The sequence below is a fragment of the Staphylococcus durrellii genome (genome assembly GCF_015594545.1).
In the GTDB taxonomy this organism is placed as follows: domain Bacteria; phylum Bacillota; class Bacilli; order Staphylococcales; family Staphylococcaceae; genus Staphylococcus; species Staphylococcus durrellii.
This window is the reverse complement of record NZ_JADIIO010000001.1, coordinates 1-57,671: the sequence shown is the minus strand read 5'-3', so window position 1 is coordinate 57,671 and position 57,671 is coordinate 1. Positions and strand designations below refer to the sequence as shown.

The following is a 57,671-nucleotide window of genomic DNA, read 5'->3' as shown; positions in this document are numbered from 1 at the left end:
CCTTGCTTAGTACTAAGATTAGTAAAATTATACTACATTTTCATAAAAGATAAAGCAGCTAAGGCTTTCTACCATATATTATTGTTATATATTTATTAAGTGCTTCTGGTAGTAAATTAAAAAGGTATCTTTACCTCAAGATCTCTTTTGTGACTTTCAAGCTGTTTAAATTCAGTGCTAAACGACTAACTTCACTTGCGTATACAATTCGCCATCCCATTATGCCATTCCTCTTTTAAAGATAAGTTGGGGTTTTTTAGAAGGACGTGTATGATACATGTTGCCTAAAATATCAGTTGTATATTTCTCTATTGATTTGGTGTTCTTACTAATTGTTTTCTTAATTCTAGGCTCTTTAGTTATATTATTTATATTGCAGTATTCCATATACCTTATCTCAACCATGTCCAATTCAATTATATTTCTCTCTGCGCTATTTACACCGATAATTTTATACAATTCATCATTGAGTGAAATTAAGTCGTTATTATAAAAACTGCCAACAAATTTATCCTGCTCCTCAATATTTTTATGTTGCTTTTTTTCTTCATAAACTACTTGTGGTATATAAAAATAATTGTCTTTTTTTAATACATCTATATAACTAATTGGCACCATTTTATAGCCTCGTTCGGATTGATAAACATCAAAGCGGAATGACTTCATAGAAAGTTTAACTAATTTATTTTTAGGGTTGATATAATTATCACTAATATCTAAATGGCTACCTAACTTATTATCTAAATATTTCAGTTTCTTTATCACAGGTCCATCTTCATTTTTGGCGTATTTTTTTATATACTCTCCTGTTTCTTCGTAATATTTAGCAAGCGGGTTTTTTTCCTCAGCATACTGTTGTATGACTGTTTGAATTTTTTTAAAAGTTTTAGGGTCGTGTTGATACATTAAGAACTTCTCAGGTTGATCAGTTATTTTCTTCTTCACTTTTTCATTATTTTTAGCATAAATATCCTTTAAAGTAAGTACTGTATACGTAACACCTTCAATGTTTCGTGTTGAATATAACGTGTCATTCATAAGTTGACGATTGGGCTTTTTATCTACACGGTGTGAAAATTTATAATTCTTAAAGTCCTTTATTTGTTGAACCTGTTTTGGCACTTCAAATAATTCTCTATATTCGTCGTCTGTTTTTACTTCATACTTACTTTCACTTTGTTCGAGTGTAGGTTTTTCTAATATTCTATTTACGCTTGTTAATGATTTTTGATTTTTGAATAAGAAATCAGCATTTGCAATGACTAATGCATCTTCAGCATGATGTTTGTATCCTTCATTTCTATCTTTTTTAAACTTCCAAACTTTTCTTAAATAATTTGTAAAACCACCATTGATTGTTTTAACTTTTACCGCTAAATCATTAGCATTGAAATATGCTTTCAGTAATGTCGTTAACTCTCTTGAAGCATAGCGTGTATCCACAAGATTACGGTTTATAAATTCCTTTTGAACTTCAAATTTATTTATGTCTCTCTCTTCTAATAAATAATCACGTTTTTTTCTAGGGATTCTGTCTTTTGCCTTACTTAAATTTAAAATATGTTGCTTAAATTGAGTGTATGAAATGTTGGATTCATTAGAGTTTAAATATTGATATGGCGAACGGTTTGCTTTTTTACTATTTTCTTCTTTTTTTACCAACACTTTATTATTAAATGAATTATCAAATGCCACAGATCTCGGTATAATATGATCCACCTCATAATGTGTTGGATTGCTCAATAAGTCGCCTAATGGAATTGCTTCAAGTGAGTATAGACACTTCCCTTCTTGACTATCATGCAGTTTAATTTTCTCTATCATATTTTTGGCATTTTCATTGCCGCTTTCTTTTAATACTTTCTCTACCTTTTTACGTGTAGCCTCATTTTGTTTTTGTAGTTTTTTAATAATCCGTTTCTTTTCCTCACTATTTTTCTCTCTAGCTAACTCAACAATAATATCTTCAGGTAAGCCGTACTGTTCAATGATTGCATTTATTACTTTTATAGATTGAATAAAAGAACGTTTAACTACCGGAGATAACACAAATTCATCTACCATACTTGTTGGAATACGATTTGCCTCTCCTAAATCAACCTTCCTTGGTTTTAAATTCAATTTTGTAAATAATTGCATTTGATTGTCGGATGATTCCCACAGTTCATCTATCAATAGGTGGATACATTTTAATGATAATCGGTGTTCGGTGTGTACCAGTATAACCAGTAAGGTGTGAAATTTTATCTTTTTCAGTCTCATAAAGCATTTCTGGTAACTGATTTAGTGCTTCTTTAATACTTTCCTCATCTTGATAAATCGTTAAAATTTGGGCGATTTCATCCATCAACGACTCATCATTTAAGTAAGATGATTGTTCAAAAATATTGTTCAAATCATGATATAATTTGAAGCTTGTAAATTGCGGTTTCCCGGATTTGTTTATTCTATATCCCTTAATATCTCCTTCATTTACACCAATTTCTTTGGCAATTTGTTTTAAAGTAGGTGTTTTCTTTTGTTTAAACACATTCTCAATAATATGGTATTTTTCATGGTATGCTAATTTTGGATTTTCGTCTCGACTAATCACTAAATTATTCAAATCATTTAATGCATTAAATAAATCAGCGGAATAAGCATGCTTAACGCTTCTTAATTCTTCTGGAAAATAAGTACATCTGCCCATTAACATTTCATACCATTTTTTTAAATCTCCTTCCCAACCGTAAGGGCTACTTTTACCTGGTCCTTCATAATAAGCCCTTCTTGTTGCTACTAATTTAATGTATTGTTCGATAAAGTGATTATCAATGTTGTGAAATTGTTTTTGTGTTTGGCAAAGTTGTTTCGCCTCTCTTACGAAATCTTCGGTTTTAAAGCGATTACTTTCCCCACGCACCTTTTTTTGATCGATTAAACGTTCTAATTGCAATTCACAAATATACTTATCTTCTAAGTCTTTTGCATTCTTTTTTAACTGATCTTTAGTCGATAAAGTATTATTAACCTCTTGTTCATCTATCGATATCGCTACATTATGTATTCCCCGACGTTTCGCGATATGTAATAAAGCAATGGCAAATTCTTCTTTCGATAATGCTTCATCCAAACCCCTCACTCTAATTTCATAAGGATTAGTACTTTTTGGAGTTTGATTTTTATCTATTAAATTATAATGTACGAGCAAATTTTTCACTCGCTCCAAACGATGAATACGCCTTCTTTTTAATCGACGCGCACCACGTTTAGAACGGCGTCCTTCATTATTTTCAACGTTAGCTTCTGGAAAAAGCCTCACACCTGCATCAATTACCTCTCTCGTATCATTATTTATAAGCCCATAACCGACAGAAGTAATACCAATATCTAATCCTAATATATATTTTTGCTTTAGTATTTTTTTTGTCATTTAGATGCCTCCTTATTTAATTAAAAAATATATAAATTTCGCATTTTTGCCTTAAAGTTATACTGTCCTTAATAACATACTTTTACTTTTCGGTTTTGGATATCTAATAATTTAAGAGAGTATAGTACAACTTAAAGAAAGCGCTGTCATTTACAAGAATAATTCATCGTCTATTCAAATCTGTTCTGTTGCAAAGTTCTCTTCATACAATAATAATATATAATATTATAAAATAATCAAACAATTAAATATTTATTATAAAAAGAGTTGAACGTCTTAACATATTAATAATTAAGTTGAGTGAATTTTTAAATGCATTAGATACATTAACAAGACGCAGAAAACTGACTTGAATAAACCTTGCTATGATAACTATATAAATAAAAAATATAGCTATGGTATGGAAAATATTTGTAAAACAACTTGAAGATTTAGATACAAAGGAAAAAGATAAATATATATATGCTAAATTAGAGATGTCTATAATACTATTTCTGATAACTACGTTTGCAATTTTCTAACCTACTCTAACATTCTAGTTAAACGACCATCTTTAACTAAACTTTAATATTTTATTCCTCGTTCATAATGAGTTCACAATTGCAGTTTATATTATAATTAACAATAAATTTGGAGGTTTAAAAATATGAAAAGGCTAATGTATAGTTCAGCGTTATACACTTTATTGGGGATGTTGAGTGGCTTATTTTATCGCGAGATGTCAAAAGGTGAAAATTTCAATGGTTACTCACAATTAAATGTCACGCATACGCACTTTTTAGTTTTAGGTACGATTATGTTTTTAATATTTATGATTATTGAGCACCAACTTAAATTAACTAAAAATATGAAACTGTTTAATTATTTCTTCTACATTTTTCACTTAGGATTATTAGTAACTGTTGCTATGCAATTCATCAACGGTATTGCTACTATGAAAGACTTTAGTGTTAGCCCAGCAATTGCTGGCATTGCAGGGTTAGGTCACATTTTAATTACAATAGCATTCATTTTATTCTTTGTATTATTAAATAAGAGAATAAACGCAAATGCTAATAAAATAAGATAAGCGATTTTACAACTTATCAAAAAAGTCGTTTTAACGTTGTTATTTATCTAAACGTTAAAACGACTTCTTTATTTTATGATAATACTAACCAAATAAAAAATTGATTTTTGATGAGTAAAATATTAATTTCATTTTCTATATAAATATTGTTCGTCTTATAAAAAAACAAACCAAACTGTTTATACAGTTTGGTCTGCCCTCTGCCTAACACGTACCTTAATGACTTATTTGGAATGATCATAAATGTAATTTCCAATATATTTAGAAGCCTCACCAGTTTCTAAAGAACAGAATTTCTCGTAAAATTGCTCGATTTTATCTTTATACTTTTCTTTGTGTTTATCTATATTTTTGAGTTCTTTAGCTAATTTAAACTCATCTGTGAAAATCTCGCCCGGTAAATCATTCATATAGTCCATATAAAATCCTCTTAAGCCTTTATCATATTTTTCAATGTCATAAGCAAAGAAGAATTGAGGTCTTTTTAGAATGCCGAAGTCGAACATTACAGAAGAATAGTCTGTAACAAGCGCATCTGTAATTAAATATAATTCAGAAATGTCGTTATAGTTAGACACGTCAACAGCGAAATCTTCATAACCTTTTAAGTCCAAGGCATTAGAAATCAGATAGTGCATTCTAAGTAAGATGACGTAATCATCGCCTAATTCTTTTTGTAAATTTTCTAAGTTGATTTTTAAATCAAATAAATATTTCCCTTTTTTGATAAATTCATCGTCTCTCCATGTAGGAGCATACATAATGATTTTCTTACCTTTAGGGATATTTAAATCTTTTCTTAAGCGATTTTTAAAATCTTTGTCATTGTTTCTATTAACTAATATATCATTTCTTGGGTAACCAATTTCCCATACCCTTTCTTTATTCATCCAAAATGCAGATTTAAAGATATCAGTTGAGTATCTATTAGGTGATACAAGATGATCCCATCTTGTTGTTTCATCATAAAAGTTCTTCTTGTAATTGGCCGTTGTCGTACCTGGCATTCTAACAACTTTCATGTCATTACCTAATCGTTTTAATGGTGTACCGTGCCAAGTTTGAATATATTCTTGATTGTCCTTCTTATTTAAATAGCGAGGTAACCTTGCATTTGTAACCCAGAATTTCGCTTTAGAATATGCTTCATAATAAGCTTCAGATCCTTTTTTTACTTTTTTCGCATTACCCATAATCAAATGCTCTTTAGGCTCATTAAATACCCAAATGTAGTTTAATTGAGGAAAATGATTTTGCATATATTCGTAAATATATTTAGGGCTATCACTATAATTTTTACCACCAAAAGATTCAAAAACAATCGTATCTGCGCTTACGTTCTCTTCCTTATCAAACAATAAATATTTAGAACGATTTTTCATTTTATTCTTTTTCACAATATTTTTTACATGTCTACTTACATGTCTAATGTTGTTAACAAATTTTGCGTTTTCAGTCGAATTCATATATAAGAATAATATTTCTAAGTCGTAAAGTAATTTTGAATCTTTGAGTAAATCCCATTTCAAATATTTAACGACTGCTACTAAAGGTTTTTTAAGGATATTATATCTTGTTTCAATGTCTCTTAGTGATGGATCAAAACCATCTTTTATTTTATCTTTCATTTTGTCGGTTAAGAAGGTTTTCACTTTTTTGTCATCTGTTTTTTCAATCGCGTCAAAGAAACTATTAACATAATCTTCAAAAGTAAAAATAAAATCTTGATTACTTAGTGCATTACCTTCAAATGGATCATATACTTCTCCTCTATAGTAAAATGGAAAATTTAATAATCTGACAAATTTTTCAGCATATTTAATATATTCCACTACAAATGATGCATCGGTATATATTTTCAAGTCCTCATTAAATCGTATATTGTGGCCTTGTATAATAGCCGTTTTAAATAAAATATTACATACGGTATTTTTTCTTAAAAATGAGTTAGGGTTTGATTTTCGAGTTAAGTATCTTACTCTAATTTGGTCTTTATCAATATATTGCGGTCTATCGTTGAGACTAAATTTATGAATAGGGGCAACTAGTCCATCTAACCCATTGACCTTAGATAAATAATATTCAACAGCATAACTTGCTAATTGGTCATCTGCATCCAAGAACATGACATATTGTGTTTCCACTTCATCAAGCGCTTTGTTTCTAGCATATGCGTGACCATGATTTGTTTCTAAATTAATATATTTAACATCTTTAGTTTCGTTTTTGAAAGCATCTTTAACTACATTGGCTGATGCGTCAGTGGAACCATCGTTAACAATAATGAGATCAAAGTTTTGATTTCTTTGTTTTTTTAAACTTTCGATACAGTCTAAAATATGATCTTCTTTATTATATAAAGTTATAATAATAGATAATTTGTTCAATATTCTCTCTCCATTTTTTAAAGGGTTTGTCGCTTTATTTACTTTATTATATTACATAACAATTTTTAATTACATAACTCATATTATTAATATTACCATATAATAATAGTATCAATTATATTATCTCAGTTATTTTATTTAAATCATTTTACTATATTACTTTAATAAAGTCTTTGTTTGCGGTTAAAAAATCTTCTTCTGTTACTAACAGAGGCGTTGATTTATATGTGTACATAATATTTTTAATTTTAACATTTTCATTAAGTATAAGTTTTTGAATTGTTTCATTATCTAAAATGCTCAAGTCATAGATATTTAGAGAGAAATAGTTTAATATAATACGGAAATTCAGATGAACATGATTAATGGCTAGCGGATATTCACTCCTAGCCATTTTATTGTTATAACTATGAAGCTTTTATACATTTACGGGTGTATTTTTTGAGTTCAAAATAATATGCTCTTTGCATGCTTTATTGATATGACAAAGTTAGCACTAAATACGTCTTTATTTTATATAACACACCATTTCAATCTCTTCTTTTCGGAATCTTTCAACATTGTTATAATGCTCTAATGAGTGTGTAAACGATAATAAGATACATATTACTTTTATGAAGGACTCAAATGCATTGTGGTATGAAACAAATCTCATTTACTGAGACACTTTAACTTAGTGCATTAATTGTATTTTTTTACACCTGTTCTACACCGTAGTCTCATATAAAGCTTAAAAAACCGAAAGAAAATACATTAGGAGAAAGAACAAATCATCATGAAAAATAAACTTAGTATTAAAGAAAATATATTTATAGGATCATTACTATTCGGCTTATTTTTCGGAGCTGGCAATCTTATATTTCCCATACATTTAGGCCAATCAGCCGGTTCAAATATTGTTCAAGCAGACTTAGGTTTCTTGATTACAGCCATTGGTTTACCTTTCTTAGGTATTATCGCAATTGGGATGTCCAAAACAACGGGCATATTCGAAATTGTTTCAAGAGTTAACATTAAATACGCTTACATTTTCACAATATTACTTTATCTTGTCATTGGACCTTTTTACGCATTGCCAAGGCTAGCGACAACATCATTTGAAATAGCTTTTTCACCGTTTATTTCAAAATCATCTGTTCCATTGTATTTATCAATTTTTAGCATACTATTCTTTTTTGTCGCATGGTTTTTCTCTAAAAAGCCATCAAAAATTTTAGAATACATTGGTAAATTTTTAAATCCGGTATTTTTAATATTGTTAGGCTTACTTATTGTATTAGCATTTATTAATCCAATAGGAAACATTTCCAATGCTAAAATCAGTCCAAATTACGAAAATAGTGCTTTATTAAAAGGATTTATAGACGGTTATAATACGTTAGATGCTTTAGCAGCACTTGCTTTTGGTATTATCGTCGTAACAACGATTAAAAAACTGGGCGTTACTAATCCAAGTCACATAGCAAAAGAAACGCTTAAATCCGGTACAATCAGCATCATTTTAATGGGTGTTATATACAGCTTATTAGCATTTATGGGTACGATGAGTTTAGGCCATTTCAAGATAAGTGAAAATGGTGGTATCGCACTAGCACAAATTGCACAATATTACTTAGGCGATTACGGCATAATTTTACTGTCACTAATTATTATTGTTGCCTGTTTAAAAACAGCGATAGGTTTAATCACAGCATTTTCAGAAACATTTTCAGAGCTATTTCCAAAACAAAATTATTTAATGTTTGCGACAGTCGTTAGTATCATTTCTTGCGTTTTTGCTAATATCGGTTTAACAAAAATTATCGCTTACTCAACACCAGTATTGATGTTCTTGTATCCGTTAGCCATTACCATTATTTTACTCACACTATTTAGTTCATTATTTAACCATTCAAAAATCGTCTATCAATTTACAACTTATTTCACGATGGTCGCATCATTTGCTGACGCCATTAAAGCTAGCCCAGCAATTATTGCCAACACACAATTCGCCCATAGCATAATCACATTCAGCGAAAAATACCTACCCTTCTTTACAATAGGTATGGGTTGGGTAACACCAGCACTATTAGGATTTATTATCGGCTTCATCGTGTACAAAGTTAAAAACACACCACAACAAACAGCTTAAATTTAAGTATAACGCTTATGGACGCGAGTACCTAACCACAATGAACAAGCATATCTCTTTAATTACTGTGTAGATCAGTTAAGTGATATGCTTGTTAATCCTATATTTAAGTTCCTTTTATTTAAAACTATTATAATTAAACATGCTATTTCCTCTATAATATAAAAACTTAGCTTGATTTCTTAGAAAATGACAAGTCAATAGTCTCAATATTTATAGATGAAATGGTTTGGCATTATTTAATACTATTAATAACTATCCTTATATCTTTAATCGTTCTCTATAATAATAGCTCGTGCAATTTTTGATAATATAAGTACTCTGTGGGCATTGTTTTTAAATCTGTTTGTTTCTTTAATTCTCTTATAGCAATCCTATTTTAAAGTAAAAGAAGTAGAAAATTTTTTAATAATAGTAAATTGTATTAAACCTTTTCCCCATTTCATGTTTACTTATTATGGTAATAAGCGTAGATTGTTTATTATAATTATGTAATATTTCGTAGAAAGAAGGAAAGTTTGTAATGCAAAATTCAATAAAATACCGTAAATTTATACTACCCCTAATTATCGGTATACTCATTTGTGCACTTACCCCCATTAAGCCAGATGCATTAAGTCCACAAGCTTGGTATATGTTTGCTATATTTGTAACAACTATTATTGCTTGTATTACGCAACCTATGCCAATTGGCGCAGTATCTATACTCGGTTTCACAGCCATGGTGCTAACAGGTGTAACTGACATAAAAACTGCAGTAGCAGGATTTGGTAATAACAGTATTTGGCTTATTGCAATAGCCTTTTTTATTTCTAGAGGTTTCGTCAAAACGGTTTTAGGTCGCCGAATTGCACTGCAATTTGTAAAGCTCTTTGGTAAAAAAACTTTAGGCTTGGCCTATTCACTTGTTGGTGTTGATCTTATACTTGCACCTGCTACCCCTAGTAATACCGCACGTGCAGGTGGCATCATGTTCCCAATTATCAAATCTTTATCAGAATCATTTGATTCTGATCCAAAACAAGGCACAGAACGTAAAATGGGTGCTTTTCTTATATTTACTGAATTTCAAGGTAATTTAATTACTGCTGCAATGTTTTTAACAGCAATGGCAGGTAACCCATTGGCACAAAACCTTGCGGAAAGCACTGCTCATGTAAATATAACGTGGATGAATTGGTTTTTAGCAGCCTTAGTACCCGGATTAATTTCTCTGATTGTCGTACCGTACATCATTTATAAAATTTATCCTCCAAGTGTTAAAGAAACACCTAATGCTAAAAATTGGGCTAATAATGAATTATCTAAAATGGGAAGTATTTCAACTTCAGAAAAATTCATGATTATTATTTTTATTATCTCATTAGCTTTATGGATACTAGGTAGCCTTATCCACATTGATGCTACCTTAACAGCGTTTATAGCATTATCGTTATTATTGTTAACCGGTGTATTAGAATGGAAAGATATTTTGAACGAGACAGGTGCATGGAATACATTAATATGGTTCTCCGTACTTGTACTAATGGCAGATAGATTAAATAAATTAGGATTTATTCCTTGGTTGAGCAAACTTATAGCAACAAGTTTAGGCAACTTCAGTTGGCCAATTGTTCTTATTATTTTGCTAGTATTTTATTTTTATTCACACTATTTATTTGCGAGTGCAACAGCACATGTCAGTGCAATGTATGCCGCTCTATTAGGCGTAGCAGTTGCTGCAGGCGCACCACCATTATATAGCGCACTAATGTTAGGTTTCTTTGGTAACTTGCTAGCTTCAACAACACATTACAGTAGTGGCCCAGCTCCAATATTATATTCAGCAGGCTATATCACCCAAAAACGTTGGTGGACAATGAATTTCATCCTTGGCATTGTCTATTTCATTATATGGATTGGTTTAGGCTCAGTTTGGATGAAATTCATCGGTATTTTATAAATTTAATAATGCTAATTATGGATAATCCAACCTCTGCTGATATCTGTTGAATTTATGCCGTTAAAGATACAAATGTATCGTAATTTAACGCATCTATTTTACTATGGCAAGATAGAGGAATATTTTAAAATTTATAGAACAACAAGGCTATCTAAATATTTAGATAGCCTTGTTATATATACTAGAAATACTTTTACTTAGTTAATTTACGTTACAAACTGTGTAAAAGATGTGTGCCATTGAAGTAACATATGATAATCCATGTCTACGCTTAGTAATAACTTGAGCGTGCCTACTCTACGAAACAATAGCATTTATTAGTTTAAAGGCTTTAAAGACTGAATCAGTTCATCATAATACGCTAGTCATAATTCAAAAAATTAAGACCTACTCTGTCCGATACTAATCAACCGATATGATAGACAGAATTCATTTTGTCTTTATTCGGTATTTCAAAGTTACTTACGCAGAGTACTATTAGCAACCATTATATCCACAAATTGTACATGAAGTATTTATCTATTATATTCGACTAATTATACAACTTATCAGAGAGCTGAAACTTTATAGTAAAAATATGCTTTTAACATATTTAACATGGATAGAAATATGAAGACATCCGTTTGCAGTTACATAGTGCCTTCTTAATTATAGGTCTGCATTCTATAGTCATTATAATTTGTCAATCACAGTATTATCTATCTGTGCTACTACAATTACCTATAAATTTTTAGTCACTGTAATTACTTAAAGGGGATCGCTTGTTTCGGTCTAAATTGTGAGAACCGTCATGCCTATATATGGATTTTAGACTACTGGAAGACATCCCTATACCAAGGTAGTAAGTGGTCAAATTCCTTTTGTATAAGTTGTCAATTTGTGGTAATATCATCATGGATAAAAATTCGATTATACTAATAAATAAGAAGGTTTAAATATATTATGAAAGAAAATTTTTGGAGTGAATTACCACGCCCATTTTTTATTTTAGCACCTATGGAAGACGTTACGGATATTGTCTTTCGTCATGTAGTCAGTGAAGCCGCTAGACCTGATGTGTTTTTTACTGAATTTACTAACACTGAGAGCTTTTGTCACCCTGAAGGTATACACAGTGTTCGCGGACGCTTAACATTTAGTGAAGATGAACAGCCCATGGTCGCTCATATATGGGGCGATAAACCAGATCATTTCCGAGAAATGAGTATCGGTTTGGCAGATATGGGCTTTAAAGGTATTGATTTGAATATGGGCTGTCCTGTAGCTAATGTTGCAAGCAAAGGTAAAGGTTCTGGCTTGATTTTGCGACCTGAAACCGCGGCCGAAATTATTCAAGCAACTAAAGCAGGCGGTCTACCGGTAAGCGTTAAAACTCGCCTCGGTTATTATGAAATAGACGAGTGGAAAGACTGGTTAAAACACGTCTTCGAACAAGACATTGCCAACTTATCTATTCATCTTCGTACACGTAAAGAGATGAGTAAAGTAGATGCACACTGGGAATTAATCGAAGCAGTCAAAAATTTACGCGACGAAATCGCGCCAGATACATTATTAACTATTAACGGAGATATACCAGACAGACAAACAGGTCTTGAACTTGCAGAAAAATATGGCATTGATGGTGTAATGATTGGTAGAGGTATTTTTAATAATCCCTTCGCTTTCGAAAAAGAACCACGTGAACATTCTAGCAAAGAACTATTAGATTTATTGAGATTACATCTAGCTTTGTTCGACAAATATGCTAAAGATGAAACTCGATTATTCAAGCCTTTACGCAGATTCTTTAAAATCTACGTGCGTGACATTAGAGGTGCTAGCCAACTGCGACATCAATTGATGAGCACAAATACGACAGACGATGCTCGCGCATTACTCGATGATTTTGAAGCCCAAATGGACGACAGTGTAACATCTTAATGCACGGGTAAAAATTAGACATTATCCGCTACAATTTTAAAATTTATCACACAAAAATCCCCTATTAACTTTATAGTTAACAGGGGATTTCTAGTTTTCTAATTATTAAAGAAAAAGAGGTTAGAACATAAACACCCATTCTCAAAATAAGTCTGGGATATAATATTATCACTAGACTCTTTTTTATATTAGCAGTAGATGACTGAATTGAAAGTGCGCATGCATCAATCTTCTTTCAATTCAGTCATCCTTGCCGGGACGGACTACAAAATCTTCTTATACAAATAAGATTTCTTTCCCGCTTCCTTCTTTATTACATTGTACTTGTATCAATAACGAAACGATATTTAACATCTGAAGATAACACTCTCTCATATGCTTCATCAATTTGATCAGCTGAAATTAATTCGATTTGTGGTTTAATATTGTGTTTTGAACAGAAATCTAACATTTCTTGAGTTTCTCTTATACCACCAATTGCTGAACCTGCAAATGATCTACGATGACCTATTAAATTTGCAACTTGTAATGATACAGGTTCTGCTGGTGCACCAACATTAACAATTGTACCATCTAATTTTAATAATTTAAGGTAATCGTCTATTTTTAAATTAGCACTTACTGTATTAATAATTAAATCAAATGAGTTTGCAAGCTGTTCAAATGTTGATTCATCACTTGTTGCATAATAATTAGAAGCGCCCAATTTTAAGCCGTCTTCTTTTTTATTTAACGTTCTTGATAATACGGTTACTTCAGCTCCCATAGCATGCGCTATTTGAACAGCCATGTGCCCAAGTCCACCCATACCGATAACAGCCACATTTTTACCTTCGTATGCTTTCCAGTTATTTAAAGGTGAATAAGTCGTAATACCAGCACATAGTAAAGGTGCAGCAGCATCTAAACTAATATTATCAGGAATACTTAGTACAAAATCTTCATGTACGACTATATGAGTTGAGTAACCACCTTGAGTTGGTTCGCCATATCTATCCGTACTTGCATATGTGCCAACCATCCCTTTTGAGCAGTACTGTTCTTCACCGTTTTGGCAGTGTTCACATTCACCACAAGAGTCTACCATGCAGCCAACACCGACACGGTCATCTACTTGATATTTACTAACATCAGAACCGACTTCTTTAACAATACCGGCAATTTCATGACCAGGTACCAATGGATAGTTAACTGGGCCCCATTCTTCATGTGCAGTATGAATATCTGAATGGCATATGCCTGCATATTTAATTTCTATCAAAATATCATGTTTATCAAGATCTCTTCTTGTAATCTCTGTAGCATAAAAATTAGAATCCGGACTATTTACAGCTCTTGCTTTAGCATTTAACATCAATTAATTCCTCCGTTACAAACCTGATAGAATACCTTTATTAATATTCTTCATGGCTCATAATAGACTTGGCAAGTCCCAACGTCAATCCATATGACTCAGGGGTGAATATGAGGTTTTGAGAAAATGATTTTAACTTTAAAAGACATTTCTTATTCCCGCTTCATATGTAGTTACTTTAAAATCAGGAAATTTTTCTTTAAATTTAAAAGTAAATGTCTTTTATTATATTTACTTTGACAAAATATTATAACTAAAATAATTTTATAAAGAACAACACTGGCTACCATAATTTCAATGATGACCAATTTATATTTAGTTTTATTTATTATAGGGCTTTAATTATCGTATTATGATGCGGCTTTTGAAAATATATTTTAATTATAGACAACTTTTATCAATTAATTTTTAGTGTAATTAATCATTTTTTTCTATAATTAAATTGCTCTTTAGAACTTTAACTAGAATCTCAAATTTTTATAGTATATACAAATAAGCATTTTCAAAGTATTGAGTTTGAAAATGCTTATAACTTATTGAATTGAAATAAAATATAAAGTAGTAGATAGGAAGCTTAATGGATATAGCACAAGATAAATAATAGTTAAGTTAGAAATTTCATTGATTAACTTCCCTTTATACTCCCAGTCAGCGCTAAAATATAAATCTGTGAGGCATATTACTAACAAAGTTAACTATCGATTGAATCAATACTTCTTCATAAGAAATTTTTTCAAATTATTCTTCTATAAAAATGCGTAAAGTATTTTTATCAATTTATAATAAAAGGTTAGCTAATATTGGAGCAACGATTACAACAATAACACCAACAATGACTAGTGAAATAGATGCCATGGAAGCTTCAGTTTCACCAAATTCCTGTGCAGATGAAACACCTAATGAATGGCCACTCGTTCCAAGTGCTAAGCCACGTGCAATAGGGTTTGTTATATTAAATAATTTAATTAATTTAGAGCCTAAAGCATATATAATAACACCATTTAAAATAACTGCTAGTGATGTTAACTCTTTGATGCCACCTATATCTGCTGATACGGGTAAAGCAATGGCAGTTGTTGCACCTTGAGGTAACATAGAGGCTACAACGCCATCAGAAAATTGGAATGCTTTTGCGATAAGATAAATACAAGCAAGCGCAGCAGTTGTACCTAAAGTGATACCACCTATTACTTGTTTCCAATATTTTTTTAAGACATCACGACGTTTATATAAAGGTATAGCGAAACATATTGTTGCTGGTTCTAAGAAGAAATTGATGATATCTCCACCAATTTTATAATTTGCGTAGTCAATACCTGTTAATTTTAAAAAAATGATGCCGACCACCATACTAAAGAATAATGGTGTGAATAAGAAAAAGCCATTTGTTTTTTTAAATAAATAAGTTGCAATGATAAAAGGTATTAGAGATAGAAGAATACCAAAATAAGGTGTGTTGATCGCTAAATGTTCAATCATAATTTATCCTCCACCAATTTTTTATGTTTTGCTTTTTTCGGAATAAAGGATTTTGTAATAATCATCTGAGACAAAAATCCTGTACATAACAACAAGAGCAACGTTGAAATGATAATTAATAATATAATTAGGATTGGGCTAGTGCTTAACACCCCTAGCGAATTAATGACTGAGACACCTGCAGGTACAAATAAGAAACCAATATTATTAGTTAATGTTGTACCGACACTTTCAACTTCACCAAGTTTAACAATACCAGTACATAAAGCGATGAATAATAAGACGAGTCCAATTACCGAAGCTGGCATTGGTACCGGCATAAAGCTTTCGATAATATTTGAAATAAGCATAACGATAGCTATAACAAGAGCTTGATGGAAAAAGTTATATGTTTTAGAACTATTACTTTCTGTTTTATGTTGTTTATTTTCTACTTCCATTTAAAATTGCCTCCCAAATTAATCTTGAGTCAATTATAAAATGAAAGCGATTACTATATTGGGATTTTAATGTGACTTACGACTCGTTGGAGCTGAAATGCATTAATTGAAATGTGACTATCAAGATAACCCCATCATTTGTTTAAAGGGCTTCATATACGAACGGCTAACTTGAAATTTTAATTGGTTTGTCATTGTAAGTTGATATGTGTAATTGAACCAATGCTCAATCGTTTGTATATGTGCTTTATTAACTAGCGTAGATCGATGAATGCGCATGAATTTTTGCGTTTCAATTTTCTTCTCGTAATGGCTCAAAGGTTCTGACGTTTCAAAATCTCCATGGGTCGTATTTATAGTTGTAGTGCCATTATTAACCGAAATTGCAATAATATCATTTAAATTAATAATATGAATACGTTCATCTACCTCTATAGGTAAAACTTTACTTGATCTTGTATCTTCTTGACTATTTTCATTACTTATTGAAGGTGTTAAACCACTGTCATTATGTTGTTCGCTAGTTTGACCAATGGCAAGTTCCACTTTATGAACAGCTTGGGCAATACGTTGTTGCTCAAATGGCTTAAGAATATAATCAATGGCATCTAATTCAAAAGCTTTAACAGCAAATGTATCATGTGCTGTCGCAAAGACGATAAATGGGGCGTGTTTCATTTTCTTTATTTTGTTCGCAAGGTCAAGACCACTTTCATCCATTAAATTAATATCAAGAAAAATAACATCATAATCATCGTAAAGTAACAATTCTAACGTTTCAGAAACATTTTCAGCTTCATCAATTTTTTCAAAATGACGAATTTGAGTTAGTAAATAATGTAGTTCATTCCGTGCTAAGGGTTCATCATCTACAATAATTGATTTCAAATTTATTCCTCCTCTATACTGTGATATGGAATTGTGGAACTCACAGTTGTACCATGTTGATTAGATAAAATTTGAAGACTTGCATCATGACCAAACAGCCCTTCTAACCTGTGATTTAAGTTTTCGAGTGCGCTTCCACTCCCAGATTCTGAATAAACACTGGTTTTGCCAATTTTACCAAGTTTTTCAGTAGGAATGCCGTGGCCGTTGTCGGTTACAGAAATCGCTAGCCCAGTTTGAGATTTGTGTGCTTTGACAATAATTTTATTATTATATTTTCTACTTTTAAAAGCATGTTTGATGGCATTTTCAACAAGTATTTGTATAGCAAATGGTGGTACAAGTGCACCATAACAAGTTTCATCAATATCAAAAGACACATTAAATCGGTCTGGGTATCGTGCTTGTTCTAAAGATAGATAAGATTCAACTTGTTGCAATTCCTTTTCTAAAGAAATGGTGTTGTTGCGAGCGCCTTGTAGATTGGAGCGGAAGAACTGACTAAGTTGTAAGAGTAACTCACGTGCTTTTTCACTATCAATTCGTACTAACGCTGAAATAGTATTAATTGCGTTAAAGAAAAAATGCGGGTTAACTTGTGCTTGTAGTGATTTAATCTCAGCATCACGTATTAATGCACTTTGCGCTTCTACTTGACCTAATTCAAGTTGGCTTGAAAAGATTTCTGCAAGTCCCGTTGCTAATTGTTTGTCTGCAAAGTTTACATCATATTTATTTGTAAAATATAATTTCAACGTGCCTACAACATCATTTTTCACCCGTAAAGGTACTACAATTGCTGCTTCTAAAGGGCAACCTGGATGATTACAACCTATATCTTCACTAGAATATGCTTCTTTTAAAGTGCCAGATTGGATGGCACGTTTAGATAGATTAGTAATAATGGCTTTTTGTGTAACATGATGATCGCTTGCTACACCAACATGGGTCAAAATATCTTTACGATTAGTAATAGCAACTGCAGATACACGCATTAAATCAAGGATAATCTCAGCAGCTTTTTTCGCTGATTGCTCATTCAAACCAGAACGGAAATATGGCAAAGTTTGATTAGCGAGTTGTAATACATCATGCGTTTGTATCGCTCGTGTTTTTTCCTCTTGTTTAATAGTAGATAAAATAATAGATAGGAATATGGCAGTACCGATAGAATTTATAGAGATCATTGGAATAGCTATGAGTTTAACTAATGTCCAAGCATGATCAGTGTTATTAGAAAAAGTGAGAATACACAGCATTTGAATAATTTCTGTAGTACCTCCAATTAAAGCACCTTTTACAATGGTAGGATAACGGTTAGCTCGCATGGCCTTATAACCAAAGTAACCAGAAACGATTGCTATTATAATAGAGGAAATTAAATAGATATATGCATCTGCACCACCAATGTAAACACGATATATACCTGAAATTAAAGCAACTACTATAGCTACAAACGGCCCACCGATAAGCCCAGATACACCGATAGTCAAAACACGTGTATTGGCTAAAGATGCATTAGGATCAAGGTGGTTATAAACTGTGCCATTAATGATTTCATCACCATGTATTTGTATACCTGTAAAGTTTGAAATCATAGAAAAGCAACCAAAAATAATAATTAATTGCCATTGCGAACGTCGCTTTTCACGCTCGTTCATCATTGTTTTAAAATGATTGATATTCATTAAAATATAGGCAATCAGTATGATTAAGCCTACACGTTCAAGTAGAAGTATAAATAAATTTAACATAACGTATCCTTATAATTGTTTATTATCTAGAGCTATATATCAATAGCTCTGTATATTGAGTAAATTCATTCTAAGACATATAATTGAACGAATTATACTTATCGTAATATCAAGCATTATCACGTATAATTGTATCGAATATTTGCTTTTCCGAAAAGAAGTTTATGACGATTTTATAAATGATGCTAGTGTGACAACATTACTAAATAAAGGGTTCCAACTTACTTTTAATGCTATTTAAAAAATGGGCTATATACGATTGCTTCCAATAAAAATAGAATACCTTCATTTTATAGTGAAGGATACTCTATTTTAAAATTACTAATTAAATTATTTATATTGATGAGAAATATCGAAGACATTATCAATTATAAATAATTTTGTTATTTTTAGCGTACTCTTCTAAAACCCCATCACTTATGATACGCTTCTCCTCGCATTATCTTGAATGCTCTATAGACTTGTTCGATTAGCACGACGCGCATCATTTGGTGGGGGAAGGTCATCTTACTAAATGAAAGGCTGTAGTTGCTTCTGTTTAGGACGTCTTGGTGCAGTCCATGAGAGCCGCCGATAATAAATACGAAGTCGCTTTGGCCTTGGGTCATACGGCGTTCTATCTCCTTAGCTAAACCTTCTGATGTCAGCATGTTGCCTTTGATTTCTAGTGTGATGACGGTGGCTTGATCTTTGATTTTGCTTAGTAAGCGTTGGCCTTCTTTCGCTTTCACTTGTTCTATTTCTTTGTCGCTCATGTTTTCGGGTGCTTTTTCGTCGGCCACTTCAATGATTTCTATTTTAGTGTAGGCGCCAAGGCGTTTTTCGTATTCTGCAATGGCTTGTTTCCAATATTTTTCTTTAAGTTTGCCTATGGTCAGTATTGTTATTTTCATGTTATCCTCCAAATCTCTTTAATAATCACAAGTTGTTAGACTTATCCACAAGTTATACACTTATTCACACATTTCCCTCTAATTATACCATTATTGAATAAACATACTTTACACATTTTACAATTTTGTAATGCTTATTCCGGGGATAACTTGTGTATTTGTGTATAACCCTGTGTATAATGTGGGTATTTCTCTGTGAATTGTGCACAACACTGGATAACTTTGCACAAAACAGTGGATAACTTCGTGGTTGTCTTACATAGTTATACACAATGATTTACAATTCCTTAATATCCTATTACAAAGCATTTTGGAAAAATTGTTTCCTAGTATCATAAAATTATGACTAACTTATCTATTTCATACTAAAACAGTTCTATCTCTAAAATAATATAATGCTTTATTTTTGTTATATTATACCATGTTTATAATTCAAATTTTGGTATTGAAAAAGCTGAGACATATCATCATGTCCCAGCTCATATATTATATTGATATCATGTACTCAAATATACCCGCTAAACCTTCTATCATATTTCTACAATGTATAAATAGGTGTCGCTTCCGCCTTATCTGTATCGCATAGTACAACTTCACGTTCCGTATCGATGTCGTGTTCGTTCAATACCTGTGCAACGCTCATACGTGCTAAATCTTTCATATTATTATCTTGTGATAAATGTGATAAATAGATGCGTTTCGTATTGCCAGTTATTACGTCTGTCATGGCATGTCCTGCATCTTCATTTGACACGTGGCCCATATCGCCTAAAATTCGTTGCTTGGTTTTCCAAGGATAACGGCACATACGTAACATATCCACATCGTGATTGCTTTCAAACATAAATGCATCGCTGCCTTGAATCATACCTTTCATACGGTCTGATACATATCCTGTGTCAGTTAAAATGGTAAATTTCTTATAATTGTTATGGAAAATGTAAAATTGAGGGTCAATGGCATCGTGAGATACATTAAATGACTCTACATCGAATCCTGCAATGGATTGTGTGTCGTATGGGTTAAAAATAAATTTTTGATCCATAGGAATTTTACTATCCTTTTTATCTATTGCTGTCCAAGTTTTTTCATTGGCATAAATTGGTAATTTGTATTTACGTGCTAATACGCCTAGACCTTTAATATGGTCAATATGTTCATGTGTAAGAAGTATGCCGTTTAAATTTTCTATTTTTTTGTCTATTTGTCCAAATAGTTCTTCCATTTTTTTACCGGTAAGACCTACGTCTACGAGTAAACTGCCTTTATCACTTTCCACATAAGTGGCATTTCCCGTACTACCACTCGCTAATACACTCATTCGTATCAAGCGATTTCACCCTTTCTAAGCTCTAAACTACTACAATTTTTAATTTCTACACTACGTGCAATCTTACTGCACTGTTCCTGTAGTCTTCCCTATTAAACGTACATATCGTGCAACCGCTTCGACTGTTAACATTCCACGATTGTCGTATGTAATTCATGCTATAAATTAGTTATAAGTATTGTTATTAAGCCGTTCATTAAAAACACTATTATATTATACTATAACAAGTTACTTTATGCCTATACAACGACCATACTTTTATAATTATTGTTACTTCAAAACTGCTAAATATTTTATCCACATAAATAAAAAGGAGCGGGACAAAAATCTCATTTGTATAAAAAGATTTTCTATCCCCGCTCCGGCAAGGATGACTAGCGTTGAAAAAAGCCTGATACAAACGCATTTTCAATTCCGTCATCTACTGCCAATATAAAAAGAAGTCTGGAGCTAATATTTCCCCCAGACTCTTCAAATATTTTAATCGACTCATATCCGAATCAAAATTCCAGACACTAAATGTGCAAAATTTTAAATTCTACCTCTATTAAAGCACAAATCTTACTCTGCAGGTTTACCATTTGGATAAACCATCACTTTCAATGAACCACTTTTGTTTGTACGTGCTTGTTCCATAGCCTGTTGTGCATCCTCCAAATTGTATTCATCTGTAAACATTGAATCAAGATCTGCAGCAGTTGAATTTAACATTTCTACACCCATTTGATATGTGTTGGCATATCTGAAAATACCTACGATGTTAATTTCATGGTTAGCAATAAATGGAATGTTTAGGTCGTTTGTCTCTTGTTGTGGTAAACCAACGATAGCGAGTGTGCCTCCATTTTTTAATGAACTTAAAGCGCTTTTGAGTGCTGTCGGATTACCTGCAGTTTCAATGGCATAGTTTACACCGTCGCCGTTTGTGATTTCTTTAATGCGTTCGTTAACGTCTTCTTTTTTAATATCAATTGTATGTGTCGCACCGAGTTTTAATGCTTCGTCTAGACGAATTTGTTCTAAGTCAGACACGATAATATTAGTCGCACCAAAGGCTTTAGCAGCAACGACAGCCATTAAACCAACTGGACCCATGCCCATAATCACTACAGTAGAACCTGGCTGAACATTGGCGCGTTTACATGCTTGAATGCCTACTGAAAATGGTTCGTTTAGTGTGGCTTGTTCATAAGTCATTGAGTCAGGAATATGGAATAAAAAGCCTTCTGGATGGCTAATATATTGACTGAACGCCCCATCAATTGGAGGTGTCGCTAAAAACTCTACATGTGGACAAAGATTATATTGCCCTGCTTTACAGTATTCACATTCTCCGCATGTTACACCTGGTTCAATCGCTACACGGTCGCCTACTTTAAATTTAGTTACTGCCGAACCTACATCTGCAACGATACCTGCACATTCATGACCTAAGATAAGCGGTTTTTCTACAACGAATTCACCTACTCTGCCATGTTCGTAATAGTGGACGTCTGAACCGCAAACGCCTACAGCCATAACCTTGACTAAGACGTCGTGTGGACCGATTTCTGGTACGTCTACTTCTTTTAATTCCATATCGAAAGGTTTATTAAGTAATGAAATGTTCATTTTTTGTGGTATTTGTTGTGCCATTATAAATTCCTCCTTAACTTTGTTCAATTGATAAAAGTTGTCGTGATAAATCTTTTGTTTGTGCGTAAGCTTGTTGATAAATTTCGAAATACTGTGCGTAACGTTGATGTTTTTCTTCGTTAGGGGTATAAGTCGTACTTGTACTTATAAATTGCTTAGCACAATCTTCGAAAGACTCGAACCAACCTAATCCTACTGCTGCTAACATTGCGGCGCCCATGCCAGGGCCTTCTTCGTAGTTTAATTTACTTACTTTAGTATTGAAGACGTCTGCTTGCAGTTGTAGCCAAAAATCACTTTTAGCCCCTCCGCCAATTGAAATAATATGATCGATTGATTTACCTGCTTGGCGCATAAAGACAATTGCTTCATAAAGTGCGTAAGTAATACCCTCTATCGTTGCACGTGCCATTTGACCGGCTGTCGTCGAACCACTTAAACCGATAAAACTACCACGTATAGTAGCATCGCCGTGTGGTGTACGTTCTCCTTGTATATAGGGTGCATAAAGTAATCCGTTCGCACCGATATTCGTTTGTGACGCCACTTCGATCATATCTTCAAATGATGTTTCTGGAAATACTGTTTCTTTGAACCAATTTAAACTATAACCTGCACTTAGCGTCACGCCCATTGCGTATGCAGTATTGGGTAAAACGTGTTTGAAATAATGAATGTTATGACCGTAATTCAATCCTTCATTATTTTCTGGTGCTAAGATTACGCCTGATGTCCCAATGCTACATAGTGTTTGATCTTCGTTGATGACGCCTGCACCGAGTGCGCCACATGCATTATCTGCGCCTCCAGCAAAGACGGCTATTTCCTCTTCCAAGCCTAGTTCGTTCAATAATTCATCAGTTATTACGCCGACGCGATAATGAGATGCTACAAGTGGTGGAAAGATATCACCTAGTTCAAGGTCGTTTGCAATGTCTTCTGCCCATTCGTTCGTCTTAGGATCTAATAATAACGTTCCTGCAGCATCACTGTATTCCATATGCAATTCACCAGTTAAACGATATCTAACGTAATCTTTAGGCAAAATAAATACATCCAGTTCACTCCAATTATCAGGCTCTTGCTGTTTCATCCATAATAATTTTGGCAAAGTAAATCCTTCTAAAATAGGATTTTTCAGTAGTGTATCGCCATAGCGCTTCGCTAATTGTTGGCATTGCTCTGTTGTACGTGTGTCATTCCATAATATCGCATTACGTATAACTTTACGTGATTTATCTAGTGGTACAAGTCCATGCATTTGGCCTGAAAATGAGATGCCTTTTATACGTTTATCTTGCATCGCTGATTCTTGGATGATTGATTTGATTCCATTTTTAGTAGCTTCAAACCATGCCTCTGGATTTTGTTCATTATGTCCCGGGAAATTTTGTATAAGTTCTAACGGTTCACTCACTGTAGTAATGACTTCCCCTTGTTGGTCAACAGCAATTGTTTTCACTGAACTCGTACCTAAATCTATCCCTAATACGACGTTTTTCATTATATCCCTCTTATCTTAATTAACTATTAATTTGCTGCGTACGTTCATTGTGATGAACATGAGAAAGTTCACCGCGCTTTTTATCAATACTTGGTTGATAAACTTTAATGAAGTACGTAATGATTGCACCGATAAAGTAACATATTGCGAAGACCCATACGACACCTACAACATCGAATAATGGTAAGAATAAAGAAGCTAATGCTGGTGCTATGAAATTACTTAAACCGGCTGCTAAGTTATGTGATGATAATGTAGCGCCAATATGGTCTGGTTCTAATGCTGTGAAAATAGCAAAAATTGGCACGAATGCTGATTGTGTAATACCGAATAACACAGCACATAACACCGCTATTGAGAATACGTCACCACTCCATACCGGTAAATAATAGAATAATAGCGTCGTAATACCGCAACCAATACAACCAAAGGTCATAACTTGGCGTTTCCATCCAATGCGGTCACCGATAATACCCCAAGCCACATCACCGACAATACATGTAATGTGCATTGTTCCCCATACCCATAACCATTGTTGCGTCGTGAAACCTATGTCATCGGTAAATAATGATGGGAAAATAACGACTAAACCAAATAATGATATCTGATTAATGATTCTTACAATAAAGACTTTAATTATATTAGGATTTTTGTAAACGACACCTATTTCTGACAACACTTTACTAAAACGTTCTTTAGTTGGCTTATGTGCATTAGGTCTAACGTCATGTTTACCCACTGTAATAAAGGCGATAATACCACCAATGATTATCCAAATAAGTGACATCCAGAGTGTACCCATAAAACCGATGTGTGGGATAGTAAAGCTAGGTAAATATGTGCCAATAACACCCATACCTACTGAGTACATTGCCCAAAACCAACCGATAGCTGTTGCTAAACGTGTCTTGTTTGTAATGTAAGTAACCCATACTAAAAAAGCATATAAAAATAATGGATAGCCAAGTCCTCGGATACCGTACATAATTAGCATCATGCTATAATTTTCCATACTCATTCCGAATATAAGGAATAATACATGGAATACTAACCAAATCATCGTACCTAGTACCATAACTTTTTTAGGACCATAAACATCCGATAGTACGGCTGCTAGCCATGAACCCACTACAACCATAATTCCGTATACTGTAAAGACCATCGAAGCTTGTGAATGTGAAAAGCCAATATCTACTATATTTTTAGATAAAAAGGCTTGCTCAATACCGTCACCTGTCATAAATATGAAAATTGCAATTAATGCTACGAAAATGATTTTAGGAATACCCATCCAAGTATTTTCTTTAACATTATTGTTCAATTCGTTACCCCCTTATATCAATCTTGCTTAAACGTTTAAGTTTTAATTGAAAACACTCACGCAATATGAATGTTTCAATTATAGAAATGAACAAGAATCTCGAATGATTAATTCTGTAGTTAACTTTAAAGACTTTACGTGTTCACCTTTAATTAAGTCATAAACCATTTGCCCTGCAACTTTACCGATTTCTTTTGCAGGTTGTGAAATAACAGATAATCGTGGCGTGAAAATTTCGTTCCAATAACTATCATCGAAACCAATGATAATCACATCTTCTCTAATCACTTTGTTCATTTCTTTACAAGCTTGCAATGCACCTAGTAGTAATAAATGATTGGTTGCTAGAATTGCTGGAACATTTTCTTGTAATAATTTTAATGTTGAATGGTAACCACTCTCCACTTGTGCCTCGGTACCTTGGCTTAAATTACTATAATAAATTATGTTCTCGTCTAACTCTCTATTGTTATCTTTCAGTGCTAATTCATAACCTTGTCTTCTTCGTGTCGTAGTACCGATTTCTGGGTTGGCTAATAGCAAGCCTATGCGTTTACCGCCTTGGCTTATCAATCTCTCCGTAGCTTTATATGCAGCTTCTTCGTTGTTAACACTAATACATGGCAATTTACTATCTGCAACTTCTCTATCAAGTGTTAAAATAGGAATTTTCTTCCACTCTTCTTTAATAGCAAGTTGTGAAGTTACAGGTGCGACGATAATAGCGCTTACATTTTGTGTTAAAAAAATATCAATCAATTCATTTTGACGCTGTTCATTTTCTTCTGAAGAAGCTACTGCCACTTGTAAATTGTGTTGTTGGCAAGCATCATTAAGTGAAGTTAATACTTCTGTGAAAAAAGGATTTTGATCAGGTACGATAAATGCCACTATATTAGATTGACCCGTCTTCAAACCGCGTGCGAATTGATTGGGTGCGTAATTTAACTTTTCGATGGCAATTAACACTTTTGCTTTTGTTTTGTCACTTAACTCGTTAGTTTTATCATTTAGCACGTTTGATACCGTAGCAATGGATACTTCAGCAAGTTTGGCGACGTCATGAAGCGTAGGTTTACGTTGAGTCATGTTATTCTCCTTAAACGTTTAAGTAAGATGTTAAAAAATAATATAAACACATTGTAGCACTTCTTATATTTTATGCAAGCGCTACCAATTATAAAAATTAGGACTCCATTTAATATACTCGCTAAAAATAAATTTGGGTCATTTTATTTTTATAAGGTAGCAATTTCTTTCCAAATAAAAAGAGCGAAGCATAATTACTATGTTTCGCTCTTTTTTTATCTTTATTCTTCTATTATTTTAGGGCTTTTGTTAACCGCTTCAACATAATATGTTTTCACTTTGTTTTGACCTTTATGCTTAACTTTAATTTCCCAGTTGCCTTCTAACACTTGAACGTTCGGTTCTTTAACGACCGTATAATATCCAAGTCTTACTTGGGTCACTTCGTCTTTATGTTTCAAATATCGGTTGTAGTATAAAGCTTCGATGGCCGATCTTGCGCTGATGACTTGTTTCTTTTCGTTATTCTCGCCTTTGGAAGGTTTGATTGATTCCATCGCTGTTTGTTTATATTTCGTCGCTTGTTTGTCTTTATTTAAATTAAAAGTTAGCTGTGCTTTATTATTATTCATAATAGGAAAGGCGTTATAAGTTTGTTCTAGAATAACTTTATTATCTGTCACATCACTCATCGCGTAACTATCGCCTTTATACACGTTATTTTTAATAAAGTTTTTTAGATTAGTGAAGCTATCCTTACCCACACTAATATGGTGAGCTAAATCAGATTTAGCAATATCACCATTCGCAGCACTTTCTACGTCTTTTTTATTTTTAGCATAGTCTGTAAAATCTTTTGTACGTGCAGTAACGAGTTGCATTTTAACGCCCTTCACACGCTGAAGGTTGTTAGGTATTTCAATCTCTTCTTGTTTAAAGTTTACCTTATTGACGCCATCACTTTCATTAATGTGGGATTTATTAACTTTATCGATATAAATGATGATTAAGCTTATATTCACTAGAATAAATACGAAAATAAATAATGTTTTAGCACGTTTCCAGTTCATTTATTCTAGCCTCCCATCTTTAGTGTATGGATGCCATTTGCCGTTATATTCAATATACCATTGTGGCTTAAACTCGCTATTACGTTGGATTTCGATGTCTTTATTGTCCGGTTTATCATTCATCGTATAACCCAGTGCAATATTCGTCACCTTTTCAAAATCAATTTGTGGATTATTGGCCAAGGAAGCACGTACTTCTTCAGCACCAGGTAGTGAATTATCACTATCTCCACCACTATCAATCGTAACGTTCGTTTTTAGTAGAGCTCTAGAATAACCAAATATACCTTTTTTACCCCAAGCTACTTTAATTTGATTTAAATTATCTGTGTTAAAAGTAGGACGCCCATTTAAGAATAATTGATATGTTAATTCTCCTGTATCGCTGTCGGTACCAAACAATCTAAAGTCGTCGGTAAAACCACCATGGCCATTAATATAATTAAATGTACTTGGTATGGTTTCTTTCATGTTTTTAGTCTTGTCTTCGTCTTCAGACAAGTTAGTATAACGGTACTTTTCTGATTGGTCATTATAGTTAGCCACACCGGTATTATTGTTGTATGTTGTCGTGCCATTGTTAGCACTACGTACGACGACAGAATCATTGAATAAGATTGAATTCATCGCGTCTACACTAATTCGATTATAAATTGTTCGATAGGTTTTTAAATGTCTAGGCTTTTCTGGCGCAAATATATGTGTTGCTTTATCAATAGTATCTTTGTTCGTAATGATGTCTGAATATGGCGACATCGATTTACTATTATCTTTTAAAGCTTGTGCCATTTTGGAACTTTTCGCTGTGGTTGTCATACGCACAACTTCATGTCTATCTTTACTGATGGCATATAATTTTAATTTACCGTTATGGTCTTTATTGATAAGTAATCGATTAAAATTAAAATGGTTAGGTACTTTTGCATTAACGTTTAATACTTGGCCTAAATATGTGGCTAAAGGCATTTGATACGTAAAATCAAGTACCACAAAGTCATTACTTAAATCAGGAATGATTAAATTATGTTGACTAAGCATACGTTCAGAATGTGTAACACGTTGGTCTTTTAAAGGTTTGACTAATGATTTAACATTATGCTTCGTTGCATCCATACCTTCTGTCTTATCTCCGTTTGAATGAATAATTTGATATGGTGTAACTGTTTGTGGCATACCGCCTTTTAAAGGCTTACCAATTGTGTTTGTATGTTTATCTTTGCTGTCGTGACTATTAACGTTGGCTAGGTCAGGTGAAAAGTTCCATGTCATATATGTTAGAACTGCACTCATAAGGACAAGAAGGGACAGGATAATCGTTTTAAATAACTCTTTACTCCGCATCCCAATCACCATCTTCGATTACTTCACAAGGAAGTGTAATAAAGATTGACGTACCTTGCCCTTCAACACTGTTAGCCCATATACGACCATTGTGCGCTTCGACGATTTCTTTTGATATGGCAAGCCCTAGACCAGTGCCTCCCATTTTACGTGTACGTGCTTTATCTACACGATAGAAACGGTCGAAAATTTTATCTACTTTATTAATAGGTATACCAATACCATTATCCTTAATGCGAATCGTCATTCGATTATAAAGTGCGTTTTGTTTCACGTGGAACTCGACACGTTTATCACCACGAGAATATTTCATCGCGTTTGTAATAACGTTATCGAATACTTGTGTCATCTTATCTGGATCGATTTCAGTAAAGATTGTTTCATTTGGAATTTCACGTACAAATGATGTATCTTTTGCTGCCATCTCATGTCGATTAATAATTTTATTAATAAACATGTTGAAGTCTACAATTTCTTTCGTAATTTGATCAGATTCATTGTCCATTTTAGATAGTTGTAATAAATCATTAACTAATCGAATCATACGCTCTGTTTCTTCTCGTGTTACGTTTAAAAATTGCGGTGCTAAGTCATCATCTTTCCATGCACCTTCTTCTAATGCTTCGATATAACTGTTCATGGAAGTTAAAGGTGTACGTAATTCATGTGATACATTTGCCACGAATTCGCGACGTTCACGTTCAACTTGTTGTTGTTCTGTTACGTCATGAAGCACAGCGATATATCCAGTTACGAAACCAGTTTCTTGTACGATGGTACTAAAGCTCACGCGTGCAATAATACCCTCCGCTTCATTAATATCTAATAAGAAACTATCATTACTTTCTTGAATTTCATCAAGCGAGAAGTCTTCTTCCAAGCCTAAAATATTTAACATAAAATAACCTGTAATGTCTTCTTTCGTGGTACCCATCATTTTTAACGCCATGTCATTGATGATACGTATACGACCACGTCTATCAGTGGCTATGATACCGTCACTCATATGTGTAATAACTGAGTCGAGCCTCCGTTTTTCACTTTCAGTATTAGCCTGTGCTTCTTGCACTCGTTTGGACAAGTTATTAAATGCTAAGGCTAACTCACCGATTTCGTCATTACCATATATTTTCACACGTTGTGTATAGTTACCTTTAGACATTTCTACCGTTTGGTTACGCATATCCGTAATTGGCTTAGTAATCGTTCGTGCGATAAAGAAACCAAGGATAACGGTGATCAATAGGGATATCCCTGTACCTATAATAAAGATTTGGTTGATATTATTTAATTGATTATAAACGTCATTAATGTCTGCTTCTATGTAAATGACACCGATAGTGCCTTTAGACGTTTTAACCGGTAAATTATAGACCCACATACGTTGCTTTCCATTTCCATAGTCTTTCAACATAGTGTGGCTATTCGCTTCACCAAGCGATAATGCTTTTTGAATCGAGTTATCATTCACTTTTTGATTTATAAGACTACGGGTAGACTGCTTAGACGTAGCCATGATGATTTGATCCTTATCAATGAAACGAATTTCCCCAATTTCTTGCCGGTTAGCGTATTCGTTTAATAAGTTCTGAACTTCTTTTTGTGCATTGACAGAATCATCATCATCGTAAACTTTTTCTATATTAATTTCTATTTGCTTCGCATATTGAGAAATATTATTTTTAAATGTTTGTGTTAATTCTTTTTCTAGACTATTGGTAAAATACAAACCGATAATTTGCATACCGATAACGATTAACAATACATAGACAATAACAAGCTTCGTGTGTAAAGATTGAAAGTGTTTCAGCCATTTCATTAATTAGGCCTCTATTCGTGTTGTTGGAGGAAATATCCAACGCCTCGACGTGTCACAATGTACTCTGGATGTGATGGATCGTCCTCAATTTTTTCACGTAAACGACGGATTGTTACGTCTACTGTACGTACGTCACCAAAATAGTCATAGCCCCAAACAGTTTGTAATAAATGTTCACGTGTCATTACTTGACCCATATGTTTTGATAAATAATGAAATAATTCAAATTCACGGTGCGTCAACTCGATATCTTCGCCACGTTTTTTAATTGAATAAGCATCTGGATAAATGGTAATATCCTTGATGACAATTTCATTTGTTTCATCATTAACTTCTTGAGCTGGTTGTGAATAATGACGACGTAAGTTAGCTTTCACACGCGCAATTAATTCACGTGTACTAAACGGTTTCGTAACATAATCATCTGCACCTAGCTCTAAACCTAAAACTTTATCAATTTCAGAGTCTTTAGCCGTTAACATAATAATAGGCATTTCGAATTTTTTACGTACTTCACGACATACTTCCATACCATCACGTCCTGGTAACATAATGTCTAATAATACGATATCTGGTTCTTCATCATATATTAAGTCTACTGCATCGTTACCGTCGTAAGCGCAATATACTTCATAACCTTCTTTTTTTAAGTTAAATTCTAGAATATCAGCAATTGGTTTTTCATCATCGACTACAACAACTTTTCTAGCCATATATAAACCTCATTTCTAAATTGTGTACTTATGTTCTCTGTCTACACGTTACTCTATTATATAATTTACCATTTATGACGTACTAATTCTATTTATACAAACGAAAAATTAAATTTGTAGATTATATAATAATAGCATTACCCGTTTCATTTCTAAACTATTTTGTTATTTAATGCAAATTTACAATACATTTTATTATCTATAACTTCATAAGAAACACACATCTTTAAAATTTAATACAAAAAATGCCCATCCTATTGGATGGGCATATACGGTCTCGACGGGAATCGAACCCGCGATCTCCTGCGTGACAGGCAGGCGTGTTAACCGCTACACTACGAGACCAAAAAATTGGTGACTCCTACGGGACTCGAACCCGTGTTACCGCCGTGAAAGGGCGGTGTCTTAACCGCTTGACCAAGGAGCCTGTCGTAAGCACAAAAATAATTATAGCAACTCTCATTAGTGATGACAAGCTATTTTTTTAAATTTTTTCTTTAAATTTTTTATTAACTTAAATGAGGTTACATAGTACAATTTCCTATTATTTTTTAACCAAATAGAATAATTAATGCTGCTTCACATTAATCTATTCAAAAAAGGCCGTTAAACTTCCCAGTATCTTTTTATAATCCAGACAATATTTTAGCCTGAAACATCTTGGCCCAGCCCACGTATTAATTAGAACCGATATGTGCCCCTAATTACGTTTTTGTATCGTATCACCGTTTTTGACGATAAAACAAATGCTCTTAGATTTTAATGAATGGTCAATTTGAATGCTTCCCTCTTTTAGTTTTACTACTTTTCCTTTGACGTAATGTTTACTTAATAGTCTTTCAGAAAAAAGTTCCTTTTGTTACTGCGAATGTTACTTCTATTGCGTTATGTTTTGCAAATACTATTATTTTTTAGCGCTTTGTATATCAAAGTAAATATGGTCACCATTGATTGCTACATTATTTGCTTTGTTGCATTAATGAAATTTTGTCTAAGCTAAAATTACTTTGCTCACCTACATTCGCCGTGTAGTGATACTATAGTTTAGTTACGGCTTGAATTTTATTATGTGGTAATTGTGATCATATAGTCTACTAAATAATGTTGTTATTACTCTTTAATATTACGTTGTCTTTATATAACACCCAATTAATACTGTGTTAAATACCAAAAGATAAACCTTCATTAATACATAATACTTTTGTTTTAATTATTATTTTATCAATCATTTCAGAATCATTTTTATTTAACCTTCAAAATAATCCATCTATTTACGGATTGTCCATTAAAATAGGCTAGCTTAGAATGACAATATATTAAATAATAGGAGGCAAATTTATTATGGAGTTAAAACATTTGAATTTAACAGTAGAAGAAATAGCCCCAACACGTGATTTCTTTTTAACGTATTTTGATTTTGATATGAAAACTGAGAAAGGTGGCAATCCGGAAGTTTTAATCAGTCCTGAAGGTTTTATTTTAACTTTAATGCAAGGTGCTAACGTAACATACCCTAAATCTTTCCATGTCGGTTTTCCTCAACCTTCAACGTCAGATGTAGATAAAATACATGCCCGTATTAAAGCTGATGGCCATAAAGCTCCTTCCCCAAAACAAACCCCTCACGGATATACTTTTTATGTTAAAGCGCCAGGTAATTTTATGATAGAAATACTATCACATTAATCGTAGAGTAGACTTCCCCACTGACAAACCTCTGACTGACTTACGTTAGAGGTTCCTTTTGGATTAAGGTCGAATTTAACGTTGAAAAACAAATTAATAATATTAAAATATTTTTTGTTTTCAATAATATTTGATAGAATTATTGAATATTACATCATAGGAGGCATTATCAATGGCAAAAGTTTTATTCATAAATACCGGTTCAGAAGGCCATATCAATCCCAATATCGCGTTGTGCAAAGCATTGGTAGATCGAGGAGAAGAAGTCGTATACTATATGGGCGACCAATATGTAGATAAATTTAAAGATACTGGTGTAGAAATTCGCACTATATCTACTGATAAAATAGTATCCGCCTTTACTTCTTTTGGATTAAAGCATTTATTTCACGTTATTAACGGTTTATTAAAAACTGCGGATGTTATCATGCCTCAAATATTAGAAGAAACTAAAGACGAGCACTATGATTACTTAATCCATGATTCAATGTTTGGTTGTGGCTATTTAATCGCTCAAAAACTTAATATTCCAACCGTTTCAGCGATTACATCATTTGCTAAAACTAAACCTATGTTTGATAGTTTCACAGACTTTATGGCTTCAAAACTAGACCAAGATGAACTCGAATCCGCAAATCTCGTATTTGATACATTAAAAGAGCATGTTGAGCAAACATACGACGTAAAAGTACCATCACGCCACGAAGTCATGAACAACCCTGGCGACTTTAACATTTCATTCGTAACAAAAGGATTCCAACTTGAATATGATGCATTCGATAACACCAAATTTAATTTTGTCGGACCTTCAATATTACCACCTCAGCCTACAGGTTTTATGGATAATATTAACAAAGACCGTCCTATCATTTACGTTTCATTAGGAACTATATTTAATCAAAATGTAGCCTTTTTCAACAAATGTTTTTCTGCACTCAATAATATTAATGCGACAGTTATCGTTTCAATTGGCAAGACGAATAAAGCTGAAGATTTTGAGATGATACCAGACAACGTCATTATTAAAGACTATGTACCACAGGTCGAAGTGCTAAAACATGCCGACCTCTTTTTAACTCATGCTGGTATGAATAGTACGAACGAGGCCATTATGTTAAATGTACCATTACTTGCATTTCCTCAAAGTGCAGATCAACCAGTCGTAGCACATCAAATTGAAAATTTAAAAATCGGACAGCAATTAGATGCTAATGTGATTAATGCCGAACACTTAAGTAACACTGTAGAAGAAATGTTAGCCAATCGACTAACTTACCAACAAAATATCGAAAAAGTTAAAAACGTTCAATCTCATACTGAACCAGGTTATGAGATTGGCGCACAAGCTATTTTAGACTTTCGCTATAAACATTGCTAATAACATAATAAAACCCTGTAAATGCGCCACTAGACGTCATTTACAGGGTTCTTTATATTAGCTAAAACTTATTTTTCCCATAGAGGTTGAAGTAAGTTTGTTTGATTACGGTCAGGACCGACTGAGAAGATAGAAATACGTACGTTACATAGTTCAGAAATACGTTCCAAATAGTTACGTGCGTTGTCTGGTAGTTCATCTAAAGTACGGCAACTTGTAACATCTTCAGTCCAACCAGGTAGTTCTTCAAAAATTGGTTTGCAACGTTGTAACTCATTTAAGTTAGCTGGATATTCAGTGATTTCTTTACCATCTAACTCATAAGCAGTACATATTTTCACAGTATCTAAACCAGTTAACACATCGATAGAGTTAATTGAAAGGTCAGTGATACCACTTGCACGACGAGAATGACGTAATACAACTGAGTCAAACCAACCTACACGACGAGGACGTCCTGTAGTTGTACCATATTCACGGCCAACTTCACGAATGTGATCCCCATCAGCATCAAACAATTCTGTAGGGAACGGCCCGTCACCCACACGAGAAGTATACGCTTTACATACACCAATAACTTTAGATACAAATGTAGGACCTACACCTCCACCAACTGTAACGTTACCAGCAACTGGGTTACTTGATGTTACGAATGGATATGTACCATGATCAATATCTAACATTACACCTTGAGCACCTTCAAATAATACTTTTTCATCTGCAACGAATGCATCATCTAATACTTTAGCTGTGTCTGTAACGAAAGGTGCTAAACGTTGACCAGCAGCATAATATTCTTCAAAGATTTCATCGAATGATGGGCAATCTTTTCCAAACATACCTTTGAAATATGCACCTTTATATTCAATATTTTCTTTCAAACGTGTTTCAAACGTTTCTTTGTTTAATAAATCTGCGACACGGATACCGATACGTTGTGCTTTATCTACATAAGCAGGTCCGATACCTTTTTTAGTTGTGCCTATTTTATTGTCTCCACGGCGCTCCTCTTCATATTCATCTTGTTTTACATGATAAGGTAAAATAACTTGCGCACGATTTGAAATACGTAAATTATCAGTAGAAACTCCTCTGTCATTTAGGCCATCTAACTCTTTTAATAATGCGACTGGATCTACTACTACACCATTACCAATTACTGCTAATTTATCTTTATAAAAGATACCAGATGGTACTAAGTGTAATTTATAAGTTTCTCCGTCAAACTTAATCGTGTGACCTGCGTTATTTCCACCTGAAAAACGTGCAATAACATCTGCTTGTTCTGCTAAGAAATCTGTAATTTTACCTTTACCTTCGTCTCCCCATTGTGTCCCAACGACTACGATTGATGACATATGAGCACCTCCAAGTTTTTCTCAATTAACCATTAAGTATTCTACCAATAGAATAGTAATAATGCAAACAAAAATCGAACATTAAAATTGGGCACATTCTAAATTTTTGTTTCTTTATAACATGTTGTTTCACCCCTTCAAAGCGTTGTTTTAACAGCTTTTAAAGGTAAGTTGCATTAAATATTTAATACATACTTCCATATCAAGCACAACTCCAAAACCACTCAAAAAACGTACGATAAAGCAAAAATATAGTTTATCGTACGGAAATATTTTTTATTTAATTATCCAAAATCTGCATGCGCGTAATCAATATCTGTAAATTTATTGTATTGTTTCATGAAATGTAATTTTACCGTTCCTGTAGGGCCATTACGTTGTTTAGCAATAATGATTTCAATTTCACCGTTCTCATCGTTCGTTTGTGGTTCAAAACCAGCATCGTCGTCATCTTCATCTTCCTCACCACGATTATAGTAGTCGTCACGATATAAGAAGGCAACGATGTCGGCATCTTGCTCGATAGAACCTGACTCACGAATATCACTCATCATTGGACGTTTATCTTGACGTTGCTCTACACCACGAGATAACTGACTCAATGCAATAACAGGACATTCTAATTCTCTGGCTATCGCCTTCAAAGTACGTGAAATTTCAGATACTTCTTGTTGACGATTATCTGAAAAACGTGACCCACTGCCTTGAATAAGCTGTAAATAGTCAATAACAATCATGTCTAAACCATGTTCTTGTTTTAGGCGACGACATTTAGAACGAATGTCTGTGATACGTATACCTGGCGTATCATCGATAAATATTTTTGTACGCGATAATTTACCTACTGCAATAGTAAATCTATTCCAATCTTCTTCCGTCATTGTACCAGTACGCAGACGGTTAGAATCCACATTACCCGAACTACAAATCATACGTGTCGCTAGTTGGTCTGCACCCATCTCGAGGGAGAAGATACCAACCGAAAAGTGATCTTCGTGTGTCGCAACTTTTTGCGCGATATTAAGAGCGAAGGCAGTCTTACCAACAGAAGGACGCGCCGCTAAAATGATTAAATCGTTACGGTTAAAACCTGCCGTCATCTGGTCTAAATCACGATAACCAGTAGGAATACCTGGCGTTTGACCGCTATTCTGATCGAGCAATTCTGCATTTTCATATACATCGCCTAACACGTCACGAATATCTTTAAATCCATCACTTTCACGTGTAGAAGATAGTTCAAGAATACGACGTTCAGCATCGTTAAGAATTGTATCTAGTTCAAGTTCATCATTATAACCATCGTTTGCAATACTATCTGCTGCCTGTATTAGTTTACGTTTTAAGGCATGCTTAAAAACAATATCCGTATAATATTGCACATTTCGTGTTGTTGGCACATTATTAGTTAATTCTGCTAAGTATTGAGGACCACCCGCTTCACTCAAGCGTCCTTCTTGTGACAGCTGATCCATTATAGTAACAACATCAATTTCATTATTATCTTCATTTAAATTCATCATTGCACGGAAGATATGTTGATGTGCGCCCCTATAAAATGACTCAGGAAGTAATACTTCCTGAGTTGAGTTTACTAATTCCGGATCAATGATAATGGCACCTAAGACAGATTGTTCAGCCTCATTACTATGGGGCATTTGATTTTGTTCATACATTCCATCCATGTCGACTACACCTCATATTTCAATCCATAATTATTGTTCGATTGTGTGTACACGAATAGTACCTTCAACTTCTTTATCTAATTTAACCGGCACATTTGTATAACCCAATGCATGGATACCACTTGGTAAATCCATTTTACGTTTATCAATTTTAATGTCATGTTGCTCTTGCAAAGCTTGTGCAATTTGCTTCGTGCTAACAGAACCGAATAATTTACCACCTTCACCAGTTTTAGCTGAGACTTCCACTTCAAGGTCAGCTAATTTTGATTTAAGTTGAGTCGCTTCATCAATTTCTTTTTGACGTTCTGCTTTAGCTGCTTTTTCTTGTTGTTCTAATTGCTTAAGGTTACCTGGTGTTGCTTCGACAGCTAACTTATTTTTTATAAGGTAGTTATTTGCATAACCTACTGGTACGTCTTTGATTTCGCCTTTATTACCTTTACCTTTAACGTTTTGTGTGAATATTACTTTCATCAATTTTCACTCCTACTCATTTGTTCTGTTATTGCTTGTTGTAATTGTTCAATCGCTTCTTCAACGGTCACATCTTTAAGTTGAGTGGCAGCATTTGTTAAATGGCCTCCACCGCCGAGCGCTTCCATTGTTAATTGTACGTTAATCGCACCAAGTGAGCGGGCAGACATACCTACTAGAGAATCTTCTCTTCTAGCAACCACATAAGATGCCTCTACACCATCTAAACTTAACAACTCATCCGCAGCTTGTGCAACCGTAACGGGATGGTATATTTTATCGTCTGGACCATGAGCAATGGCGACACCGTTATCTTGTAATTCGACCGTACGAATTAATTCTGTCCGATTAATATACGTATCGATATCATCTTTCAAGAAGTGCTGCGTTAAAATTGTGTCAGCACCATGCGCACGTAAATAACTTGCTGCATCAAATGTTCTGGAACCAGTACGTAAAGTAAAGTTACGCGTATCGACAATAATACCTGCGAACATTACTGTTGATTCTAAACGTGTTAAACGTTGTTCCGTTGGTTGATATTCTAATAGTTCTGTAACAAGTTCTGCTGTCGAACTAGCATATGGTTCCATGTAAACGAGTAATGGACTAGAAACAAAGCTTTCCCCACGTCTATGGTGATCAATAACTACTTTTCTATTTGCTTTGTTTAAAATGTCTTCATCTATAACCATTTCAGGTTTATGTGTATCGACAATGACAACAGTCGTCCTTGAGGTCATATTATCCCATGCTTCTTCAGAAGAAATAAAGCGTTCTTTGAGTTCAGGTTTTTCATCGATAGAATCCATTACACGGCGTAGTGTTGGATCGATATCTGAATCATTTAATACAATATGTGCATCCAAATTGTTCATCATCGCAAAGCGTGACACCCCAATAGCTGCACCAATAGCATCTAAATCAGGACGTTTATGTCCCATAATAATAACTTTATCGCCTTCCATAAGGATATCCTTAAGTGCATGTGATATTACGCGTGCTCTAACACGTGTACGTTTTTCCATTGGGTCAGTCTTACCGCCATAAAAACGTACGTTACCGTTTTGGTTTTTAATCGCTACTTGGTCACCACCACGACCTAAAGCTAAATCTAGACCAGATTGAGATAGTTCACCAAGGTCGATAAGACTATCAGAACCCTCACCGACGCCAATACTTAATGTAAGTTGTGCTCTATAACCAACACTTTTTTCTCTTAACTGACTTAAAATATTAAAGTTTGAATCTTCAATTTCATCTAATATGTGTTGATTTAAATATGCAACGAATTGATCAGTACTGTAACGCTTAAAGTAAATGTCGTATTCAGTTGCCCAACGACTGATTACTCGTGTTACCATAGAATTAATTTCCGAACGCTGAGTATCGTTCATATTTTGAGTGATTTCATCGTAGTTATCTAAAAATAACGTGGCGATGATTGGTTTTGATTCATTATATAACTCATTAATACGAACTTCTTCAGTTATATCAAAGAAATATAAAATATGTTCATTTTCAGAATATCTAACGCGATAGTGATAATTTCTATCCTCTATATCAATTTCTTCAGTTTTTTCTAATTGCTTCAATATATTAGGATAAACTTCATTTACTGGATCTGAAATTACATTACGATCCAAACGTTCAGACATGAATTGGTTCATCCATTCAATATTTTCATTTTCATCAATGACTACCATACCAATAGGTAAATTTTTAATTGCCCGATTACTACCGGCCGATATGTGTCCGCTCAAATTATCAACATAGTTGTCCATCTTTTGCAAAGCTTGCCTTACCATTAGAGCAGCAATAATAATTACGACTATCAAAATTGCAGTAGCGATACCGGCAATGAGTTGATTAAAAATAAACCATACCGCGACTAAAACAAGTGCCGTAATTGCCATAATGATAAATGGTAAAACTAATGCTTTTTTAGTGGATTGACGGTTCATTTTGTCCACCTCACATTATTTTTTAATGATACCTTTTAAATTAAATGCTAAATCAATAAACCCTATTAAAACTACAATATGTGTAAATGGCGTTATAATTGTCCCTATAACCATTAAAACGAGGATTAAAGCTCTAGGCATTGCCTTCGCTTTCCCAAAGAAATGTATTAAACTTAACCCTTGTAAATACATACATAATGATAACACAATTTCAAAATTCAATACGATACTTTGGAAAGTACCCGCTTTAGACGCAAACATAACACATAACAGTGTAATCACGTATAGAATAAGTAAAATTTTATTCATTTGCCAAGCAAATAAGGGCTTGAATACTGGTGTAGCTACTTTGAATTTGCGTAATATCGGAAATGTAACAATTAGATTAATTAAAATAAGTAGAAATATCGTTATAATAACGTAGCTCGGTAGTTGAACCGCTAATTGACGGAAGCCTTCTCCTATTGTATTTTCGTAGCCATTCTGTACACCACTTTGCTCCATTGTTTGTAACATTTGAGTTTTCAGTGGTTTCATTAAAGTGTTCACTGTCGGTATTTTATTAAACGCTTGCAAAAGCATAAAAGCGATTAATGAAATAATACTGACGAATGTTGTCGTTACGTATAAAATACGTTCTTTAGATGTACGTTCTTTTAATAATTGGCCTACTAAAAAACTAATAATTAGTATTAAGACCATCGCGCTTAATACGAATATATTACCTAACAATGTGGTTAAAATTACTGTTACTACAGCGGCCAATCCAAATGATTCTTTAGATTTGTGCCATAGGACTACGCCTGGTATTGTCGCAAACAAACATAATACAAAACCAAGTGGCGGTAATATATGTAAGGCTAAAGCAACAATAATGAGTGAGATAATACTCAAAATAGTAGCTTTAGGTTTAATTTTTGAAAACAAATTTTGCCACTCCCATACTTTTTGACTGTATTACTATTCTAACCTCTTTAGAAATTTTATACAATTATTGATGTCTTCAAACGAAGGCTTCACCTTTTAAAGTGACTTAAGGATAAGTTACGTCTGGATTAATACGCACTTAAAAAACTCTAAATCTACATTTGACCGTAAATTTAGAGCTATATTTATTAATCTTATTTACGTTTAAACTGCGATACTTTCAGGAAATGATATAAATTTGGTGCCCAATCATTAAAGTTAAGTAAGAATCCATCATGCCCTACATTATCAGGAACAAAGAAATGGCGATGGTATTTAAAACGTTCACCTACTGCACGTACTAAATCGTCTGGATATAGTAAATCATCAGTAAAGCCCATCGTTAATACTTTAGTGTCTAAAGATTTGAATACTTCATTAACATCAGTGCGACCCCTATCAATATCGTGGCTGTCCAAGACATCCAGCAGTGTTAAATAACAATTCTTATTGAAGTTTTCTTTAAATTTATCGCCTTGATGACGTTGATATGCAACGACTTGATCTGGTGAAAATCGTTTATCGTAACTTTTCGATGAACGATAAGTTAAAAATCCTAACTGTCGCGCAATACTCATGCCCTCTTTCCCAGCTAGTTGAATAGATTGTCGAGCAATTTCATTGAAGGCACGGCTATAAGAAGAAGTCTTATCTGTAGCAGCAAGTATAACTGCCTTCTTAACATCAAATTTTCTATTATATAATAACTCCAGTGCTTGCATACCACCGAGAGAACCCCCGATTAATATATCTATGTGCGTGTATCCTAACGCCTGGATACCTAATTCTAGCGCACGTACTACGTCTCTTAATGTAAGTTTAGAAGGAAAATCATCATCTATTAATGCAGAACTTGAGCCAAAAGGACTACCTATAACGTTAAATGTCAAAAATTGATAATCATTAATCGGCACATAACCACCATCAATAATTTCGCGCCACCAACCGTGATCTTCGTCTGTGCCGTATGTTACATGGTTGCCTGTCAAAGCATGACACACTAATACAAGCGGTTGCCCTTTGAAACCTACATGTTCATAGCGTAATTTTAAATTTGAAATTGTTTCTCCTGATTCTGTTTCAAATGGTCCTAATTTTAACGTATCCACAGTGTAATTTGTCATGTTCGACCTCCTACTAACTTAAAAAACCCCTTACCCGATATAAGTAAGAAGGTTAAAGATTTACTTATCATTCGAATATCATCGTTGGTTTTAGCACCGTGCCATTATAGTCGGTTGCTGAAGCATCTACGGGCCAAATCCCTTAGCTTCTCAAAATAAGATTTGATTTAATTTATAAATTGTATTTGTTGAATTCTTTTGTTTATAAGTGTCAAAATTTTCTAATTAGTTTTATTCTAACGAATTACGCTTACTACTTCAATGCTTAAAATAATAAACGTATGATCGCCATAATAAAAATACCGGCAACAATTGTTATTGTGAGGCTTCTGGAGATAAAAGCCACAATCACCGTTGGTATGATTGTTACTAGAAACGGTACATTAATTGTATATCCGAATTTACCACTATGTTGCTCGATTACACCATCGATAATTAACGCTGTAAACAACGTAATCGGTATGAAAGATAACCACTGTACGACCTTATCAGATAAGTGAACACGTGTAATTAACATAAAAGGAATGACTCGTGTTAACCAAGTAACTACGCCACACAAAACGATAATAAGTAACATATGTATTGATGTGCTCATTTGGTGATCACCACCCCTAACGTAGCAGCTAATACAGACGATAAAATAATTGCAACATATGTAGGCATAATTAAACTAAATAAAAACATCATAACAATCACACATACAATCAATACGATGTACTTAGTTATTTGAGAACGCTGTACTGTTTCAAATTGTGAGATTGCTAAAAAGATAAACATACCTGTAATAGCAAAATCTAAACCTAGGGCATCAGGGTTTTGAATATACTTCCCGAATACCGCTCCTACAATGCACGAAATTGTCCAAAATATATATGCCGTTAAGTTTAGTCCATGTAACCAACGATCGTTTATTTGCTCCCCTTTTAAATGAGGCGTTATTGCCACGCCAAATGTTTCATCAGTGACTAAAGTCGCTAATCCTAAACGATTGAGCCAACCGTAATCTTTATATCTAGGTGCCAAACTCATACTTAATAAGAACATCCTAGAATTAACGATAAAAGTAGTTAGTACTATTGCAGTTATAGGCGTACCGGCAATAACTAAACTACAAATGATAAATTGTGCTGCCCCAGCATAAACGAGTAAGCATAATAAAATAATTTCAAGAAGACTAAATTTTGATGCTACTGCAACAATACCGAAAGAAAGTCCCACACCAGCATAACCTAATAATGTAGGCACACATTCCTTGATACCTTGCCTAAAAGTTAAATGTGAAGCCATACACTACCTCCCCTCTTCTTGAATGCATATTATAGATAGTCTAATATAGAATAATTTAACGGGCAATAAGGTAAGTCTACCGTTTGTCTGGGGTTAGACAAACGGTAGACTAAATCACCTTGTTTTCCCCTACCCTATTAAAAAAGCGCTCCATCTCTTTAGACGGAGCGCTCTATATCAGATCGATGCTCTGTTATTAAACGATGGGCCCTATTTTAGTTTTGCCACCCATAAATGGTACCAATGCTTCAGGTATCGTTACTGAACCATCTTCGTTTTGATAGTTTTCAACTATAGCTGCAAATGTACGTCCTACTGCTAATCCGCTGCCATTCAATGTGTGAACTAACTCTGGTTTAGATACTTTATCTCTCTTGAACCGAATATTTGCACGGCGCGCTTGGAAATCTGTAACGTTTGAACAAGAACTAATTTCTTTATAGTCATCATAGCTTGGTAACCAAACTTCTAAATCATATGTTTTACTTGCGCCGAAACCAATATCTCCAGTACATAATATTACACGGCGATAAGGTAAACCTAATTCTTCAAGAATCGCTTCGGCATGTAGTGTCATTTCTTCTAATGCATTCCAAGAATCTTCTGGTTTTTCATAACGAACCATTTCTACTTTGTCGAATTGATGTAAACGAATAAGTCCTCTTGTATCTCGTCCTGCAGAACCTGCTTCACTTCTATAACAAGCTGATTGAGCTGTAAACTTCTCAGGTAACACATCTGGGCCAATAATTTCATTTCTATAATAGTTAGTTAATGGTACTTCAGCAGTTGGAATAGTATATAAGCCTTCCTTTTCAACTTTAAATAAGTCTTCCTCAAATTTAGGTAATTGACCTGTTCCATACATTGATTCAGCATTAACTAATTGTGGTACCATCATTTCAGTATAGCCATGTTGTGTCGTATGTTTAGTGACCATATAGTTCATTAATGCACGTTCTAGCTGCGCACCTTCACCAGTTAAAAATACGAAACGTGCACCTGAAACTTTCGCTGCACGGTCGAAATTAACCATTTTTAAGTTTTCAACGATATCCCAATGAGCTTGAGCCTCAAAATCAAACGTTCTTGGCGTGCCCCAACGTTTTAACTCTACATTATCTTCGTCTGAGTCACCTACAGGAACGTCATCATGAATTAAATTAGGAATTGTAGCTAAGTGATTCACTAATTGTTGATCCACTTCATTTAGTTGTTCATCAAGCCCTTTAATCTTGTCACCTAATTCTCGCATTGCAGTAATTGCGTCATCGGCATTTTCTTTATTACGTTTTTTTTGTGCGATTTCACCACTAACCTTATTTCGTTCTGCCTTCATTTCTTCAGATTGACTAATTAATTGACGACGTTCTTCATCTAATTGTAAAACTTCATCAACAACACTTTCGTTCATTCCACGTTTAATTACTTTATCTTTAACTAATTGCGGCTCTGTACGAAACAATTTAATATCTAACATATCGTTCATTCCTTTCGATGTTTATTTGAGTGGAACATAAAAAGACCACATCCCTAACACAAGGGACGTGGTCACGCGTTGCCACCCTATTTAACAGTCTGATTAAGACTGCGCTCTCACTAAAATAACGGTTAAACCGATTGTTCTCGTGTATAGGTAGATTCATTTTAACGCTGACTACTTGTTCGCACCAACCACAAGTTCTCTGATATCAAACGGATTAAAATTACTTAGCCTAGGAACAATGCTATATTTACTTAGCTTTAATATAGCAAATTAAAATGCTATTTTCAAGCAACATTATTAACTATATTATGCGTTATAGGCTCTATCACGTAAATGTTGAGCCACTGCTGTAATGTCTTTATGGAATTGTCTATCTTCTGTAATTGTAGGAATGATATGTCTTAATTCGTCATATTTTTCACGTGTTTTTGGTGATAATTTATCAATATCTTTATGCTCCACTGCTTGTAAAGCAATGATGCATTCAATCGCAATCACACTTCTGGTATTCTCAATAATATTATAGCCATGACGTGACGCTATTGTACCCATTGATACATGATCCTCTTGATTGGCTGATGACGGTATAGAATCCACACTAGCAGGATGTGCCAATGTTTTATTTTCAGACACTAAACTAGCAGCGGCATATTGCATAATCATTGCACCACTTTGTAAGCCTGGTTGAGGACTTAAAAATGCTGGTAGGCCATTATTCAATTGTGGATTAACTAGACGTTCTAAGCGGCGTTCAGCAACATTACCTAATTCACTAACTCCTATTTTTAAGAAATCTAAAGCAAATGCGATAGGTTGACCATGGAAGTTACCACCTGAAATAACTAACGTTTCATCGCCTTCGTCAAAGATAAGTGGGTTATCATTAGCCGCATTCATTTCTAATTCTAATTTTTCTTTTACGTAGTTAAATACTTGGAAACTAGCCCCGTGAATTTGAGGTATACAACGTAATGAGTAAGCATCTTGAACACGAATTTCGCCCTGTCTTGTCGTTAACTGTGACCCTTCTAGCCAATCTAACATGCGTGCTGCTACTGCCGTTTGTTCATCAAAATTTCTAACTTTATGTACATTTTCATTATAAGCATCAGTAATACCATTTAACGCTTGATGCGTTAGTGCGGCAATCCATTCAGCTTGTAACGCTAAGTCTTCCGCTTCAATATAATTAATTACGCCTTGTGCAGTCATTGCTTGAGTGCCATTAATTAATGCTAGTCCTTCTTTAGCTTGTAATTGTAAAGGTTGTCTATTTAAATTGCTTAAGACATACCTACTATCAACTTCTTCTCCTTGATAAAAGACATTACCCTCACCGATTAATGCCAATGCCAAATGTGCTAACGGTGCTAAGTCACCAGAAGCACCTAATGAACCTTGTTGTGGTATTACTGGAATAATACGTTGATTAATAAAATAAACGAGTTGCTCTATAAGATCAACAGTAGCTCCAGAGTGTCCTTTTAGTAAAGTGTTTAACCGTAATATCATCATTACTAAAGATACTTCTTCCCCAAATGGTTTACCAACGCCACAAGCATGTGAACGTATTAAATTTGTTTGTAATTGCTCATATTCCCCTTGATCAATTCTTATATCACTAAACAAACCAAACCCTGTAGTAATACCGTAAACTGTTTTCTTATTAGAGATAATGTCTTCAACTATAGCTCGACTCTTTTTAACTCGCTCTAGTGCATCCTCAGTAATATCTACAGTTTCTCTTTCATTTAAAAAATTTTTAATCTCTGCAATCGTTAAATCATTTCCTGTTAATTGTAGTACCAATATCCCATCTCCTTTCAATAATCAGCTTACAACCCAAAGTATACGCTCTCATTTTCGGTGTAACAATAGTTAGAGCAATAGTCGTAACGTGTTATCAAATTACTGATTTAATAGGGTAAAGTAGTCTATCTGCATATATTTAATATTTTTGTGGTTGTTATTAATTTTTAGCTATTGACTTAACGTACTTGCAGGTATATTATTTTCTATTGTATTTAAAAAAAGAAACGACAAAAAATAATAATCAAAATGACGATTTATATAAAAGCATTAACTAAAGAGGAGGTTGTATAATGGAAACTTTAAGCTCAGTTAGTATTCCTAAACGTAAAGATGATACTCATAAAGGAGATTACGGTAGAATCTTATTAATTGGCGGGAATGCTAGTTTAGGTGGCGCAATTATTTTAGCAGCACGTGCATGTGTTTATAGTGGAAGCGGCTTAATCACAGTAGCTACACACCCTAATAACCATGCTGCACTACATTCTCGTTGTCCAGAAGCAATGGTAATTGATATCAACGATACTAAAATGCTTACTAAAATGATTGAAAATACAGATTGTATCTTAATTGGTCCTGGACTTGGATGTGATTTCAAAGGAAATAATGCTATTACTTTCCTATTACAAAATATACAATCTCATCAAACACTAATTGTAGATGGTGATGGGATTACAATCTTTAGTAAATTAAAACCTCAAATCCCTACTTGTCGTGTTATCTTTACACCACACCAAAAAGAGTGGGAACGTTTAAGTGGTATACCTATCGATGAGCAATATTACGAACGTAACCGCCAAGCTGTTAATGATATTGGAGCTACGATTGTACTTAAAATGCATGGTACTGAGGTTTATTTTAAAAATAGTGATTATAAATTGCCAATCGGTACGCCCGCAATGGCAACAGGTGGTATGGGTGATACACTTGCCGGCATGATTACTAGTTTCGTTGGACAATTTGATAATATTGAAGAAGCTGTTACAAGTGCAACATATACACATAGCTATATCGGTGATTCACTAGCTGAATCTATGTATGTCGTGCCTCCATCAAGATTAATAAGCGAAATACCACATGCTATGAAACAATTAGAACAATAATTAAAATTAATAACACCTCTAATCAAATTGATTAGAGTTGTTTTTGTTTACAGTTGTTAAGTAGGAAAGCAGTCTTAAATTTAAATAAGCTATTTATTATCAAAATATAAAAAAGCCTATCAAATTATGCTAATCTGATAGGCTTTTGAACTTTGTTATATTGTATTTTAGGCAGAAGATTTATTAGTCTTCTGTATCGTCATCATCATTATCGATATCTTCGTTTACACGATCCATAAAGTCTTGTCTTAACTCTTTAGATTCATTACTTTCATCTGTTTCTTCTTCGTCTTCAGTGTGAATAGCATTACCTGGCGTATTATCTTCGATGACTTTTTCAGATTCATTTAGTGATAGTACTTCATCACTTTCTGTACCTTCTGAGCTCGTTTCTATAGCTTCATCAGCCTTAGCTGTTTCCTCATCTTCGTTTACTTTAGCAACCGTAGAAACAAATTGATTGTCTCCCAAACGGATGAGACGTACACCTTGAGCAGCTCTACCATTTTGAGAAATATCAGTAACATCGATTCTAATAATTACACCAGAATTAGTTACGACCATCAAGTCTTCGTTACCTGATACGGTTGTTATACAAACAATATCACCATTACGTTCTGTTATGGTAGCAGTCTTAATGCCTTTACCTCCACGGTTGGATAATCTATATTCACTAACTGGCGTACGTTTACCATATCCATTTTTAGTTACAACAAGCACTTCATCTTCACTTTGAGAGTGCGCAACGTCTAAGCCAACGACATTGTCGCCTTCACGGATTGTAATCCCTTTAACACCTGCTGCTGTTCTACCTAAAGGTCTTAATGATTGCTCCTGGAAACGGATTAACGATGCATGTGCAGTACCTATAAGAATATCTTGAGAACCATCCGTTAGACGGACCGCAATGAGTTCATCTTCATCTTTAAAACCAATCGCAATCTTACCGTTCCTGTTAATGCGAGCAAAGTTATTTAATCTTGAGCGCTTAATAATACCTTTCTTAGTAGCAAAGATTAAGAAGTTATCTTCACGTTCTAGATCTTTAACGGCAATCATTGTACTTATATTTTCATCGTTGTCTAATTCAATCGCATTGACTACCGGTATTCCTTTAGACTGACGAGATAGTTCGGGCACTTCATATCCTTTTAATTTATACACACGTCCTTTATTAGTAAAGAATAGGACATTATCATGTGTGCTCAGCGTTACGAGTTGACTCACAAAGTCTTCCTCTAACGTATTCATACCTTGCACGCCACGACCGCCTCGGTGTTGTGCACGATATGTTGAAACTGGTAATCGTTTAATATAATTATTATGACTTAACGTTATAACAATTTGTTCTTCAGGTATTAAATCTTCGTCTTCAATATTGTCAAAGCCACCTAATTGAATTTCTGTTAGACGGTCATCACCGTATCTTTCACGAATATCTATTAATTCATCTCTTACGATTTGTAATAATTTTTCTTCATCTGCAAGAATTTCTTCTAATTCTTTAATGTAAGCAACAAGCTCGTTGTATTCTGATTCGATTTTATCTCGTTCTAAACCTGTTAAACGTCTCAAACGCATATCTAAAATTGCTTGTGCTTGGCGTTCAGTTAGTTCAAAACGTTCTTGTAAGCTATTCATCGCAATTTTATCATTCTCAGATTCACGAATTGTCGTGATAATTTCATCGATATGGTCTAGTGCAATTCTTAAACCTTCAAGAATATGTGCACGATCTTGTGCTTTTTTCAGATTATATTCAGTACGGCGTCGAACTACTATTTTTTGGTGTTCCAAATATTCGACTAGTGCTTCTTTTAGGTTGATTAGTTTAGGTCTACCATTAACAAGTGCAATCATGTTTACACCGAATGATGTTTGTAATGGCGTTTGTTTGTATAAATTGTTTAGAATAACGTTAGCATTTGCATCTTTTCTAACGTCGATAACTACCCTTACACCTGTACGTAAACTTGTTTCATCACGTAAGTCAGTAATACCATCAATTTTTCTATCTCTAGCTAATTCCGCAATCTTTTCAATCATGCGGGCTTTATTAACTTGGTATGGAATTTCAGTAACAACGATACGCTGACGTCCGCCACCACGTTCTTCAATTTCAGCACGTGATCGCATTTGAATTGAGCCACGTCCTGTTTCATAAGCTCTACGAATACCACTTTTACCCATGATCAGCGCGCCAGTCGGAAAATCAGGGCCCTGGATGTCTTCCATTAACTCGGCAATCGTTACATCAGAATCGTGGCTAACTTTTAATACACCATTGATAACTTCAGTTAAGTTGTGAGGAGGTATATTAGTAGCCATACCTACTGCGATACCTGATGCTCCGTTAACAAGTAAGTTAGGGAAACGTGCAGGTAAGACTGACGGCTCTCTTTCATTACCATCATAGTTATCTATAAAATCAATCGTATCTTTATTGATATCGCGTAACAATTCAAGCGTTATTTTAGACATACGTGCTTCTGTATAACGCATTGCAGCAGCGCCATCACCATCCATCGAGCCAAAGTTACCTTGACCATCAACTAAAGGATATCGATAGCTGAAATCCTGTGCCATTCTTACCATTGCTTCGTAAATAGATGAGTCACCATGTGGATGATATTTACCCATAACGTCACCAACGATACGCGCTGATTTTTTATATGATTTATCTGGTGTCATACCTTGTTCATTTAAGCCATATAAGATACGGCGATGTACTGGTTTTAGACCATCTCTTACGTCTGGTAGGGCACGAGATACGATAACACTCATCGCATAGTCTAAAAATGACTCTCGCATCTCATTAGTTATATTTCGTTCATTTATTCTTGATTCAGGTACTTCAGCCATCAAGATATCCTCCTTCAAAAATTCAGTTCATCGTTTTAGAAATCTAAGTTAGCATAGACTGCATTATCTTCAATAAACTGTCTACGGTTTTCCACGACGTCACCCATTAGCATTTCAAATGTTTGATCGGCGTTAATTGCATCTTCCAATGTCACTTGTAACATTGAGCGATTTTCTGGATTCATTGTAGTTTCCCACAATTGATCCGCATTCATTTCACCTAAACCTTTATAACGTGCAATAGACCATTTAGGTGTTGGATCTAATTCAGCTTTAAGTTTATCTAATTCACGCTCATTAAATACATAATATTTTTGTTTACCTTGAATTAATTTAAACAATGGTGGCTGGGCGATATAAACATAGCCTGCTTCAATTAATGGACGCATGAAACGGTAGAAGAACGTTAACAATAATGTTCTAATATGTGCACCGTCGACATCGGCATCTGTCATAATAATAATTTTGTGGTAACGTGCCTTACTTAAATCAAATTCGCCACCAATTCCAGTACCAAATGCAGTAATCATTGAACGTATTTCGTTATTATTCAATATTCTATCGAGACGTGCTTTTTCAACGTTAAGAATTTTACCACGTAGAGGCAAAATAGCTTGTGTTTCAGAGTCACGACCGGATTTAGTAGACCCTCCGGCAGAGTCACCCTCTACGATAAAAATTTCACTTCGCTTAGGATCTTTACTTGAACAATCGGCAAGTTTACCAGGCAAACTAGAAACTTCTAAAGCCGTCTTACGGCGTGTAACCTCACGTGCTTTTTTAGCAGCAATTCTAGCTCTTGAAGCCATAATTCCTTTTTCGACTATGATACGTGCTACGTTCGGATGCTCATATAGGAAACGCTCAAATAACTCTGAGAAGCTTTTGTCTACAACCTGACGCACTTCTGAATTACCTAACTTCGTTTTAGTTTGTCCTTCAAATTGAGGATCACCGTGTTTAATTGATACGACGGCAGTTAAACCTTCCCGTGTATCTTCCCCTGAAAGCTTATCTTTGTCCTCTTTAATAATTTTACTCTTTATACCATAGTTGTTTAACACGCGAGACAATGACCGTTTGAAACCATCTTCATGAGTTCCACCTTCATAGGTATGAATATTATTCGCATAAGTTAATAAATTAGTTGCGAAGCCATTATTATATTGTAAGGCTATCTCAACTTCGATGTCATCTTTTGTTTCATGAACATAAATTGGTTCTGGATGAATAGGTTCTTTGTTTTCATTAAGCATTTCTACGTAAGATTTAATACCACCTTCGTACAAATAAGTATCTTCACGTTGTTCTTCATCTTCTTCCGTCTCACGTTCGTCTCGTAACGTTATAGATATACCTTTATTTAAAAATGCTAGTTCTCTAATACGCTGCTGTAATATGTCATATTGATATTCAGTTGTTTCTGTGAATATTGTAGGATCGGCTTTAAAGCGAATGACAGTTCCAGTGTTATTATCCTCTGTTTCTTCAATAACTTTTAAATCAAACTGTGGAATACCTTTTTTGTAAGCTTGGTGATATATTTTATTGTCTATGTGTACATAAACTTCCAAATCTTCGGATAAAGCATTAACTACAGAAGAACCCACACCATGTAGACCACCTGATACTTTATATCCGCCACCACCGAATTTACCGCCGGCGTGAAGTACAGTTAAAATAACTTCGACTGCTGGACGCCCCATTTTTTCTTGGATGCCAACTGGAATTCCACGTCCGTTATCAGTTACTTTAATCCAATTATCTTCTTCAATAACAACTTCAATTTGGTCTGCGTAGCCAGCCAATGCTTCGTCAATACTATTGTCGACGATTTCCCACACTAGGTGGTGAAGCCCTTTTTCTGCAGTAGAACCTATATACATTCCTGGTCTTTTACGTACCGCTTCTAGACCTTCTAATACTTGAATTTGCCCAGCATCATAATTTTCCGTGTTGTTCACATCTGACAATGTGTTCACCTTCACTTTCTGTTACTTAATAATTTCACCTTGATTAATTCGAAATGTTTTCGCATTTGACATTATTTCATGGTCTATACCGTCTATCGATGTCGTAGTAACGAATGTTTGTACTTTATGCTGTATCGTACTTAACAAATGCGTTTGACGAGAATTATCTAATTCACTCAATACATCATCAAGTAATAATATGGGGTATTCACCCACTTCAATGCGCATTAACTCTATTTCTGCAAGTTTAATTGATAAAGCGGTTGTTCGTTGTTGGCCTTGTGACCCATAAGTTTGGGCGTCCATATTATTGACATCAAACGCTAAATCATCACGATGTGGACCGAAAAGGCATACACCTCTATCTTTCTCTCGTTCCATGTTTTCGTTTAACATCGTTAAGACTTCCTCGGTTAAGTCAGTCTCACTTTTGTTTACATCGGACAATTTTAAACTTGGTAAATAACGTAAACCAAATTGCTCCCGTTCATCAGTTATACCTGCATGGATAGGTTGCGCAAGTGCTTCTAATTCTTTAATAAATTTTTCACGACGCAAAGTGACTTTCACAGCATATGTAGCAAATTGCTCATTTAATACTTCTAGCATAGTGCCGTTTGTCTTTTGCCCATATTGTAATTGCTTTAAATAATTATTCTTTTGTTTAAGCATACGTTGGTATTGAGCTAAATCATTTAAATAAACGGCAGAAATCTGTCCTAATTCCATATCTATAAACCGTCTTCTTATTTGTGGAGATCCTTTAACGATGTTTAAATCTTCGGGTGCAAATAACACCACATTTAAATGACCAACATATTGTGTTAGCCTACTTTGCTCTAAATGATTGATTTTAACTTGTTTACCTTTCTTAGTGATAAACATGGTAAGTGGCATTTCGCCATATCTGTAACTTAACTCTCCCTCTATTTTAGCATACTCCTTGTCAAAACGTATCAGTTCTCTGTCATTAGATGTACGATGACTTTTAGCAAGCGCTAAAGTATAAATGGATTCGAGTAGATTCGTTTTACCTTGCGCGTTTTCCCCAATTAAAATATTGACTTCAGGATGACAATCTAACGTAATCTGCTCATAGTTACGATAGTTTTCTAGCTGGAGTGAGGTTAACTTCATTCTGCACCTTGATGTAAAATGAGAAATGAACCTACTTCAGGTATATCAATTTTATCTCGGTGGTTTAGCTTTTTACCTCGACGTGTTTCTATCTCGTCGTTTAGTAATACTTCGAATTCATTTAAAAACCATTTAGCTTGGCCTCCAGATTCGATAATACCTTCAGTTTTGAGAAATTGTCCTAAAGTGATGTCGCCATCAACAACTATTTCTTCAACCAAATCAATCACTCCATTTCATTACTTTAAGGTCATCTACTTATTATACCTTTTTTTAAGCAAAATTTCATGTAAAACAAGGCCAAAACGAATAGTTATTTTGAATTTTAATTTATTGTATTTAATATGTGCTTGAAACACTGTTAATTAAAACAATTTAACGATTTTTTGTTGTTTGATTTAAGGCATTAATTATTTCCCTTTTTAATGTTTTATAAGATTTAATATTTTCCAAGCGCTGTTGATTAATATATAAGATAGGCACATGATCTATATTTAGCTGTCGTGCCAAGCCATGTGAATGAACATTAGCTTTAGGATTTTTAATTACTTTTTTTAAGGTTTGACTTGTTATATGGTCTAAATTTAACTGATTTATGAGTTTAATTAATTGTTGTCGATAAAGGGCTATCTCTTTTTTATTCACTTCAGAAGCTTTTGGAGTGGCTTCATATATTTTGTGATGTAAATCCCAATATTTATATTTATTAAGCGTATATAGCTTCTGAGACACACTAGAATTAATATTTGATATTTCATTGGAGAATGGAACGTCTATGTATTGAAATTGCACCTGTGGATTATTTTTAAAATCTTTTTCTAATCGTAAAACAATATCACGATCAAATTGTTTACAGTGCGAGCATAAATAATTACCAAATTGTGTTATCGTCACACTTGCTTTGTTATGCCCCCACGATGGAATTATGCGCTTAGCTTTTTTTACTGCTTGTGCTATTCTTTTACCTTCGTTGTTACTTTGAACATGTTGAATACATTGAATGATGACACAAGTAACTAAAATGGTTGCTATAACACATAACACCAATGTTTTAACTTTTATACGATCCATTTACGATCACCTGCTTTAATCACTTATTTATCTGTTTACACGTATTATTTTCACAACTTACTTTAATTTTTTGCAAAAAAATAACGCTTCAAAGTAAATCCTTCGAAGCGTTCGTCTTTTATAAAATTAATAAGTTCTAATTGGTAAAATGAGTTGCGTTACTGAATCGTCATCTTTTGGTTTTAAAATAAATGGTTTCATCGTACCGAAAAATTCAACTTCTACTTCGTCATTATCGATAGCTTTTAATGCATCCATCATATATTTAGAATTAAATGAAATTTTTAAGTTGCCACCATCTACATTACTTGCCTCTACCTCTTCTTTAACGGTACCTATCTCTGGCGAAGTTGATGATAATTCAACTAGTTCATTCCCAGTACTTAATTTAATGACATTATTGCCGCCCTCTCTTGCCAATAATGATGCACGATCAATTGCATGATAAAACTCGCCATTATTAACGCCTAATTTAATTTCAAAGTTTTCAGGGAACAAGCGTGATGTATCTGGATAATGGCCTTCTAATAAACGTGAAATGAAATTCACATTACCGACTTTGAATAATACTTGGTTTGAAGCGAAGAATATATCAATATCATCATCACTATCACTCATAATTTTATTTAATTCGGATAGAGCTTTACCTGGAATGATGACATTTTTATTTTCACTGTCTTCTTCTAAGTCTACTTTTCTTACTGCCAAGCGGTGAGAATCTGTAGCAGTGCATATTAATTCATTGTTTTGTATAAGCCAGTTAACACCAGTTAATACTGGGCGTGTTTCTGAGGTGGACACTGCAAAATTAGTTTGTGCAATAATGTTTTTTAAGACTTTTACCGATAATTGGATGGCATCTTCACGAGATACTTCTGGTAATAGAGGATATTGATCTGGATCTAAACCACTTAAATTAAATTCAGAATGACCTGAAGTTATTAGCGTTTGGAATTGATCATTTGTTGATAATTTTACTTCTTTGCCTGGAAGTTTTTTTATGATATCAACGAAGAAGCGGCCCGGTAATACTACAGCACCACTTTCAGCAATTGTAACAATATCTTCTCCATCAATTTGTTTAGGTATTGTAATTTCAATAGATATTTCTGAGTCAGAACCTGTAAGTATTACTTCGTTTTCTTTAGTTTCAATTTTGATACCTGTTAAGATTGGTAATGTTGTTCTTGGTGAAATGGCTTTTAATGCGTCATTAAGTTGGTTTATGAAATAGTCTCTTCTTATTGTGAATTCCATCTTTAATTTAAACTCCTTCCAGTCGTTTATATATAAATTATATAGGTTTTAAAATCGTAGTAATAGTAGTAGGCACTGTGAATTAGTGGATAAGTTCATTAATCTTTTTGATGACACAGTTTAGCTTGTGTGGATAAACTGTGTACACTGTGTATGACTTATTCACATTACCCACAGTTAACATTATTACTAATATGTTATTTTATTCTACTTAAGGCACGCTTTTAATCTGTATTTAGTACAGTTCTTTTATTGATTTCTTATTTCTTTTTCAAGATTTTCTACTTCTTGTTTAAATGTTGGGTCATTTTTTGTGTCATTGCTAATTTTTTCGTGTGCATGGATAACTGTTGTGTGGTCACGGCCACCAAATTCTTCACCTATTTTAGGAAGTGAAAAATCAGTTAACTCACGGGATAAATACATTGCAATTTGACGAGGATAAGCAATTGATTTAGTACGTTTTTTAGCACTAAAGTCTTCGATACGAACACTATAATAATCACCGACAACTTTTTGAATATCTTGAATAGTAATCTTTTTAGATTTAGGCGCTTGAATAATATCTTTTAGTGCTTCTGCCGTTAATTCAGTAGTTATCGATTGCCCATGTAATTTTGAAAATGCGAGTACACGTGTTAACGCCCCTTCGAGCTCACGAATATTTGATTGAATTTGATTTGCGATATATGTTAATGCTTCTGTTGGAATATTTAAGTTTTCTTCCTCGATTTTCTTTTGCAAAATTGCCATTCTTGTCTCGTAATCAGGTGGCGTGATATCAACGATTAACCCCCATTCAAAACGTGAACGTAAACGGTCTTCTAATTTTGAAATTTCTTTAGGAGGACGATCACTTGAAATAACTATTTGCTTATTAGCTTGGTGTAATTCATTGAAGGTATGGAAAAATTCTTCTTGTGTTTGTTCTTTATTTTGAATAAATTGAATATCATCAATTAGGAGTACATCAATGTTTCTATACTTTTCTCTGAAACGTTCTGTCTCATTATCACGAATAGATTTTATGAATTCATTCGTAAACTTTTCGCTTGAAGTATAAATAACTTGCGCATTTGGATTATTGGCTAAAACGTAATGTCCTATAGCATGCATTAGATGGGTTTTGCCAAGTCCAACGCCTCCATAAATAAACAATGGATTATATGCTTGAGCGGGTGCTTCGGCTACTGCCAAACTCGCAGCATGTGGGAATCTGTTGCCTGGTCCAATAACAAACGTATCGAAAGTGTTATGAGTGTTAAATTGTTCGCCACTAACCATTGCTATATCAACACTTTGAGTTTGATTTTGATTTTTATTTTCTTTTGCATTGACTGACGGTTGTTCATCCATCGATTCAAGTTGGTTTTTTGAATAGAATTTTGGTGTTACTTCTTCACCGATAGTTTTAAGTAGTAAAGATTGAACTATTTCAGCATATTTTGTATTCAACCAATTTGCTACGAAATCCTCGTCAGTTATAATAATAGCTTCACTATTACGTAATGCGTGAATTTCAGTATCTTTTAAAAACGTCGTATAACTAGTCTCACTAATTTCTTCTCGAGCTAATGAAAGTACTTTCTCCCAGATTTCTTTTTCTGACAT

Annotated in this window: 44 protein-coding genes, 2 tRNA genes, 1 CRISPR repeat array, 1 riboswitch and 1 other annotated feature (1 of these 49 running past the window's edge); of the genes, 8 read left to right on the top strand and 38 right to left on the bottom strand. The window is 33.9% G+C overall.

The window, feature by feature from the left end; translation table 11 throughout:
• A CRISPR array of direct repeats spans position 1; the repeat unit is 36 nt (it extends 495 nt beyond the left edge of the window).
• Positions 2–219: 218 nt separating this feature from the next.
• Complete coding sequence (gene cas9, locus ISP02_RS13100) at positions 220–2,262, bottom strand: type II CRISPR RNA-guided endonuclease Cas9 (protein WP_328805994.1); 2,043 nt, start codon at positions 2,260–2,262, stop codon at positions 220–222.
• Positions 2,165–3,412 carry a type II CRISPR RNA-guided endonuclease Cas9 gene (gene cas9 / locus ISP02_RS13095; RefSeq protein ID WP_268933146.1) on the bottom strand — a complete coding sequence of 416 codons (1,248 nt, stop codon included), beginning with the start codon at positions 3,410–3,412 and terminating at the stop codon, positions 2,165–2,167. Before cas9 (ISP02_RS13095) ends, cas9 (ISP02_RS13100) begins: the two co-directional genes overlap by 98 nt.
• A gap of 395 nt (positions 3,413–3,807) precedes the next feature.
• Between cas9 (ISP02_RS13095) and ISP02_RS13090 the strand changes: the two genes are divergently transcribed.
• Positions 3,808–3,933, top strand: a complete 126-nt coding sequence (locus ISP02_RS13090; RefSeq protein WP_268933145.1) for a hypothetical protein — start codon at positions 3,808–3,810, stop codon at positions 3,931–3,933.
• Positions 3,934–4,058: 125 nt separating this feature from the next.
• Positions 4,059–4,481 (top strand): DUF2871 domain-containing protein, encoded by a 423-nt coding sequence (locus ISP02_RS00210; RefSeq protein WP_195719625.1) that lies wholly within the window; start codon positions 4,059–4,061, stop codon positions 4,479–4,481.
• Between the two features lie 224 nt (positions 4,482–4,705).
• On the opposite strand, the gene ISP02_RS00205 is transcribed toward ISP02_RS00210, so the two are convergent.
• Complete coding sequence (locus tag ISP02_RS00205; RefSeq protein ID WP_195719624.1) at positions 4,706–6,868, bottom strand: bifunctional glycosyltransferase/CDP-glycerol:glycerophosphate glycerophosphotransferase; 2,163 nt, start codon at positions 6,866–6,868, stop codon at positions 4,706–4,708.
• A 151-nt stretch (positions 6,869–7,019) separates the two neighbouring features.
• Entirely contained in the window at positions 7,020–7,262 is a 243-nt protein-coding gene (locus ISP02_RS12900) for a DUF5776 domain-containing protein (RefSeq protein WP_208455756.1), read from the bottom strand.
• A 378-nt stretch (positions 7,263–7,640) separates the two neighbouring features.
• Between ISP02_RS12900 and brnQ the strand changes: the two genes are divergently transcribed.
• The 3 genes from brnQ (at position 7,641) to ISP02_RS00190 (ending at position 12,864) form a co-directional block, all read left to right on the top strand.
• The gene (brnQ, locus tag ISP02_RS00200) at positions 7,641–8,999 is read left to right on the top strand and encodes a branched-chain amino acid transport system II carrier protein (RefSeq protein WP_195721794.1); all 1,359 of its coding nucleotides are present in this window, start codon (positions 7,641–7,643) and stop codon (positions 8,997–8,999) included.
• A 523-nt stretch (positions 9,000–9,522) separates the two neighbouring features.
• A complete protein-coding gene (locus ISP02_RS00195; RefSeq protein ID WP_195719623.1) occupies positions 9,523–10,941 on the top strand; it encodes an anion permease in 1,419 nt (472 codons plus the stop codon).
• 942 nt (positions 10,942–11,883) lie between these two features.
• Positions 11,884–12,864, top strand: a complete 981-nt coding sequence (locus ISP02_RS00190; protein WP_195719622.1) for a tRNA dihydrouridine synthase — start codon at positions 11,884–11,886, stop codon at positions 12,862–12,864.
• Positions 12,865–13,177: 313 nt separating this feature from the next.
• Here the strand turns inward: ISP02_RS00190 and ISP02_RS00185 are convergent, their stop codons facing one another.
• The 17 genes from ISP02_RS00185 to ISP02_RS00105 all read right to left on the bottom strand — a co-directional run bounded on the left by ISP02_RS00185 (position 13,178) and on the right by ISP02_RS00105 (position 31,861).
• Positions 13,178–14,218, bottom strand: a complete 1,041-nt coding sequence (locus ISP02_RS00185; protein WP_195719621.1) for an NAD(P)-dependent alcohol dehydrogenase — start codon at positions 14,216–14,218, stop codon at positions 13,178–13,180.
• 777 nt (positions 14,219–14,995) lie between these two features.
• Positions 14,996–15,697: an antiholin-like protein LrgB gene (gene lrgB, locus ISP02_RS00180; protein WP_195719620.1), complete on the bottom strand. Its 702-nt coding sequence runs from the start codon at positions 15,695–15,697 to the stop codon at positions 14,996–14,998.
• The gene (gene lrgA / locus ISP02_RS00175; RefSeq protein ID WP_195719619.1) at positions 15,694–16,137 is read right to left on the bottom strand and encodes an antiholin-like murein hydrolase modulator LrgA; all 444 of its coding nucleotides are present in this window, start codon (positions 16,135–16,137) and stop codon (positions 15,694–15,696) included. The genes lrgB and lrgA overlap by 4 nt, the downstream gene beginning before the upstream one ends.
• 120 nt (positions 16,138–16,257) lie before the next feature.
• Positions 16,258–17,025, bottom strand: coding sequence for a response regulator transcription factor LytR (locus tag ISP02_RS00170; protein ID WP_195719618.1), 768 nt, complete (start codon positions 17,023–17,025; stop codon positions 16,258–16,260).
• A gap of 2 nt (positions 17,026–17,027) precedes the next feature.
• Positions 17,028–18,779 (bottom strand): sensor histidine kinase, encoded by a 1,752-nt coding sequence (locus ISP02_RS00165; RefSeq protein ID WP_195719617.1) that lies wholly within the window; start codon positions 18,777–18,779, stop codon positions 17,028–17,030.
• 413 nt (positions 18,780–19,192) lie between these two features.
• On the bottom strand, positions 19,193–19,672 hold the full coding sequence (gene rlmH, locus ISP02_RS00160) for a 23S rRNA (pseudouridine(1915)-N(3))-methyltransferase RlmH (protein ID WP_195719616.1): 480 nt from the start codon (positions 19,670–19,672) through the stop codon (positions 19,193–19,195).
• Positions 19,673–20,210: 538 nt separating this feature from the next.
• The gene (locus tag ISP02_RS00155) at positions 20,211–20,993 is read right to left on the bottom strand and encodes an MBL fold metallo-hydrolase (RefSeq protein WP_195721793.1); all 783 of its coding nucleotides are present in this window, start codon (positions 20,991–20,993) and stop codon (positions 20,211–20,213) included.
• A gap of 570 nt (positions 20,994–21,563) precedes the next feature.
• A complete protein-coding gene (locus tag ISP02_RS00150) occupies positions 21,564–22,637 on the bottom strand; it encodes an NAD(P)-dependent alcohol dehydrogenase (RefSeq protein ID WP_195719615.1) in 1,074 nt (357 codons plus the stop codon).
• Between the two features lie 13 nt (positions 22,638–22,650).
• Positions 22,651–24,141 carry a xylulokinase gene (gene xylB, locus ISP02_RS00145; RefSeq protein WP_195719614.1) on the bottom strand — a complete coding sequence of 497 codons (1,491 nt, stop codon included), beginning with the start codon at positions 24,139–24,141 and terminating at the stop codon, positions 22,651–22,653.
• 19 nt (positions 24,142–24,160) lie between these two features.
• Positions 24,161–25,462, bottom strand: a complete 1,302-nt coding sequence (locus ISP02_RS00140) for an MFS transporter (RefSeq protein WP_328805993.1) — start codon at positions 25,460–25,462, stop codon at positions 24,161–24,163.
• A gap of 78 nt (positions 25,463–25,540) precedes the next feature.
• Complete coding sequence (locus ISP02_RS00135) at positions 25,541–26,551, bottom strand: LacI family DNA-binding transcriptional regulator (RefSeq protein WP_195719613.1); 1,011 nt, start codon at positions 26,549–26,551, stop codon at positions 25,541–25,543.
• Between the two features lie 221 nt (positions 26,552–26,772).
• On the bottom strand, positions 26,773–27,561 hold the full coding sequence (locus ISP02_RS00130; protein WP_195719612.1) for a two-component system regulatory protein YycI: 789 nt from the start codon (positions 27,559–27,561) through the stop codon (positions 26,773–26,775).
• On the bottom strand, positions 27,562–28,902 hold the full coding sequence (gene yycH, locus ISP02_RS00125; RefSeq protein ID WP_195719611.1) for a two-component system activity regulator YycH: 1,341 nt from the start codon (positions 28,900–28,902) through the stop codon (positions 27,562–27,564).
• Entirely contained in the window at positions 28,892–30,721 is a 1,830-nt protein-coding gene (gene walK, locus ISP02_RS00120) for a cell wall metabolism sensor histidine kinase WalK (protein WP_195719610.1), read from the bottom strand. Before walK ends, yycH begins: the two co-directional genes overlap by 11 nt.
• 11 nt (positions 30,722–30,732) lie before the next feature.
• Positions 30,733–31,434, bottom strand: a complete 702-nt coding sequence (yycF, locus tag ISP02_RS00115) for a response regulator YycF (RefSeq protein WP_061854124.1) — start codon at positions 31,432–31,434, stop codon at positions 30,733–30,735.
• A 272-nt stretch (positions 31,435–31,706) separates the two neighbouring features.
• Positions 31,707–31,779, bottom strand: a tRNA-Asp gene (locus tag ISP02_RS00110).
• Between the two features lie 7 nt (positions 31,780–31,786).
• Positions 31,787–31,861: transfer RNA gene (locus ISP02_RS00105), tRNA-Glu, on the bottom strand.
• A 914-nt stretch (positions 31,862–32,775) separates the two neighbouring features.
• Here ISP02_RS00105 and ISP02_RS00100 point away from each other — a divergent pair.
• Together ISP02_RS00100 and ISP02_RS00095 are read left to right on the top strand one after the other, a co-directional pair.
• Positions 32,776–33,120: a VOC family protein gene (locus tag ISP02_RS00100; RefSeq protein ID WP_195719609.1), complete on the top strand. Its 345-nt coding sequence runs from the start codon at positions 32,776–32,778 to the stop codon at positions 33,118–33,120.
• 172 nt (positions 33,121–33,292) lie between these two features.
• Positions 33,293–34,498 carry a macrolide family glycosyltransferase gene (locus ISP02_RS00095; RefSeq protein WP_195719608.1) on the top strand — a complete coding sequence of 402 codons (1,206 nt, stop codon included), beginning with the start codon at positions 33,293–33,295 and terminating at the stop codon, positions 34,496–34,498.
• A 68-nt stretch (positions 34,499–34,566) separates the two neighbouring features.
• Here the strand turns inward: ISP02_RS00095 and ISP02_RS00090 are convergent, their stop codons facing one another.
• From ISP02_RS00090 to hutH, 10 genes are all read right to left on the bottom strand, one after another.
• Positions 34,567–35,856 (bottom strand): adenylosuccinate synthase, encoded by a 1,290-nt coding sequence (locus tag ISP02_RS00090; protein WP_195719607.1) that lies wholly within the window; start codon positions 35,854–35,856, stop codon positions 34,567–34,569.
• A 284-nt stretch (positions 35,857–36,140) separates the two neighbouring features.
• Positions 36,141–37,541 carry a replicative DNA helicase gene (gene dnaB / locus ISP02_RS00085; protein WP_195719606.1) on the bottom strand — a complete coding sequence of 467 codons (1,401 nt, stop codon included), beginning with the start codon at positions 37,539–37,541 and terminating at the stop codon, positions 36,141–36,143.
• A gap of 30 nt (positions 37,542–37,571) precedes the next feature.
• On the bottom strand, positions 37,572–38,018 hold the full coding sequence (gene rplI / locus ISP02_RS00080; RefSeq protein WP_195719605.1) for a 50S ribosomal protein L9: 447 nt from the start codon (positions 38,016–38,018) through the stop codon (positions 37,572–37,574).
• Positions 38,018–39,982 carry a DHH family phosphoesterase gene (locus tag ISP02_RS00075; protein WP_195719604.1) on the bottom strand — a complete coding sequence of 655 codons (1,965 nt, stop codon included), beginning with the start codon at positions 39,980–39,982 and terminating at the stop codon, positions 38,018–38,020. Before ISP02_RS00075 ends, rplI begins: the two co-directional genes overlap by 1 nt.
• Before the next feature lie 15 nt (positions 39,983–39,997).
• Complete coding sequence (locus ISP02_RS00070) at positions 39,998–40,909, bottom strand: DUF2232 domain-containing protein (protein WP_195719603.1); 912 nt, start codon at positions 40,907–40,909, stop codon at positions 39,998–40,000.
• A 194-nt stretch (positions 40,910–41,103) separates the two neighbouring features.
• Positions 41,104–42,072, bottom strand: a complete 969-nt coding sequence (gene metX, locus ISP02_RS00065; RefSeq protein WP_195719602.1) for a homoserine O-acetyltransferase MetX — start codon at positions 42,070–42,072, stop codon at positions 41,104–41,106.
• Positions 42,073–42,133: 61 nt separating this feature from the next.
• A riboswitch (SAM riboswitch) is annotated at positions 42,134–42,234 on the bottom strand.
• A 103-nt stretch (positions 42,235–42,337) separates the two neighbouring features.
• Positions 42,338–42,667, bottom strand: coding sequence for an AzlD domain-containing protein (locus ISP02_RS00060; RefSeq protein WP_195719601.1), 330 nt, complete (start codon positions 42,665–42,667; stop codon positions 42,338–42,340).
• Positions 42,664–43,359 (bottom strand): AzlC family ABC transporter permease, encoded by a 696-nt coding sequence (locus tag ISP02_RS00055; protein WP_195719600.1) that lies wholly within the window; start codon positions 43,357–43,359, stop codon positions 42,664–42,666. Before ISP02_RS00055 ends, ISP02_RS00060 begins: the two co-directional genes overlap by 4 nt.
• Before the next feature lie 196 nt (positions 43,360–43,555).
• Positions 43,556–44,839 carry a serine--tRNA ligase gene (gene serS, locus ISP02_RS00050; protein ID WP_195719599.1) on the bottom strand — a complete coding sequence of 428 codons (1,284 nt, stop codon included), beginning with the start codon at positions 44,837–44,839 and terminating at the stop codon, positions 43,556–43,558.
• A gap of 58 nt (positions 44,840–44,897) precedes the next feature.
• Positions 44,898–45,088: a binding site (T-box leader), on the bottom strand.
• Between the two features lie 63 nt (positions 45,089–45,151).
• Entirely contained in the window at positions 45,152–46,654 is a 1,503-nt protein-coding gene (gene hutH / locus ISP02_RS00045; protein ID WP_195719598.1) for a histidine ammonia-lyase, read from the bottom strand.
• Positions 46,655–46,947: 293 nt separating this feature from the next.
• Between hutH and ISP02_RS00040 the strand changes: the two genes are divergently transcribed.
• Positions 46,948–47,760, top strand: a complete 813-nt coding sequence (locus ISP02_RS00040; protein ID WP_195719597.1) for an NAD(P)H-hydrate dehydratase — start codon at positions 46,948–46,950, stop codon at positions 47,758–47,760.
• 183 nt (positions 47,761–47,943) lie between these two features.
• On the opposite strand, the gene gyrA is transcribed toward ISP02_RS00040, so the two are convergent.
• The 7 genes from gyrA to dnaA form a co-directional block, all read right to left on the bottom strand.
• Positions 47,944–50,622, bottom strand: coding sequence for a DNA gyrase subunit A (gyrA, locus tag ISP02_RS00035; protein WP_195719596.1), 2,679 nt, complete (start codon positions 50,620–50,622; stop codon positions 47,944–47,946).
• Between the two features lie 35 nt (positions 50,623–50,657).
• Positions 50,658–52,604 (bottom strand): DNA topoisomerase (ATP-hydrolyzing) subunit B, encoded by a 1,947-nt coding sequence (gene gyrB / locus ISP02_RS00030; RefSeq protein WP_408020128.1) that lies wholly within the window; start codon positions 52,602–52,604, stop codon positions 50,658–50,660.
• Positions 52,605–52,616: 12 nt separating this feature from the next.
• On the bottom strand, positions 52,617–53,732 hold the full coding sequence (gene recF / locus ISP02_RS00025) for a DNA replication/repair protein RecF (RefSeq protein ID WP_195719594.1): 1,116 nt from the start codon (positions 53,730–53,732) through the stop codon (positions 52,617–52,619).
• Positions 53,729–53,962, bottom strand: coding sequence for a S4 domain-containing protein YaaA (gene yaaA / locus ISP02_RS00020; RefSeq protein ID WP_195719593.1), 234 nt, complete (start codon positions 53,960–53,962; stop codon positions 53,729–53,731). Before yaaA ends, recF begins: the two co-directional genes overlap by 4 nt.
• Before the next feature lie 145 nt (positions 53,963–54,107).
• Entirely contained in the window at positions 54,108–54,803 is a 696-nt protein-coding gene (locus tag ISP02_RS00015) for a DsbA family protein (protein ID WP_195719592.1), read from the bottom strand.
• A gap of 126 nt (positions 54,804–54,929) precedes the next feature.
• Positions 54,930–56,060: a DNA polymerase III subunit beta gene (gene dnaN, locus ISP02_RS00010; protein WP_195719591.1), complete on the bottom strand. Its 1,131-nt coding sequence runs from the start codon at positions 56,058–56,060 to the stop codon at positions 54,930–54,932.
• Positions 56,061–56,309: 249 nt separating this feature from the next.
• A partial coding sequence (gene dnaA, locus ISP02_RS00005) for a chromosomal replication initiator protein DnaA (protein ID WP_195719590.1) occupies positions 56,310–57,671 on the bottom strand: 1,362 nt, incomplete at its 5' end.

Coding starts and splice junctions, on each gene's coding strand:
- rplI (WP_195719605.1), bottom strand. CDS start 38,018: ATGAAAGTAATATTCACACAAAACGTTAAAGGTAAAGGTAATAAAGGC.
- ISP02_RS00185 (WP_195719621.1), bottom strand. CDS start 14,218: ATGTTAAATGCTAAAGCAAGAGCTGTAAATAGTCCGGATTCTAATTTT.
- cas9 (WP_328805994.1), bottom strand. CDS start 2,262: ATGAGACTGAAAAAGATAAAATTTCACACCTTACTGGTTATACTGGTA.
- ISP02_RS00155 (WP_195721793.1), bottom strand. CDS start 20,993: ATGAGTGTATTAGCGAGTGGTAGTACGGGAAATGCCACTTATGTGGAA.
- ISP02_RS13090 (WP_268933145.1), top strand. CDS start 3,808: ATGGTATGGAAAATATTTGTAAAACAACTTGAAGATTTAGATACAAAG.
- ISP02_RS00150 (WP_195719615.1), bottom strand. CDS start 22,637: ATGGCACAACAAATACCACAAAAAATGAACATTTCATTACTTAATAAA.
- yycF (WP_061854124.1), bottom strand. CDS start 31,434: ATGGCTAGAAAAGTTGTTGTAGTCGATGATGAAAAACCAATTGCTGAT.
- recF (WP_195719594.1), bottom strand. CDS start 53,732: ATGAAGTTAACCTCACTCCAGCTAGAAAACTATCGTAACTATGAGCAG.
- ISP02_RS00165 (WP_195719617.1), bottom strand. CDS start 18,779: ATGTTAAATTTATTTATACTTCTACTTGAACGTGTAGGCTTAATCATA.
- ISP02_RS00015 (WP_195719592.1), bottom strand. CDS start 54,803: ATGGATCGTATAAAAGTTAAAACATTGGTGTTATGTGTTATAGCAACC.
- walK (WP_195719610.1), bottom strand. CDS start 30,721: ATGAAATGGCTGAAACACTTTCAATCTTTACACACGAAGCTTGTTATT.
- lrgB (WP_195719620.1), bottom strand. CDS start 15,697: ATGATTGAACATTTAGCGATCAACACACCTTATTTTGGTATTCTTCTA.
- ISP02_RS00090 (WP_195719607.1), bottom strand. CDS start 35,856: ATGTCATCAATCGTAGTCGTTGGGACACAATGGGGAGACGAAGGTAAA.
- lrgA (WP_195719619.1), bottom strand. CDS start 16,137: ATGGAAGTAGAAAATAAACAACATAAAACAGAAAGTAATAGTTCTAAA.
- cas9 (WP_268933146.1), bottom strand. CDS start 3,412: ATGACAAAAAAAATACTAAAGCAAAAATATATATTAGGATTAGATATT.
- ISP02_RS00040 (WP_195719597.1), top strand. CDS start 46,948: ATGGAAACTTTAAGCTCAGTTAGTATTCCTAAACGTAAAGATGATACT.
- ISP02_RS00135 (WP_195719613.1), bottom strand. CDS start 26,551: ATGACTCAACGTAAACCTACGCTTCATGACGTCGCCAAACTTGCTGAA.
- gyrA (WP_195719596.1), bottom strand. CDS start 50,622: ATGGCTGAAGTACCTGAATCAAGAATAAATGAACGAAATATAACTAAT.
- metX (WP_195719602.1), bottom strand. CDS start 42,072: ATGACAAATTACACTGTGGATACGTTAAAATTAGGACCATTTGAAACA.
- xylB (WP_195719614.1), bottom strand. CDS start 24,141: ATGAAAAACGTCGTATTAGGGATAGATTTAGGTACGAGTTCAGTGAAA.
- ISP02_RS00210 (WP_195719625.1), top strand. CDS start 4,059: ATGAAAAGGCTAATGTATAGTTCAGCGTTATACACTTTATTGGGGATG.
- ISP02_RS00190 (WP_195719622.1), top strand. CDS start 11,884: ATGAAAGAAAATTTTTGGAGTGAATTACCACGCCCATTTTTTATTTTA.
- ISP02_RS00060 (WP_195719601.1), bottom strand. CDS start 42,667: ATGAGCACATCAATACATATGTTACTTATTATCGTTTTGTGTGGCGTA.
- dnaN (WP_195719591.1), bottom strand. CDS start 56,060: ATGGAATTCACAATAAGAAGAGACTATTTCATAAACCAACTTAATGAC.
- yycH (WP_195719611.1), bottom strand. CDS start 28,902: ATGCGGAGTAAAGAGTTATTTAAAACGATTATCCTGTCCCTTCTTGTC.
- ISP02_RS00130 (WP_195719612.1), bottom strand. CDS start 27,561: ATGAACTGGAAACGTGCTAAAACATTATTTATTTTCGTATTTATTCTA.
- ISP02_RS12900 (WP_208455756.1), bottom strand. CDS start 7,262: ATGGCTAGGAGTGAATATCCGCTAGCCATTAATCATGTTCATCTGAAT.
- ISP02_RS00195 (WP_195719623.1), top strand. CDS start 9,523: ATGCAAAATTCAATAAAATACCGTAAATTTATACTACCCCTAATTATC.
- ISP02_RS00100 (WP_195719609.1), top strand. CDS start 32,776: ATGGAGTTAAAACATTTGAATTTAACAGTAGAAGAAATAGCCCCAACA.
- serS (WP_195719599.1), bottom strand. CDS start 44,839: ATGTTAGATATTAAATTGTTTCGTACAGAGCCGCAATTAGTTAAAGAT.
- ISP02_RS00095 (WP_195719608.1), top strand. CDS start 33,293: ATGGCAAAAGTTTTATTCATAAATACCGGTTCAGAAGGCCATATCAAT.
- ISP02_RS00055 (WP_195719600.1), bottom strand. CDS start 43,359: ATGGCTTCACATTTAACTTTTAGGCAAGGTATCAAGGAATGTGTGCCT.
- rlmH (WP_195719616.1), bottom strand. CDS start 19,672: ATGAAAATAACAATACTGACCATAGGCAAACTTAAAGAAAAATATTGG.
- dnaB (WP_195719606.1), bottom strand. CDS start 37,541: ATGGATGGAATGTATGAACAAAATCAAATGCCCCATAGTAATGAGGCT.
- ISP02_RS00075 (WP_195719604.1), bottom strand. CDS start 39,982: ATGAACCGTCAATCCACTAAAAAAGCATTAGTTTTACCATTTATCATT.